Source organism: Bradyrhizobium sp. USDA 4486 (genome assembly GCF_054057995.1).
In genome coordinates this window covers 5,652,788-5,709,971 of record NZ_JBSRZV010000001.1, presented here as the reverse complement: position 1 = coordinate 5,709,971, position 57,184 = coordinate 5,652,788, and the positions used below count along the sequence as shown (strand labels likewise).

At 64.3% G+C, this 57,184-nt stretch carries 49 protein-coding genes (2 of these 49 cut by a window edge); 23 read left to right on the top strand and 26 right to left on the bottom strand.

Annotated features, from left to right (window positions below; all coding sequences use genetic code 11):
• On the bottom strand, positions 1-914 hold the 5' portion of the coding sequence (locus ACVWY3_RS27015; RefSeq protein ID WP_456841173.1) for a TRAP transporter substrate-binding protein. Its footprint begins 103 nt before the window's first position; the window shows 914 of its 1,017 coding nt (coding positions 1-914); it begins with the start codon at positions 912-914; the stop codon falls past the left edge of the window.
• Positions 915-1,177: 263 nt separating this feature from the next.
• Here ACVWY3_RS27015 and pobA point away from each other — a divergent pair, with 263 nt between their 5' ends.
• Positions 1,178-2,347, top strand: a complete 1,170-nt coding sequence (pobA, locus tag ACVWY3_RS27010; RefSeq protein WP_456841172.1) for a 4-hydroxybenzoate 3-monooxygenase — start codon at positions 1,178-1,180, stop codon at positions 2,345-2,347.
• A gap of 236 nt (positions 2,348-2,583) precedes the next feature.
• Positions 2,584-3,003, top strand: coding sequence for a PaaI family thioesterase (locus ACVWY3_RS27005; RefSeq protein ID WP_456841171.1), 420 nt, complete (start codon positions 2,584-2,586; stop codon positions 3,001-3,003).
• Positions 3,004-3,088: 85 nt separating this feature from the next.
• Here ACVWY3_RS27005 and ACVWY3_RS27000 read toward each other — a convergent pair whose 3' ends face one another.
• Positions 3,089-3,973, bottom strand: coding sequence for a LysR family transcriptional regulator (locus tag ACVWY3_RS27000; RefSeq protein ID WP_456843470.1), 885 nt, complete (start codon positions 3,971-3,973; stop codon positions 3,089-3,091).
• 122 nt (positions 3,974-4,095) lie between these two features.
• Here ACVWY3_RS27000 and ACVWY3_RS26995 point away from each other — a divergent pair, with 122 nt between their 5' ends.
• On the top strand, positions 4,096-4,731 hold the full coding sequence (locus tag ACVWY3_RS26995; protein ID WP_456841170.1) for a pyridoxamine 5'-phosphate oxidase family protein: 636 nt from the start codon (positions 4,096-4,098) through the stop codon (positions 4,729-4,731).
• Between the two features lie 54 nt (positions 4,732-4,785).
• Here the strand turns inward: ACVWY3_RS26995 and ACVWY3_RS26990 are convergent, their stop codons facing one another.
• Genes ACVWY3_RS26990 through ACVWY3_RS26980 form a run of 3 tightly spaced genes read right to left on the bottom strand, consistent with a single transcriptional unit; the run spans position 4,786 to position 8,329 of the window.
• Positions 4,786-5,517: an ABC transporter ATP-binding protein gene (locus ACVWY3_RS26990; RefSeq protein WP_456841169.1), complete on the bottom strand. Its 732-nt coding sequence runs from the start codon at positions 5,515-5,517 to the stop codon at positions 4,786-4,788.
• Positions 5,514-7,283, bottom strand: a complete 1,770-nt coding sequence (locus ACVWY3_RS26985; RefSeq protein ID WP_456841168.1) for a branched-chain amino acid ABC transporter ATP-binding protein/permease — start codon at positions 7,281-7,283, stop codon at positions 5,514-5,516. The genes ACVWY3_RS26990 and ACVWY3_RS26985 overlap by 4 nt, the downstream gene beginning before the upstream one ends.
• Positions 7,284-7,288: 5 nt before the next feature.
• Entirely contained in the window at positions 7,289-8,329 is a 1,041-nt protein-coding gene (locus tag ACVWY3_RS26980; protein ID WP_456841167.1) for a branched-chain amino acid ABC transporter permease, read from the bottom strand.
• 177 nt (positions 8,330-8,506) lie between these two features.
• Here ACVWY3_RS26980 and ACVWY3_RS26975 point away from each other — a divergent pair, with 177 nt between their 5' ends.
• Positions 8,507-9,028: a MarR family winged helix-turn-helix transcriptional regulator gene (locus tag ACVWY3_RS26975; protein WP_456841166.1), complete on the top strand. Its 522-nt coding sequence runs from the start codon at positions 8,507-8,509 to the stop codon at positions 9,026-9,028.
• A 105-nt stretch (positions 9,029-9,133) separates the two neighbouring features.
• Here the strand turns inward: ACVWY3_RS26975 and ACVWY3_RS26970 are convergent, their stop codons facing one another.
• The 11 genes from ACVWY3_RS26970 to ACVWY3_RS26920 form a co-directional block, all read right to left on the bottom strand.
• Complete coding sequence (locus ACVWY3_RS26970) at positions 9,134-10,417, bottom strand: glycerate kinase type-2 family protein (RefSeq protein ID WP_456841165.1); 1,284 nt, start codon at positions 10,415-10,417, stop codon at positions 9,134-9,136.
• A 299-nt stretch (positions 10,418-10,716) separates the two neighbouring features.
• Positions 10,717-11,946, bottom strand: a complete 1,230-nt coding sequence (locus tag ACVWY3_RS26965; RefSeq protein ID WP_456841164.1) for an ABC transporter substrate-binding protein — start codon at positions 11,944-11,946, stop codon at positions 10,717-10,719.
• Between the two features lie 179 nt (positions 11,947-12,125).
• Positions 12,126-13,355 carry an ABC transporter substrate-binding protein gene (locus ACVWY3_RS26960; protein ID WP_456841163.1) on the bottom strand — a complete coding sequence of 410 codons (1,230 nt, stop codon included), beginning with the start codon at positions 13,353-13,355 and terminating at the stop codon, positions 12,126-12,128.
• 83 nt (positions 13,356-13,438) lie between these two features.
• A complete protein-coding gene (locus ACVWY3_RS26955) occupies positions 13,439-13,594 on the bottom strand; it encodes a hypothetical protein (protein ID WP_456841162.1) in 156 nt (51 codons plus the stop codon).
• Between the two features lie 11 nt (positions 13,595-13,605).
• The gene (locus tag ACVWY3_RS26950; protein ID WP_456841161.1) at positions 13,606-14,832 is read right to left on the bottom strand and encodes an ABC transporter substrate-binding protein; all 1,227 of its coding nucleotides are present in this window, start codon (positions 14,830-14,832) and stop codon (positions 13,606-13,608) included.
• Between the two features lie 137 nt (positions 14,833-14,969).
• Positions 14,970-16,205, bottom strand: a complete 1,236-nt coding sequence (locus ACVWY3_RS26945; RefSeq protein WP_456841160.1) for an ABC transporter substrate-binding protein — start codon at positions 16,203-16,205, stop codon at positions 14,970-14,972.
• Positions 16,206-16,236: 31 nt separating this feature from the next.
• On the bottom strand, positions 16,237-17,256 hold the full coding sequence (locus tag ACVWY3_RS26940; RefSeq protein ID WP_456841159.1) for a branched-chain amino acid ABC transporter permease: 1,020 nt from the start codon (positions 17,254-17,256) through the stop codon (positions 16,237-16,239).
• 2 nt (positions 17,257-17,258) lie between these two features.
• Entirely contained in the window at positions 17,259-18,137 is an 879-nt protein-coding gene (locus tag ACVWY3_RS26935) for a branched-chain amino acid ABC transporter permease (RefSeq protein ID WP_456841158.1), read from the bottom strand.
• Between the two features lie 13 nt (positions 18,138-18,150).
• Positions 18,151-18,864 carry an ABC transporter ATP-binding protein gene (locus ACVWY3_RS26930; protein ID WP_097660017.1) on the bottom strand — a complete coding sequence of 238 codons (714 nt, stop codon included), beginning with the start codon at positions 18,862-18,864 and terminating at the stop codon, positions 18,151-18,153.
• Positions 18,861-19,658, bottom strand: a complete 798-nt coding sequence (locus tag ACVWY3_RS26925) for an ABC transporter ATP-binding protein (protein ID WP_456841157.1) — start codon at positions 19,656-19,658, stop codon at positions 18,861-18,863. The genes ACVWY3_RS26930 and ACVWY3_RS26925 overlap by 4 nt, the downstream gene beginning before the upstream one ends.
• Positions 19,659-19,724: 66 nt before the next feature.
• Positions 19,725-20,591 carry an IclR family transcriptional regulator gene (locus ACVWY3_RS26920; protein ID WP_283087102.1) on the bottom strand — a complete coding sequence of 289 codons (867 nt, stop codon included), beginning with the start codon at positions 20,589-20,591 and terminating at the stop codon, positions 19,725-19,727.
• Between the two features lie 131 nt (positions 20,592-20,722).
• Between ACVWY3_RS26920 and ACVWY3_RS26915 the strand changes: the two genes are divergently transcribed.
• From ACVWY3_RS26915 to glpK, 8 genes are all read left to right on the top strand, one after another.
• Positions 20,723-22,819, top strand: a complete 2,097-nt coding sequence (locus tag ACVWY3_RS26915; RefSeq protein ID WP_456841156.1) for a 3-hydroxyacyl-CoA dehydrogenase NAD-binding domain-containing protein — start codon at positions 20,723-20,725, stop codon at positions 22,817-22,819.
• A gap of 113 nt (positions 22,820-22,932) precedes the next feature.
• Complete coding sequence (gene pimA / locus ACVWY3_RS26910) at positions 22,933-24,615, top strand: dicarboxylate--CoA ligase PimA (protein ID WP_456841155.1); 1,683 nt, start codon at positions 22,933-22,935, stop codon at positions 24,613-24,615.
• Positions 24,612-25,799, top strand: a complete 1,188-nt coding sequence (locus ACVWY3_RS26905) for an acetyl-CoA C-acyltransferase (protein ID WP_456841154.1) — start codon at positions 24,612-24,614, stop codon at positions 25,797-25,799. Before pimA ends, ACVWY3_RS26905 begins: the two co-directional genes overlap by 4 nt.
• A 154-nt stretch (positions 25,800-25,953) precedes the next feature.
• Positions 25,954-27,144, top strand: coding sequence for a pimeloyl-CoA dehydrogenase large subunit (gene pimC / locus ACVWY3_RS26900; RefSeq protein WP_456841153.1), 1,191 nt, complete (start codon positions 25,954-25,956; stop codon positions 27,142-27,144).
• A gap of 163 nt (positions 27,145-27,307) precedes the next feature.
• On the top strand, positions 27,308-28,450 hold the full coding sequence (pimD, locus tag ACVWY3_RS26895; protein ID WP_456841152.1) for a pimeloyl-CoA dehydrogenase small subunit: 1,143 nt from the start codon (positions 27,308-27,310) through the stop codon (positions 28,448-28,450).
• A gap of 150 nt (positions 28,451-28,600) precedes the next feature.
• Positions 28,601-29,374: an SDR family NAD(P)-dependent oxidoreductase gene (locus ACVWY3_RS26890; protein WP_456841151.1), complete on the top strand. Its 774-nt coding sequence runs from the start codon at positions 28,601-28,603 to the stop codon at positions 29,372-29,374.
• Between the two features lie 106 nt (positions 29,375-29,480).
• Positions 29,481-29,873, top strand: coding sequence for an endonuclease domain-containing protein (locus tag ACVWY3_RS26885; protein ID WP_456841150.1), 393 nt, complete (start codon positions 29,481-29,483; stop codon positions 29,871-29,873).
• A gap of 278 nt (positions 29,874-30,151) precedes the next feature.
• The gene (gene glpK, locus ACVWY3_RS26880) at positions 30,152-31,657 is read left to right on the top strand and encodes a glycerol kinase GlpK (RefSeq protein ID WP_456841149.1); all 1,506 of its coding nucleotides are present in this window, start codon (positions 30,152-30,154) and stop codon (positions 31,655-31,657) included.
• Positions 31,658-31,950: 293 nt separating this feature from the next.
• Here the strand turns inward: glpK and ACVWY3_RS26875 are convergent, their stop codons facing one another.
• Positions 31,951-32,934, bottom strand: a complete 984-nt coding sequence (locus tag ACVWY3_RS26875) for a threonine/serine dehydratase (protein ID WP_456841148.1) — start codon at positions 32,932-32,934, stop codon at positions 31,951-31,953.
• Between the two features lie 166 nt (positions 32,935-33,100).
• Between ACVWY3_RS26875 and ACVWY3_RS26870 the strand changes: the two genes are divergently transcribed.
• Positions 33,101-33,730: a glutathione S-transferase family protein gene (locus ACVWY3_RS26870; protein WP_456841147.1), complete on the top strand. Its 630-nt coding sequence runs from the start codon at positions 33,101-33,103 to the stop codon at positions 33,728-33,730.
• A 363-nt stretch (positions 33,731-34,093) separates the two neighbouring features.
• Here the strand turns inward: ACVWY3_RS26870 and metH are convergent, their stop codons facing one another.
• Together metH and metF are read right to left on the bottom strand one after the other, a co-directional pair.
• A complete protein-coding gene (gene metH, locus ACVWY3_RS26865) occupies positions 34,094-37,939 on the bottom strand; it encodes a methionine synthase (protein ID WP_456841146.1) in 3,846 nt (1,281 codons plus the stop codon).
• A 6-nt stretch (positions 37,940-37,945) separates the two neighbouring features.
• Positions 37,946-38,866 (bottom strand): methylenetetrahydrofolate reductase [NAD(P)H], encoded by a 921-nt coding sequence (gene metF, locus ACVWY3_RS26860; RefSeq protein ID WP_456841145.1) that lies wholly within the window; start codon positions 38,864-38,866, stop codon positions 37,946-37,948.
• Positions 38,867-39,249: 383 nt separating this feature from the next.
• Here metF and ACVWY3_RS26855 point away from each other — a divergent pair, with 383 nt between their 5' ends.
• Positions 39,250-40,263 carry an LLM class flavin-dependent oxidoreductase gene (locus tag ACVWY3_RS26855; protein WP_456841144.1) on the top strand — a complete coding sequence of 338 codons (1,014 nt, stop codon included), beginning with the start codon at positions 39,250-39,252 and terminating at the stop codon, positions 40,261-40,263.
• A 116-nt stretch (positions 40,264-40,379) separates the two neighbouring features.
• Here ACVWY3_RS26855 and ACVWY3_RS26850 read toward each other — a convergent pair whose 3' ends face one another.
• A complete protein-coding gene (locus tag ACVWY3_RS26850; protein WP_456841143.1) occupies positions 40,380-41,237 on the bottom strand; it encodes a prephenate dehydratase in 858 nt (285 codons plus the stop codon).
• Between the two features lie 21 nt (positions 41,238-41,258).
• A complete protein-coding gene (locus ACVWY3_RS26845) occupies positions 41,259-41,999 on the bottom strand; it encodes a 3-deoxy-manno-octulosonate cytidylyltransferase (RefSeq protein WP_456841142.1) in 741 nt (246 codons plus the stop codon).
• Between the two features lie 235 nt (positions 42,000-42,234).
• Between ACVWY3_RS26845 and ACVWY3_RS26840 the strand changes: the two genes are divergently transcribed.
• From ACVWY3_RS26840 to ACVWY3_RS26815, 6 genes are all read left to right on the top strand, one after another.
• A complete protein-coding gene (locus ACVWY3_RS26840) occupies positions 42,235-42,792 on the top strand; it encodes a c-type cytochrome (protein WP_456841141.1) in 558 nt (185 codons plus the stop codon).
• 212 nt (positions 42,793-43,004) lie between these two features.
• On the top strand, positions 43,005-44,897 hold the full coding sequence (locus ACVWY3_RS26835; RefSeq protein ID WP_456841140.1) for an extracellular solute-binding protein: 1,893 nt from the start codon (positions 43,005-43,007) through the stop codon (positions 44,895-44,897).
• Positions 44,898-44,911: 14 nt separating this feature from the next.
• Positions 44,912-46,786: an extracellular solute-binding protein gene (locus ACVWY3_RS26830; protein ID WP_456841139.1), complete on the top strand. Its 1,875-nt coding sequence runs from the start codon at positions 44,912-44,914 to the stop codon at positions 46,784-46,786.
• A 2-nt stretch (positions 46,787-46,788) separates the two neighbouring features.
• On the top strand, positions 46,789-47,898 hold the full coding sequence (locus ACVWY3_RS26825; RefSeq protein WP_456841138.1) for a microcin C ABC transporter permease YejB: 1,110 nt from the start codon (positions 46,789-46,791) through the stop codon (positions 47,896-47,898).
• Positions 47,898-49,076 (top strand): ABC transporter permease, encoded by a 1,179-nt coding sequence (locus ACVWY3_RS26820; RefSeq protein ID WP_456841137.1) that lies wholly within the window; start codon positions 47,898-47,900, stop codon positions 49,074-49,076. Before ACVWY3_RS26825 ends, ACVWY3_RS26820 begins: the two co-directional genes overlap by 1 nt.
• A 4-nt stretch (positions 49,077-49,080) precedes the next feature.
• Positions 49,081-50,718, top strand: coding sequence for an ABC transporter ATP-binding protein (locus tag ACVWY3_RS26815; RefSeq protein ID WP_456841136.1), 1,638 nt, complete (start codon positions 49,081-49,083; stop codon positions 50,716-50,718).
• A 125-nt stretch (positions 50,719-50,843) separates the two neighbouring features.
• On the opposite strand, the gene ACVWY3_RS26810 is transcribed toward ACVWY3_RS26815, so the two are convergent.
• Positions 50,844-51,686, bottom strand: a complete 843-nt coding sequence (locus ACVWY3_RS26810; protein ID WP_456841135.1) for a C40 family peptidase — start codon at positions 51,684-51,686, stop codon at positions 50,844-50,846.
• Positions 51,679-53,052, bottom strand: a complete 1,374-nt coding sequence (locus ACVWY3_RS26805) for a leucyl aminopeptidase family protein (protein WP_456841134.1) — start codon at positions 53,050-53,052, stop codon at positions 51,679-51,681. Before ACVWY3_RS26805 ends, ACVWY3_RS26810 begins: the two co-directional genes overlap by 8 nt.
• A 197-nt stretch (positions 53,053-53,249) precedes the next feature.
• On the opposite strand from ACVWY3_RS26805, the gene ACVWY3_RS26800 reads away from it, so the two are divergent.
• The 3 genes from ACVWY3_RS26800 (at position 53,250) to ACVWY3_RS26790 (ending at position 54,850) form a co-directional block, all read left to right on the top strand.
• Positions 53,250-53,453, top strand: coding sequence for a hypothetical protein (locus tag ACVWY3_RS26800; protein WP_456843469.1), 204 nt, complete (start codon positions 53,250-53,252; stop codon positions 53,451-53,453).
• 292 nt (positions 53,454-53,745) lie between these two features.
• A complete protein-coding gene (locus ACVWY3_RS26795; RefSeq protein WP_456841133.1) occupies positions 53,746-53,943 on the top strand; it encodes a hypothetical protein in 198 nt (65 codons plus the stop codon).
• A 94-nt stretch (positions 53,944-54,037) separates the two neighbouring features.
• A complete protein-coding gene (locus tag ACVWY3_RS26790; RefSeq protein ID WP_456841132.1) occupies positions 54,038-54,850 on the top strand; it encodes a tetratricopeptide repeat protein in 813 nt (270 codons plus the stop codon).
• Positions 54,851-54,909: 59 nt separating this feature from the next.
• Here the strand turns inward: ACVWY3_RS26790 and ACVWY3_RS26785 are convergent, their stop codons facing one another.
• The 3 genes in view from ACVWY3_RS26785 to ACVWY3_RS26775 are tightly spaced (at most 15 nt apart) and all read right to left on the bottom strand, a layout consistent with a single transcriptional unit that may run on beyond the window.
• Complete coding sequence (locus ACVWY3_RS26785; RefSeq protein WP_456841131.1) at positions 54,910-55,884, bottom strand: type II secretion system F family protein; 975 nt, start codon at positions 55,882-55,884, stop codon at positions 54,910-54,912.
• A 9-nt stretch (positions 55,885-55,893) separates the two neighbouring features.
• Positions 55,894-56,871 carry a type II secretion system F family protein gene (locus ACVWY3_RS26780; protein ID WP_456841130.1) on the bottom strand — a complete coding sequence of 326 codons (978 nt, stop codon included), beginning with the start codon at positions 56,869-56,871 and terminating at the stop codon, positions 55,894-55,896.
• A 15-nt stretch (positions 56,872-56,886) separates the two neighbouring features.
• On the bottom strand, positions 56,887-57,184 hold the 3' portion of the coding sequence (locus tag ACVWY3_RS26775; RefSeq protein ID WP_456841129.1) for a CpaF family protein. Its footprint extends 1,163 nt past the window's final position; only the last 298 of its 1,461 coding nucleotides appear in the window; the start codon falls outside the window, past its right edge — the gene reads right to left on this strand; it ends in the stop codon at positions 56,887-56,889.

Below are 57,184 nucleotides of genomic sequence, written 5' to 3'. Positions count from 1 at the left end.
ACCAGCGGCTCCGCCGCCTTCTTCCAGGCCGCTGTCTGTTCCGCCGTGAGCTTGTAGACCTCGTGATCGGATTCGGCCTTCACCTTGTCGATGCCGGCGTCCTCGAACTTGCCCCAGTGCTCGCCCACCACGCCCGCCATCTCGATCGAGCAGTTCTTGTCGATCGCGGCCTTCTGCTTGTCGGACATCGCATTGTACTTGTCCTTGTTGATCACAAACACGAAGGTCGTGGTGTAGAGCGGGGCCTCCATGTCGTACTTGGTCACCTTGTCGATGCCGAACAGTACCAGGGAGCCCCAGGGGAAGGTGACGCCATCGGCGACGCCGCGCTCGATGATGTCGCGCACCTCAGGTGCGGAGGACTGCACGTTGGTGCCGCCAAGTGAGGTGACGAAGTTCGCCATGGTGGCGTGCGCCGGGCGGATCTTCAGGCCTTTCACGTCCTCCGGCATCACGATCTTCTTGGTCTTGGAGTGGAAGGAGGAGGGCGAGTGGACGAAGGCGAGGCAGTATTTGACGTCCTTCATCTCCTTCTCGGCATATTTGCGATACCAAGCGTCGAGCCCCATCGAGCCGCCCTTGGCGTCGGAGATCAGGAACGGCAATTCACCGGCGCCGATGATCGGGAAGCGGCCGGGCTGGTAGCCGGGATTGACATAGGTGACGTCGGCGATGCCGTCGCGCGCCATGTCGTAATGGTCGAACGCCTTGCCGAGCTGCTGCGCCGGAAACACCTTGCCCGTGATGGTGCCGCCGGAATCCTTGTTCACCGCGGCGACCCAGTCCTCGAGGGACTTCTGCAGCGGGTGCGACGCCGGCACCCAGTGCGAAACCTTCAGGTCGAAGGTCTTGTCCTGCGCGAACGCAGGCGTCACGCTTGCTGCCAGCAGCAAAGCCAGACAGGCTTTCCTCATCACACGTCTCTCCCTCTTTCCGACGGCGGGCTTCGCTGGCCCGGTCTCGTTAATTAACATGTTATCTAATTGGCGGGCGGGTTCAAGCCGGAACTGGCGCGCATCTGTCGCGCCATCTACGTCAGCGATGTTGCATTGGTTTGTCGCGGTGCGGCGACGAGCAGTCCCCTTTTGCCAAACGATTATATGATATAATTATCCTCTGCGGATCGACGCCACAAGCGCGCCTGCGCCGCAGCTTACAGAATCGGGAGGAGCAAGTATTGCGGACAAAAGTCGCAATCATCGGGGCCGGACCGGCCGGATTGTTGCTTGGGCAACTGCTGCATCAATACGGCATCGACAACGTCATTCTGGAGCGGCAGAGCCCGGATTACGTGCTCGGGCGTATCCGCGCCGGTCTCCTGGAGGAGGGAACCGTGGCGCTGCTCGACCAGATCGGCGCCGGCGCGCGGGCGCATGCCGAAGGCCTGGTGCATGAGGGCATCGAGCTCGCCTTTTCCGGCTGCCGTCACCGCGTCGACATGAAGGGCGCGACCGGCAAGACGGTCATGATCTACGGCCAGACCGAAGTCACGGTCGACCTGATGAATGCGCGCAAGGCCGCCGGTCTCACCTCGGTCTACGAGGCCAAGGACGTGCAGCCGCATGATTTCGACGGCAGTCACCCGCGTGTCACCTATGTCAAGGACGGCCTCACCCATACGCTCGATTGCGATTTCATCGCCGGCTGCGACGGTTTTCATGGCGTCAGCCGCGCTAGTGTGCCGGCCTCGGCGATCGAGGAGTTCGAGCGGGTCTACCCGTTCGGGTGGCTCGGCATCCTCTCCGAGACGCCGCCGGTCAGCCACGAGCTGATCTACTCCAATCACGCCCGCGGCTTCGCGCTCTGCACCATGCGCTCGATGAAGCGTAGCCGCTATTATGTGCAGTGCTCGCTTGAGGACCATGTCGACCAATGGCCGGACGACCGCTTCTGGGACGAATTGAAGAGCCGGCTCGACCAGGAGGCAGCCGATAGCCTCGTCACCGGCCCGTCGATCGAGAAGAGCATCGCTCCCTTACGCAGCTTCGTTGCCGAGCCGATGCGATTCGGCAAGCTGTTCCTGTGCGGCGATGCCGCTCATATCGTGCCGCCGACCGGCGCCAAGGGCCTGAATCTGGCGGCCAGCGATGCGCATTATTTGTCGAGCGCGCTGCGCGAGTTCTATGACGAGAAATCGAGCGCCGGCATCGACGCCTATTCCGCAAAAGCGCTGGCGCGGGTCTGGAAGGCGGTGCGCTTCTCCTGGTGGATGACGTCGATGCTGCACAAGTTCCCGGATACCGGCACCATCGGCGCGCGGATCCAGCTCGCCGAGCTCGATTACGTCACGCATTCCCAAGCCGCCATGACGTCGTTGTCGGAGAATTACGTGGGGTTGCCGTTTTAGGGCGGGTGTCATGCCCCGCGAAGGCGGGGCATCCAGTACGCCGCGGCTTCTCGGTTCGATCACAACCGCTTCTGGAATACTGGATCGCCCGCCTTCGCGGGCGATGACAGTTTTCGTGAAGCGACGGCACCGCGCATTTCAAACACCCGCGCAAATTCCGTTTAAAACTTTGTAGGCGGTGAAACTGTCATCCACATCGCGTTCAATGGCGGCAGCCATACCCACGCGAGACAGTCATGACCTCCAGTGACATCCCCGACGGCTTCGAGCCGCTGTTCCGCAAGAGCCCGCTCACCGAACCCTGGGAGCCGCTATACGCGAAGAAAACCGACAAGGCCGTCATCATCGGTCTGCGGCTGGCAAAGCCGCACACCAACGGCCGCGGCCTGATCCATGGCGGCCTCATCACGGCGCTCGCCGACAACGCCATGGGCTATAGCTGTGCGCAGGCGACGAACTGGACCATCTCGTTCGTGACGGTCTCGCTCTCGGTGGATTTCGTCGGCTCCGCCGAGATCGGCCAGTGGTGTTCGATCGAGAGCGATGTGATCAAGACCGGCAAGACGATCTGCTTCGCGCAAGCCCTGGTGAAGGCCGACGGCGCCGTGATCGCGCGGGCGAGCGGGACATTCCGCGTGGTGCCGAAGAAGGGCTAGTCGTCATTCCGGGGCTCGCGAAGCGAGAACCCGGAATCTCGAGATTGCGGGTTCGGTCCTGCGGACCGCTCCGGAATGACGGTCCTCACCCAAACCGCCACTGCGCCGTCTCCGCCACAAGATCGATGAACGCGCGCACCTTGGCCGAGAGCAGGCGCGAGGTCGGATAGACGATGTGGATCGGCATCGGGGGCTGCTCGTATCTCGCCAGCAGGATTTTCAGCCGCCCGCGCTTCAGGCCGTCTGCGGCCTGATAGGCGAGCACGCGCGTCACGCCGCCGCCGGCTTCGGCATATTGCAGAGCTGCGTCGGCGCTGTTGCTGGTGAAGCGCGGCGACGGCGTCACCTCGATCTCGCGGCCGTCTTGGACGAAGCGCCAGCTAGCTGACGGGCCGAACTGGATGGTCTGATGGTCGGGCAGCGCCTCCGGCGTCTTCGGCTCGCCATGGCGCTTGAGATAGCCCGGTGCGGCCACCACGATGCGCCGCATCTCGCCGACCTGGCGCGCAACCAGTGAGGAATCGGCGAGATGGCCGATGCGCACCGCGGCGTCCACCGCATCCTCGACGAGATTAACGAGGTTATCAGACAGCCTGAGCTCGCAAGCGACCTCGGGATAGCGTTTCAGATATTCGGTCATGACCGGCCCAACATGCAGCCGGCCGAAGCCGACCGGCGCCGACACCACCAGCCGCCCGCTCGGCCGGTTGCGCTCCTCCCGCGCCGAGCCGTCGGCCTCCTCGACATCGGCGAGGATGCGGCGCGCGCGCTCCAGATAGCGCGTACCGACGTCGGTCAGCCGCACCTGCCGCGTGGTCCGCTGCAGCAGCCGGGCGCCCAGATGCTCCTCCAGCGCCGCGATCATCCGTGTCACCGCCGAAGGTGACAGGCGCAGCTTTCGCGCCGCCGGCGCAAAACCGCGCAAATCGGCGACGGTGACGAAGACGTGCATGGCTTCCAGGCGGTCCATGGCCATCATTGCATATATCGCAATGATGAAGTGTCAAGCGGACAGATTGTTTTAACTCCCGGAAGATCCACGTTAGGTGCCGAAGACGCAGAGAATGCGCCGGAATTTCAGGAGATGTTCCGATGACTGCCGTACGCACCTATGCCAGCGACGTCGCCTTCTCGCCAGCCGTGAAGTCGATCCAGACCCGAAAGGGATCGCGCGAGGGCTATGCCCATGCCGAGCAGCGGGGATGGCGCACCGAGGTCGACGAAAACCTCGCGGCGTTTCTGGCTGACGCCAACAGCTTCTACTTTGCGACGGCCGCGGCAGACGGCCAGCCCTACATCCAGCACCGCGGCGGTCCGAAGGGCTTTCTCAAGGTGCTGGACAAGCAGACGCTCGCCTTCGCGGACTATGCCGGCAACCGGCAATACATCACCCAGGGAAACCTCTCGGAGAATTCCAAGGCCTGCATCTTCGTCATGGACTATGCCCATCGCCGCCGTGTGAAGATCTGGGGCGAGGCGCGCGTGGTCGAGGACGACGAGGCGTTGACGGCCGCGCTGATGCCGAAAGGCTATCGGGCCCGGCCGGAGCAGGTGATCCTGTTCAAGATCGCAGCCTGGGACACCAATTGCCCGCAGCACATCCCGCAGAAGTTCGACGCGCCGGACGTGGCGGCGGCGCTGGCATCGAGGGACCAGCGGATCGCGGAGCTGGAGGCGGAAGTGGCGGCGTTGAAGGGGGAGAAGGGGACGACGGAGGTTACTACGTAAGCCGCCGCTCGCTTACCCTCCCCGGGAGTACCCCTCCAGGGGAGGGTAAGAAAGTTACAACACACTCGCGCCTTCGTGCTGGAAGCCGAGATAGCTCGCCGCCACCCGCTCGTTCGCGGCGATGTCGCTGGCCTTGCCGCTGAGCACGAACTCGCCGAGCTCCATGACATAGGCGTGGTCGGCGATCTTCAGGGCGGCCTGCGCGTTCTGCTCGACCAGCAGCACCGACACGCCGGCAGCGCGCAGCTCGGTGACGATGCGGAAGATGTCCGCGACGATGATTGGGGCAAGCCCGAGGCTCGGCTCGTCCAGCATCAGGAGCTTTGGTTCGCCCATCAGCGCACGCCCCATCGCCAGCATCTGTTGCTCGCCACCCGACAAGGTGCCGGCGAGCTGCTTGCGGCGCTCCTTCAGGCGCGGAAACAGCGTGTAGATCCGCTCGATCGAGGTCTTTGCCCTGCTCTTCTCGATCCGGAACGCGCCGAGCTCGAGATTGTCCTCGACATTCATGGTCACGAACAATTCGCGGTGCTCCGGCACGAGGCCAAGCCCCATCGCGACGCGGTCCTCGATGTCGAGCCGGGCGAGATCCTGCCCTGCAAAGGCGACGCGGCCCTTCAGCGGCAAAATGCCCATGATGGCCGAGAGCAGCGTGGTCTTGCCGGCGCCGTTGGCGCCGACGATGGTGACGATCTGGTTGGCCCCGACCTCGAGCGAGACCGAGCGCACGGCCTCGACCTTGCCGTAAGACACATGCGCGTCGGTGACGGACAACAGGGCGCTCATGCCGCCACTCCGAGATAGGCCTTGATCACTTCGGGATTGGTCTTGATCGTCGCGGGCGTGCCCTCCGCGATCTTGGTGCCGAAATCGAGCACCACGATGCGGTCAGCGAGGTTCATCACAAAGCCCATGTCGTGCTCGACCAGAAGCACGCTCATGCCGCCGTCGCGCAGCTCGCGCAAGAGCGCCGCGAGCCGCTGCTTCTCCATGTGACGAAGGCCTGCGGCCGGCTCGTCGAGCAGCAGCAGCATCGGATCGACGCAGAGCGCACGCGCGATCTCGACGATGCGCTGCTGGCCGAGCGACAGGCTGCCTGCGAGCTGATGCATCTGGTCGGCAAGTCCGACGCGCTCGATCTGGCGGGCGGCTTCGGCGAGCAGCTTCGCCTCGTCGGCGCGGTCGAGCCGCAGCATCGAGGAAACAGGTCCGGAATGGCCGCGCAGATGCGCGCCGATCGCGACGTTCTCCAGCACGGTCATGTCAGGCACCAGCTTCACATGCTGGAAGGTCCTGCTGATGCCGAGCTTGACGATCTCCTGCGGCGGCGCCTTGTCGACCTTTCTGCCGAGCACCGAGATCGAGCCCGAGGTGGCGGAGAGAACGCCGGTGATCAGGTTGAAGGTCGTGCTCTTGCCGGCGCCGTTCGGGCCGATCAGCGCGACGATCTCGCGGGCCTGGACGTCGAAGGAGACGTTGTTGACCGCAACCACGCCGCCGAACTGTTTTCGCGCTTTCTCGACCTGAAGCAGGATGCTGGACTCGCCGGACGAGCGCGGGCGGTGCTCCAGCTTCAGCGAGGTATCAGGCTTCTTGCCACCTGCGCGTTCGGGCAGGAATGACACCAGCCAGGGCCAGACGCCGCCGGGCGCGAGCTGCAGCAGCGCCACCAGCATGATGCCGAACACGATGGTCTCGACCTGCCCGGAGCCCGGCAGGAGCAGCGGCAGGTAGCTTTGCAGCACCTCCTTCAGCACCACGACGATCGCAGCGCCCAGTACGCCGCCCCAGACATAGCCGGCGCCGCCGACCACTGCGATGAAGAGATATTCGATGCCGGCCTGCGCGCCGAACGGCGTCGGGTTCACCGCGCGCTGGAGATGGGCGTAGAGCCATCCCGAAAGGCCGGCGAGCACCGCGGCATGAATGAACACCAGGAGCTTGGCGCGCGGCGTGTGCACGCCGAAGGCTTCCGCCGCGACATGGCCGCGCCGCAGCGCGCGGATGGCGCGGCCGGTGCGGGAGTCCAGCAGGTTCATCGTCAGCAGCGCCGAGACGATCACGGCGACCCAGATCGCGTAATAGATCGAGCCGGGCGAGAGCATCTTGAAGGCGCCGACCGACAGCGGCGGGATCGCCGAGATGCCGTCGTTGCGGCCCAAAAACTCGAGCTTGCTGAAGAGGTAGAACAGGCCGAGCCCCCAGGCGAGCGTGCCGAGCGGCAGATAGTGGCCGGAGAGGCGGACGGTGATCAGCCCGAGCAGCACCGCCAGCGATCCGCTGACCACGAGCGACAGCGGCAGCGTCAGCCACGGCGACAGGCCATAGGTCGTCGTCAGCACCGCCGTGGTGTAGGCGCCGAAGCCGACGAAGGCGGCCTGACCGAACGAGGTGAGGCCGCCGACGCCGGTCAGCAGCACGAGCCCCATCGCGACCAGGGCGGCAAGGCCGATATTGTCGAGCAGCACGATCCAGAACGGCGGCATGCCCGGGACAAACGGGATCGCCGCCATGATCAGTGCAAAGACGAGAATGGGAAGCCGGCTCTGCATGCCCGTCAATCCTTCTCTTCCTCGACCGCTGGCGCGGCGAGCGAGCGCAGCAGCAGCACGGGGATCAGCAGCATGAAAACGATCACTTCCTTGTAGTTGGAGGCATAGAAGGACGAGAACGCCTCGACGATGCCGACGACCAGCGCCGCGACGGCGGTGAGGGGATAGCTGACGAGCCCGCCGATGATCGCGGCGACAAAGCCCTTCAGGCCGATCAGGAAGCCCGAGTCGTAGTAGAGCGTCGTGATCGGCACGATCATGATGCCGGACAGCGCGCCGATCACGGACGCCAGCAGGAAGGCGATCTGCCCCGACAGCGTGGTGCGGATGCCGGCAAGCCGCGCCCCCAAGCGGTTCACGGCGGTCGCGCGCAGCGCCTTGCCGTACAGCGTCAGGCCGAAGAACAGCCAGAGACCGACGATGAAGGCGATGGTGATGGCATAGACGGTGATGCTCTGACCGGTGAAGCGCAGCGCGCCGGCGGTGAAGGCGCCGGACAGCACCGCGGGTCCGCGCTGGCCTTCGGCGCCGAAGAACAACAGGCCGAGGCCCTGCAGCGCGAGATGGACGCCCACTGATGCGATCAGCAGCACCAGCACGGAGGTGTGCGCCAGCGGCTGGAACGCGATGCGGTAGAGATAGACGCCGATCATCGCCACGATCACCAGTGCCAGCGCGATGCAGACCGCGACCGGCGGCTTCTGGGCGGCGAAGTAAACGGTCAGCGCCAGCACGATGGCCGGCAGCACGACGTTGGTGAGGAGGCTGCGCACAATGAGGCGCCCGTGCAGCGCCTTGCGCGCCACGAACAGGTCGAACGCGAAGGCGCCGATGCCCAGCGCCAGCGCGAGCTTGGCCGTGCCCGGCATCTGGCCGGCAGCCAAGGAGGCATAGGTCAGCGCGCCATAGGTGACGAACTCGCCCTGCGGAATCAGGATGACGCGGGTGACGGCGAACACCAGCACCAGCGCGAGACCGAGCAGCGCGTAGATCGCGCCATTGGTGATGCCGTCCTGCACCAGGAACAGCATGATGGTGGTATTCAAGACCGGACGCTCCCCCTCAAAAATCCGGGCCGGTCTCCGCAATTGCGGTGGACGGTCCGCTCACAGCCATTGAAAAACGCTGACGATATTTGATATGGTCCATAACAATTATCAAATATAATCTCAAGGGTGGGAAGCGACCCGTCCCGAATTTAGCGGGATTACGAGCACGAGGCGATGACCGTTTCCAAAACCGTTGAAAAGTCTTCCGAAAAGGCCGCCGACGCGGCCAAGGGCCGCAAGGATGCGGCCGAACCGCAGGCCGAGGCCCTCCAGCTCGGCGAGCTCTCCGAGCAGCTGGGCTATGTCCTGAAGCGGGCGCAGCTCAAGGTGTTCGAGAACTTCTTGCGCTGCATGGCCTCGCTGCAGCTGACGCCGGCGCAGTTCTCGGTACTGCTGCTGGTGGAGAAGAACCCCGGCCGTAACCAGACCGAGATCGCCTCCACCCTCGGCATCCTCCGCCCGAATTTCGTGGCCATGCTCGACAATCTGGAGAGCCGCGACCTCTGCGCGCGGATCCGCTCCACCAACGACCGCCGCTCGCACATCCTGGTCCTGACCGACAAGGGCAAGGCCGTGCTGACGCGGGCGAAAAAGCTCGTCGCCACCAAGCACGAGGCGCGGCTGAACGATCTGCTCGGCCAGACCAACCGCGAGGCGCTGATCGGGATGCTCGCGAAGATCGCGAACGAGTTTTGAGTGATTTCGTCATTCCGGGGCGATGCGCAGCATCGAACCCGGAATCTCGAGATTCCGGGTTCACGCTTGCGCGTGCCCCGGAATGACCGTGGAAGGAGCGCAATCTCAATCCACCAGGACCACCCGAATATCGTTCACGTTGGTCAGCGTCGGGCCGGGCTGCAGCAGATCTCCCGTCGCCTCGAAGAACGTCGTCGCATCGTTGTTGTCGAGATAGGCCTGCGGCTGCAGCCCCAGCGCCTTCATCTTGGTGAACGTCGCCGCATCGATCAGCGCGCCGGCGGGATCGGTCGGGTGGCCGGCGCCGCCGTCGGCGCCGTCGGTGTCGCCGGCAAGCGCCGAAATGTTCGGCGTGTCCTTGAGCAGCTCGGCGAGCGCCAGCGCGTATTCCTGGTTGGGGCCGCCGCGCCCCTGGCCGCGCACGGTGACCGTGAGCTCGCCGCCGGAGAGGATCGCGACGCGCTTGCCCTGCGCGCGGGCCGCAAGCGCTAGTTTTGCGTGATTGGCCGCGACCTCGCGGGCTTCGCCTTCGAGATCGGCGCCGAGATCGATGGTCTCGTAGCCTGCGTCCCTCGCAAGCTTCACCGCCGCGTCGAGCGATTGCTTGGGCCGCGCGATCAGCTCGAACGTTGCGCGCGCGAAGGCGGCATCGCCCGGCTTGCAGCTCTCATTGGCGGGATCGTCGAGCGCGCGGCGCACGGCGTCATCGATGGCGAGCTTATATTTCGCCACGATCGCGCGCGCGTCGGGGAGCGTGGTCGGATCGGGCACGGTCGGGCCGGAGGCGATCGCTGAAGGTTCGTCATGCGGCACGTCGGAGATCGCGAGCGTGACGATCTCGGCGGCATTCTTGCCGGCGCGCGCGAGCCTGCCGCCCTTGATCCGCGAGAGATGCTTGCGCACCGTGTTCATCTCGCCGATCGGTGCGCCCGAGCGCAAGAGCGCCTTGTTGACCGCCTGCTTCTGCGCAAAGCTGATGCCGTCCACCGGCGCGATCCAGTTCGCCGAGCCGCCGCCGGTGAGCAGCACCAGCAGCAGGTCATCGGGGCCGGCCTCGCCCGCGAGCGCGAGCGTGTCGGCCGCGCCCTTGAGGCCCGCCTCGTCAGGAACGGGATGGCCGGCCTCGACCACGCGGATGCGGCGCGTCGGCACGCCATAGCCGTGCCGCGTGGTGGCGATGCCGACGAGGCGCTCCGGCGCGAGCCCCAGCGTGTCGAGATAATGCCGCTCCGCCGCGGCGGCCATCGCGCCGGCGCCCTTGCCGGCAGCAAGGCAGATCACGCGGCCTTTCGGCAGCGGGCGCAGATGCGGCGCCAGGATCGTGCTCGGATGGGCGGCGGCAACGGCAGCGTCGTAGAGCGCGCGGAGCAGGGGACGTCGATCGGTCATGACGAAAAGCCCTAAGCGGACGGGAGCAATGGTGGCGAGGTCGCCGATCCCCTGCCTAGCGCATCGGGCGCCAAAGCGTAAGCAGGCTTTGCCATCATTCGATTGTGCAATCGCGTGATCATAATCGGCGCGCAACCAAGAGCCCCTTGCGATCATCTCGCAAGGGGCTTGCTGTCGCCTCGGCCGCGGGTTGCTAAAGCATGATCCGGAAAAGTGCGCAGCGGTTTTCCGAAGAGATCATGCTCAAACAACGATCTAAAGCCCGATGACGACTCGTCCCAATCTCATCGCGCTTTAGTTTAGCCGCCGACGTCGGCGCTGATCACGTCGCCGAACAGCTCCCAGCGCTCGCCCTTGAACCTTTCGAGACGGAGCTGGCTGATCGGCGCGAAGTCGTTCGGGCCGGTGTTGATATAGATGCCCGGCAGCAGGGCCTCGGTGCGGAAGTCCTTGAGGCTGGCCGCCTGCTTCATGATGTTCTCGCGGGTGAGATTGTCACCGCACTGCTTCAGCACCTGGACCAGCGTCTGCGCCACGGCGTAGCCGACGATGGTGCCCTTGTCGAGCTTGTCGCCTTCCGGGAAGTATTTGGTCATGAAGGCAAGGAACTCCTTCATGCCAGGGTCGTCCTTCCATTCCGGATCCGACACGTCCTTCAAATAGTCGGCCGAGATGATGTCCTGGCCGTTTTCGAAGCCGGCGGGCTTCATCACGCTGCCGACGGAGGCCGAGACGTTGTTGAGGAAGTGCAGCGGCTTCCAGCCGATCTCGGCGTTCTTCTTGATCGCCTGCGCCGCGAATTTCGGCGTCGTGATGTTCATGAAGACGTCGGCGCCGGTCGATTTCAGCTTGACGATGTGGTTGTCGATGGTCGGCTCGGAGGTCTCATAGCTCTCCTCCATCACGATCATCGAGGCGGCTTTTGACCCGAGCCCGTCCTTCAGGCCCTTGAGATAGTCCTTGCCGTAATCGTCGTTCTGGTAGAGCACGGCGATCTTGGCGTCCGGCTTGTTCTTCAAAAGCCACTTCGCGTAGATCTGCGTCTCGCTCTGGTAGTTGGGCTGCCAGCCCATGGTCCACGGGAAGTTCTGCGGATCGTTCCACTTGGTGGCGCCGGTGGCGACGAACAGTTGCGGCACCTTCTTCGAGTTCATGTATTTCTGGATCGCCGAGTTCGGCGGCGTGCCGAGCGAGTTGAAGATGAACAGCACCTCGTCGCTCTCGACCAGCTTGCGTGCCTGCTCCACCGTCTTCGGCGGCGAATAGGCGTCGTCGTACGAGATGAAATTGATCTTGCGGCCGTTGATGCCGCCCTCGTCGTTGACCTTCTTGAAATAGGCGGCCTCGGTCCGCCCGATGATGCCGTAGGCGGAGGCCGGTCCGCTGTAGGGCATGATGTTGCCGATCTTGATCTCGGTGTCGGTCGCGCCGGTATCGTATTTCTTCTGGGCCGATGCGGTGGAGGTCGAGGCCGCAATGAGCGCGAGCGCCAGTGACGCGGCCGCAAGTTTGCCGGTGACAGCGGGCATTCCTATCTCCCTATTTTCTTGGTGTGTGTGCGCTTCCTTTTCTTGTCTTGCTTGTTTTTTGGTGACGCGGCCGTAATTCAATACGATTTGCCCGAAAGCTTCAAGGAAAAGCCCCCGCGACAAGGCCGCAGGGGCTGCGTCTTTAGTCGATTGGGTCACCTCTTCAGCAATGGTTAAGATCAGCCGCCCACGTCGCCGCTGATGACGTCGCCGAATCGTTCCCAGGTCTCGCCCTTGAAGCGCATCAATTGCAGCTGCGAGAGAGGCGCGAAATCGGTCGTCGACGTGTTGACCCTGATGCCTGGCAGCATCATTCCGAGTTCAAGATCCTTGATGCCCGCCGCCTGCCTCATAATATTCTCGCGGGTCAGATTGTCCCCACACTGCTTCAGTACGTGGACCAGCGTCTGGGCGACGGTATAGCCATAGACTACGGAGTTATCTGTCCGGTTTGCATCTGGGTAGTACTTGTCGAGAAACTCGTTCCAAGCCTTCATTCCGGCATCGTCTTTCCATTGCGGGTCCGTCGGATCCTTCAGATACGCGGACGAAATGATGCCCTGCCCGTTCTCGACTCCTGCCGGCTTCATGACGCTGCCGATTGAAATCGACACGTTGTTGAGGAAATGCACAGGCTTCCAGCCTACCTCCGCGTTCTTCTTGATGGCCTGGGCGGCGAATTTCGGCGTCGTGATGTTGACGAAGACGTCGGCTCCCGTCGATTTCAGCTTGACGATGTGCGAGTCGATTGTGGGCTCCGAAACCTCATAGCTTTCCTCCATCACGATCATTGACGCTGCCTTGGCGCCGAGCCCATCCTTCAGCCCCTTCAGATAGTCCTTGCCGTAATCGTCGTTCTGGAACAGGACGGCGATCTTGGCATTCGGCATCTCCTTGAGGATGTATTTCGCATAGATCTGCGTCTCGCTCTGGTAGTTGGGCTGCCAGCCCATCGTCCACGGGAAGTTCTGCGGATCGTTCCACTTCGTGGCGCCGGTGGCGACGAACAACTGCGGTACCTTCTTCTGGTTCATGTATTTCTGGATCGCCGAGTTCGGCGGCGTGCCAAGCGAGTTGAAGATCAGCAGCACCTCCTCGCTCTCAACCAGCTTGCGCGCTTGCTCCACGGTCTTCGGCGGGGAATAGGCGTCGTCGTAAGTGATGAAGTTGATCTTCCGGCCGTTGATGCCGCCTTCTGCGTTGATCTTGCGGAAATAGGCCTCTTCGGTCTTGCCGATCACGCCGTAGGCGGACGCCGGACCGCTATAGGGCATGATGTTGCCGATCTTGATTTCGGTGTCGGACGCGCCGGTGTCGTATTTCTTCTGCGCAGACGCTGCCGTGGAAAGGGCGGCAGCCAGCACGAGGGCAGCCGAGACGGCCCCCAATCGCACATGCATTGCAGGCATCTTGCTCTCCCTAGATGGTTGATTGTGTCGATTGTTCTTGTTGGGAGCGATCGTTGCTGGTCGCTCCGTCGCGTATTCAATACCTATCCGCGGCCATCAGCAAGAAGAACGCCCGCACCGGCCGCGGGCGCGGCGATCTCTTCGTAGGCGAAGGTCAATATTCCGGCGTGTGAGATTTTTTGCGCGACCAACTCACCGTTGGAGTTGCTCTGTGAAGAAACAGCTATCTTCAATTGCATCGCTGCGACGCTCAGTGGCTCATCTCGCTCGAGATGATATCGCCGAACAGCTCCCATTTCCGGCCCTTGAAGCGCATCATCTGGAGTTGCTCGATCGGGGCGAAATTGTCCGGCGCGGTGTTGATCTTGATGCCCGGCAGCAGCGTGTCGGGCTCGAAATCCTTCAAGCTCGCCGCCTGCTTCATGACGTTCTCGCGGGTGAGGTCGTCGCCACACATCTGAAGCACCTTCACCATGGTCTGCGCCGCGGCGTAGCCGAACACCACGCCGGCGTCGAGCTTGTTGGCCTTGGGGTCGTACTGCGCGACGAAGTGATAGAATTTCTTCATCCCGTCATCGGCGTTCCATCGCGGGTCGGAGCCGTCCTTGGTGTAGGTCGCCGACAGGACGCCTTGCGAGATCTCAATGCCGGCCGGCTCGAGCACGCCGCCGACCGAGGCCGAGACGTTGGAGATGATGTGGACCGGGTGCCAGTTGATCTCCGCGGCCTTCTTGATCGCTTGGGCTGCAAATTTCGGCGTGGTGATGCTGATGAAGACGTCGGCGCCCGCGGCCTTCAGCTTCACGATGTGCTCGTCGATCGCTGGCTCCGAGGTCTCGTAGCCATCCTCCATCACGATCATCGACGCCTTGGCGCCGAGGCCATCTTTCAAGCCCTTCAGATAGTCCTTGCCGAAATCGTCGTTCTGATAGAGCACGCCGATCTTCGCGTCCGGCTTCTCCTTCATGATGTACTTGGCGTAGATGCGCGCCTCGCTGGCGTAGCTCGGCTGCCAGCCCATGGTCCACGGATATTGCTGCGGATCGTTCCACTTCGAGGCGCCGCTCGCCACGAACAATTGCGGCACCTTTTTCTCGTTCATGTATTTGCGGATCGCGCTGTTGGTGGAGGTGCCGAGCGAGCCGAAGATCAGCAGCACGTTGTCGCCCTCGACTAGCTTGCGCGCCTGCTCCACCGTCTTCGGCGGCGAATAGGCGTCGTCATAGGAGATGAACTTGATCTTGCGCCCGTTGATGCCACCCTCGGCATTAACCTTGTTGAAATAGGCTTCCTCGGCCTTGCCGATCGCGGCATAGGCGGAGGCCGGCCCGCTATACGGCATGATGTTGCCGATTCTGATCTCGGTATCGGAAGCGCCGCTGTCGTATTTCTTTTGCGCCAGCACCGGGCCAGTCACCGCAGTGCACAACGCGAGCGCGACCCAACGGGACGCAACCTGAAAACGAACGGCGGTCATCGGTCTCCTACCCGGCTCGGATCGGCGCATTGAACAAGATTGGCACGCGTCGTCAACAAAAAGCCCCCGCGATCGCTCGCGGGGGCTTTGTCTCGGACGAAAGCATGATCCGGAAAAGTGCGCTTTGCGTCAGCTTGTCACTCGGAGGCGACGTCGCCGCTGATGATCTCGCCGAAGAGTTCCCATTTCTCGCCCTTGAAGCGCTGCATCTGGAGCTGCGAGATTGGGGCGAAGTCGGTGGCGCTGGTGTTGATCTTGACGCCGGGCAGCAGGGTGTCCGGCGCAAAGTCCTTCAGGCTCGCGGCCTGCTTCATCAGATTGGCGCGGGTGAGATCGTCACCGCACATCTCCAGGACCTTGGCCAGCGTCGAGGCCGCACCATAGCCGTAGACCATGCCGGTATCGGTCTTGTCGGCGCCGGGCATGTACTTGTCGACGAACTCGTTCCATTTCTTCATGCCGGGGTCGTTGTTCCACTGCGGATCCGTGGAATCCTTGGCATAGGCCGCCGACAGCACGTCCTGCGAGGCCTCGAAGCCGGCCGGCTTCATCACGCTGCCGACCGAGATCGACACGTTGGTGAGGATCTGGAGCGGCTTCCAGCTGAGCTCGGCGGTCTTCTTGATGGTCTGCGCGGCGAATTTCGGCGTCGCATAGATCAGCAGCACGTCGGGATTGGCGGCCTTGATCTTGACGATGTGGCCGTCGATCGACGGCTCGGACACCTCATAGCTCTCTTCCAGGATGATCATGGACGAGGCCTTGCCGCCGAGGCCGTCCTTGGTGCCCTTGAGGTAGTCTTTGCCGAAATCGTCGTTCTGGTAGAGGATCGCGATCTTGGCGTTCGGCTTCTCCTTCATCAGCCACTTCGCGTAGATCTGCGCTTCGCTCTGGTAGGAGGGCTGCCAGCCCATGGTCCAGGGGAAGTTCTTCGGATCGTTCCACTTGGTGGCGCCGGTGGCGACGAACAGCTGCGGGATCTTCTTGGCGTTGAGGTATTTCTGGATCGCGGTGTTGGAGGGCGTGCCGAGCGGGTTGAACACGGCCAGCACCTCGTCGCTCTCGACCAGCTTACGGACCTGCTCGACCGCCTTCGGCGGTGAATAGGCGTCGTCATAGGTGACGAAATTGACCTTGCGGCCGTTGATGCCGCCCTTGTCGTTGATCATCTTGAAATAGGCTTCTTCGGTCTTGCCGATGATGCCGTAGGCCGACGCCGGCCCGCTATACGGCATGATGTTGCCGATCTTGATCTCGGTATCGGAAGCGCCGGTGTCGTATTTCTTTTGCGCGAGTGCCGCGCCGGAGGTGAAAGTAAAGGCCGCCGTTGCCGTGACCAGCGCGGCGGCTCGCAGTGTTCTTTCAAAAAGCAATTCGGGTCTCCTTGGTTTAACGAACGAGTCTTCAGTTCTTCCTGAGCTTGCCGGCGAGCTGCTGGCCGAGGATCGCGACCTGCCTTGCGCCGTGCGGCACGAGGTAGATGACCAGGAACAGGAGCACGCCGAACACCGCGCCGGAAAGGCCCTTGGAGATGCCCTCCGCGATGTTCGGCACGAAGATGATGAAGGCGGCGCCGACGATCGAGCCGGGCAGCCAGCCCACGCCGCCGACGACCATGCCGAGGAACAGCGAGATCGCGAGCGTGATGGTGTAGCTGTCGGGCGCGACGAACTGCACCGCGATGGCGCCGAGCGAGCCGGCGACGCCGGTGATGGCGGCGGATACGCCGAAGGCCAGCGTCTTGTAAAGCGCGACGTCGACGCCCATCGCGGAAGCTGCGATCTCGTTGTCGCGGATCGCCATGAAGGCGCGGCCCGAGCGGGATCGTAAGAGGTTCACCGAGAAGATGTAGATCGCGATCGTGACGACGAGCGTGAAGTAGTACAGCCACATGTCCTGCGACATCGGCAGGCCGAACGGCGCATCGGGCTTGGTGACGACGAGGCCCTGCACGCCGCCGGTCCAGTGCTCGAGGAAATTCAGCTTGAGCAGCTGCGGCATCGCGGTCGCGAGCGCGAAGGTCGCGAGCGCGAGATAGACGCCGCTTAGCCGCAGCGCCGGCTGGCCGAACAGGAAGCCGAAGCCGAAACAGACCACGCCGGCGATCGGCAAGGTCAGCGCGTAATTGACGTTGAAGTGCTCCATCAGCACCGCGGTCGTGTAGGCGCCGACGGCGTAGAATGCGCTCTGTCCCAGCGAGAACTGGCCGCTGCCGCCGGTCAGGATGTTCAGCGCCAGGACCGCGAGCCCGTAGATCAGGAGCATCGTCATCTGGAAGATGATGAAGTTCTTGACGAAGACGGGCGCGATCAGCAGCGCGGCGAGCACCACCAGCGAGGTGCCGGTGCCCAAGGTCATGGCCCGCTTCGGGACGGCCTCGACCGCCTGGTGGCCTTCTGCAACGACTTCTTCTGCAGCGCTCATGATCAAACTCGCTTGACGATGTGCCGGCCGAACAGGCCGGCGGGTTTGACGACCAGGACGGAGATGATCAGCGCGAGCGCGATCGGGAGTTTCAGCTCGTTGCCGACGCCGGGAATGTAGGTGCCGGCGAGGTTCTCGAAGATGCCGACCAGGAAGCCGCCGACAACGGCGCCGAACGGGCTGGTGAGGCCGCCGAGCACGGCGGCGGCAAAGCCGTAGATCAAGACCCCGCCCATCATGTTGGGTTCGAGGAACACGACCGGGGCGATCAGCATGCCGGCGATCGAGCCGATCGCCGAGGCCATGCCCCAGCCGAGCGCGATCATCCAGCTGGTGTTGATGCCGACGAGGCGGGCCGATTCAGGCACCGAGGCGGCCGCGCGCATGGCAAGGCCGATCCTGGTGTACTGGAAGAAGAAGTAGAGGCCGAGCAGCAGCAGCACGGTGACGCCGATCATGCCGGCCTGGTGGGTCGAGATCAGCTGGCTGCCCAGGAACGGCGAGGAGCCAAACGGGGTCGGGTACTGCTTGATGGTGAAGTCCCAGATCAGGCCGGCCGAGGAGTTGATGATCGCGAACAGCGCGATGAAGCCGGCGACGTTGGTCAGCACCGGCGCCTTGGCCAGCGGCTTGAACAGGATCCGCTCGATCGCGATGCCGCCGATGAAGGAGAACGCGAGCGTGATGATGAACGCTCCCCAGTACGGCACGCCCCACTGCATCAGCTGCCAGGAGATGAAGGTCGAGAACATCGCCATCTCGCCTTGCGCGAAGTTGAGGTGGTCGATGGCCTGGTAGATCATGACCACGGCCAGCGCCATGCAGGCGTAGATCGCGCCGGTGGCAATCCCAGCCAGGACTTGGTTGGTGAACAGCTCCATTGTCCCGGCTCCCTCAGTAACCCAGATAGGATTTGCGGATTTCTTCGTTGTTCGCGATGTCCTTGGCGTTGCCCGACATCACGATCCGTCCGGTCTCGATCACATAGGCCTGGTCGGCGAGCTCGAGCGCGAGCTGGGCGTTCTGCTCGACCACCAGGATCGACACCTTGTCCTCGCGGTTGATCTTGCCGAGGATGCCGAACAGGTCGCGCACGACGAGGGGCGCAAGGCCGAAGGACGGCTCGTCGAGCAGCATCAGGCGCGGCCGCAGCATCAGCGCGCGGGCGACCGCGAGCATCTGCTGCTCGCCGCCGGAGAGCGTGCCGGCCTGCTGGGTGTGGCGCTGCTTCAGCACCGGGAAATGCGCATACATGCGCTCGATGTCGGAGACGATGCCGGCGCTGTCCTTGCGCGTGATGGCCCCGAGCTGGAGGTTCTCCTCCACCGTCATGTTGGTGAATGTGCCGCGGCCCTGCGGCACGTGGGCGATGCCGAACCGCACGATGCTCTCGGTGGAGCGGTTGTTGAGGGGCTTGCCGTCGAACTCGATGCCACCGGTGGAGCGCACCATGTTGCAGATCGCGCGCAGCGTGGTGGTCTTGCCGGCGCCGTTGGCTCCTAGCAGCGTCGTCAGCGAGCCCTCGTTGAGCGAGAACGACAGGCCATGGAGCGCCTGGACCTGGCCGTAATAGGCGCGCAGGTCTTTGACGTTGAGCAGTGTCGTCATTGGTCCTTGCTCCCGAGATAGGCCTTGATGACGTCGGGGTCGGCCTGCACCTGCGCGGGCGTGCCTTCCGCGAGCTTCTTGCCGAAATTGAGCGCGACGACGTGGTCGGCGATCGACATCACGAGGCCCATGTGGTGCTCGACCAGCAGCACGGTCATGTGGCGGTCGTCGCGGATGCGGCGGATGAGGTCACCGAGCACATAGACTTCCTCGTGGTTGAGGCCGCCGGCGGGTTCGTCGAGCAGCAGGATCTTCGGATCGGCCGCCAGTGCGCGCGCCAGCTCGACACGCTTCTGCGTGCCGAACGGCAAGCCCGAGACGGTGGTGTGGGCGACGTCCTCGAGGTCGAGATAAGCGAGAATCTCGTGCACTTTCTTGTTGACGTCACCCTCGCTGCGCCGGACCCAGGCGAGCCTCAAGGAGTCGCTGATGATGTCGCTGGAGGTCTTCGAATGGGCGCCGACGCGGACGTTGTCCATCACCGAGAGGTTCGGAAACAGCGCCACGTTCTGGAAGGTGCGGCCGATGCCGATCTCGGCGATGCGGTGCGGCGGCCGCGACAGGATGCTGACGCCTTCCATCAGGATGTCGCCGGACGAGGGCTGATAGAGCCGCGAGAGACAGTTGAAGAGCGTGGTCTTGCCGGCGCCGTTGGGGCCGATCAAGCCGAGGATCTGGCCCTTGTGCATGTCGAACGACACGCCGTTGAGCGCAACGATGCCGCCGAACACGACGCTGACGTCGCGAACCGCGAGCAGGGGCGATGTTCCCCGCGCGAGCTGTGCCTGCGTCATCTCGTCTCGCCCACTTCGTTCAGTGGGCGACGGGGCGATACGAACCGCTCCCGATGATGACAAAGGCTATCTGATCCCCTCGGCCACACGCGCAACTTTTCCTCCTGATTTCAGCTTTTTGCTGATTTCTTTTTTGGATTGCGGCATCAATCCCCCGAGTGCCGCTTCGATGTTCCTTACCATCGCAAGCAGACGCGGTCCAATGTCGTTGATCAAACGCTCTTCCGTGAAACGGAATGCGGGCGCACCGCAATTGAATGCGTAAGGTCCGGTTCCGTCGTTGAGCCTGAGTGCGACGCCGGCGGCGCCGATGTCGTCGTGCCAGTCGCCGACCGAAATCGCGAAGCCGTATTTCGCGACGGTCTCGCCGGAGCGCTCCAATCCGTCGCGCATTTTGGGCCAGCGGCTGCCGTAATGTTCGCGCAGCATGCGGGACAATTCGGCGCGATCCTCGTCGTCGAGCGCCCAGAAATAGGCGCGGCCCATCGCGCTGGTTGCAATCGGCACGCGGGAGCCGACGTCAAGTTGAACGCCGACCGTCTCGCTGCCGCGGCTCTGCCCGAAATAGATCATGCTGTGACGATCGCGGCCGCCGACGGCCACGGCGCCGCCGGTCGCGCGCATCACTTCCTCGCGGAACGGCTCGGACAAATGCCGAACGCCGAGATTGGCGAGCGCGGCGTAGCCGAGCGACATCGCGGCGGGCGCAAGCTGGTACTTCTCGAAGCGTGGAACCGGCGTCAGATAACCGAGCTTCGTCAACGTGTAGGTCAGGCGCGAAACCGTCGGCTTCGGCAGGTTGGTGCGGGCCGCAATCTCCTGATTGCCGAGCAGGCCGTCATTGGGTTGGAATGCGCGCAATACATCCAGTCCGCGGGAAAGCGCGACGACGAAATTCCGATCGGTCGCAGTCTTCTTTGCTGTACGCTTCATCCCTGATCTGCTTCTTGCGCGGAGTCGTTGACAAGCCACGTGCTTCAAAATAACCCTGCCGTCAAGATGCGGAATTAAATTCCGCACCGCGAAATCTAAACAAAAGTAAATCCCCACCAAGGAGGGACACCGTGAGCGAAGTGGTCAAGCTTGAGCGTCATGACGAAGTCGGCATCGTCACGGTCGACAGTCCTCCGGTCAATGCGCTGAGCGCGGCAGTCCGCGGCGGCATCTTGGAGTGCATCAAGGCCGCGGTCGCCGATCCCGCCATCAAGGGCATCGTGCTGACCTGCGCCGGCCGCACCTTCATTGCCGGTGCCGACATCACCGAATTCGGCAAGCCGCCGAAGCCGCCGGCGCTCAACGACGTGCTCGCCGAGATCGAGAATTCGCCGAAGCCCGTCGTTGCCGCGATCCACGGCACCGCGCTCGGCGGGGGCCTCGAGGTCGCGCTCGCCTGTCATTTCCGCGTTGCGGTGAAGGAAGCCAAGCTCGGCCTGCCCGAGGTGAAGCTCGGCCTGTTGCCCGGCGCCGGTGGCACCCAGCGCCTGCCACGCGCGGTCGGGCCCGAGCTCGCGGTCAAGATGATTGTTGGCGGCGATCCGATCGGCGCGGCGGAAGCGCTGAAGCACGGGTTGATCGAGGAGATCATCGAAGGTCCGGCCGCCGGCGGCGAAGCCTTCGTCCGCAAGCTGATCGCCGAGAAGCGTCCGCTGCGCCGCCTGCGCGACGACGATTCCAAGATCGCGGCCGCCAAGGCCGACCGCTCGATCTTCACCAACGCGGTCGCCGCCATGACCAAGAAGTCGCGCGGTTTGGAAGCGCCGTTCGCGGCGGCCGACGCGGTCGGCTATGCCATCGACCTGCCGTTCGACGAAGGTCTGAAGAAGGAGCGCGAGGGCTTTCTGAAGCTCGTTGCCAGCGACCAGTCCAAGGCGCAGCGTTACGCCTTCTTCGCCGAGCGCGAGGCCAACAAGATCGCGGGCGTTCCGGAAGGCACCAAGCCGCGGCCCGTTAACCGTGTCGCCATTCTCGGCGCCGGCACCATGGGCGGCGGCATCGCGATGTCCTTTGCCAATGCCGGCGTGCCCGTCACGCTGATCGAGACCGGCGAGGAGCAGCTCAAGCGCGGCATGGGCATCATGCAGAAGAACTGGGAAGCGACCGCCGCGCGCGGCGGCATCCCGGCCGATGCGCCCGCCAAGCGCATGGCGCTGATCAACGGCGTCGTCGGCATCGAGAATGTCGGCGATGCCGACCTCGTCATCGAGGCCGTGTTCGAGACTATGGCAGTGAAGAAGGAAGTGTTCGGCAAGCTCGATCAGTTCGCCAAGCCTGGCGCGGTGCTCGCCTCCAACACCTCGTATCTCAACATCGACGAGATCGCGAAGTCGACCAAGCGTCCGCAGGACGTCTTGGGCATGCACTTCTTCTCGCCGGCCAACGTCATGAAGCTCTGCGAGATCGTCCGTGCCGACAAGACCGCGCCGGATGCACTGGTGACGGCCGTCGCCATCGCGCGCAAGATTGCAAAAGTGCCGGTCGTGGTCGGCGTCTGCGACGGCTTCGTGGGCAACCGCATGCTGGCCCAGCGCGGCAAGCAGTCGGAAAAGCTGCTGTTCGAAGGCGCGCTGCCGCAGCAGGTCGATGCCGTGGTGACAAAGTTCGGCATGCCGATGGGGCCGTTCGCGATGAGCGACCTCGCCGGCCTCGACATCGGTTGGCGCTCGCGGAAGGATCGCGGCATCAAGTCGGAGATCGCGGACGCGCTGTGCGAAGCCGGCCGCTTCGGCCAAAAGACCGGCAAGGGCTATTACAAGTACGAAGCCGGCTCCCGCGCGCCGCTGCCCGACCCCGAGGTCGAGAAGCTGATCGACGAGACGCTGCTGCGCCTCGGCCGCAAGAAGCGCGTCGTCAGCGATGAGGAGATCCTCGAGCGCATGATGTACCCGATGATCAACGAGGGCGCGAAGATCCTCGAAGAGGGCATCGCCGCGCGTCCCTCCGACATCGACGTGGTCTGGCTCTACGGTTACGGCTGGCCGATCTATCGCGGCGGCCCGATGTACTGGGCCGACAGCGTCGGCCTCAAGCACATCGCCGATCGCCTGTCGTTCTATGCCAAGGAGACCAACGACCCCAGCCTCGAGCCCGCGCCCTTGCTGAAGAAGCTCGCCGCGGAAGGCAAGACGTTCGCGTCGCTGGCCGCGGCATCGAAGGCGGCGTGATGGTTGGCGTCGTTCCCGGGCGCCCGCCCGCAGGGCGAACCCGGAAGCTCGAGATTCCGGGTTCGGCTCTTCGAGCCGCCCCGGAATGACGGTCTCTGTGGCTTAAGGACTCCATGACCCATCCCGGCGAACAGTTTTACCCCGAGGGCGTGCACTGGGACGACACCATCGCCCAGGGCTCGTTGCCTGACCTGCTGTCGAAAGCCGCCGCCGACTACGGTCCGCGCACCGCGCTCGAATTCCGCGATCGCCCCATCACCTATACCGAGCTCGCAGCCATGGCCGAGCGCGCGGCGGCGGCGTTCCTGCGCGAAGGCATCGGCAAGAACAGCTCCGTCGCGCTGTTCCTCGGCAACACGCCCGATCACCCCGCCAATTTCTTCGGCGCGCTGAAGGCCGGCGCCCGCGTCGCGCATCTGTCGCCGCTCGATGGCGAGATCGCGCTGACACACAAGATCTCCGATTCAGGCTCGCGCGTGCTCGTCACCTCGAATCTTCAGGCGCTGCTGCCGACCGCGCTGAAATTCTTGGAGAAGGGCCTGATCGAGCGCCTCGTCGTCTGCGAGGACGACGATTGGGGCAAGGTCGGCACGCCGCAGGCGGCGATCCCTGCGGATCCCCGCATCGTCACCTTCGAGACTTTTGTCGAGGGCGCCACCGTGCCTGCGCAATGGCCGCAAGTCACCGCCGACGATGTCGCGCTGCTGCAATATACCGGCGGCACCACCGGCCTGCCAAAGGGCGCCATGTTGACGCACGGCAATCTCACCTCGGCGGTGTCGATCTACGACGTCTGGGGCAAGCCGAACCGTGCAGCGCGCGGCGATGTGATCGAGCGCGTGATCTGCGTGCTGCCGCTGTTCCACATCTATGCGCTCACGGTCGTGCTGCTCTCCGCGCTCAGCCGCGGCAATCTGATCTCGCTGCATCAGCGCTTCGACGTCGAAGCCGTGATGCGCGACATCGAGGTCAAGCGCGCGACTTACTTTCCGGGCGTGCCGACGATGTGGATCGCGATCGCCGCGCTCCCTGATCTCGACAAGCGCGACTTCTCCTCGCTCGCCGCCATCGGCTCCGGCGGCGCGCCGCTGCCGGTGGAGGTCGCCAACTTCTTCGAGCGCAAGGTCGGCAAGAAGCTGCGCAGCGGCTGGGGTATGACCGAGACCTGCTCGCCCGGCACCGGCCATCCGCCCACCGGCCCGGACAAGCCGGGCTCGATCGGCCTGATGCTGCCCGGCATCGAGCTCGACGTCGTCGCGCTCGACGATCCCAGACGCGTGCTGCCGCCCGGCGAAGTCGGCGAGATCCGCATCAAGGGCCCGAACGTCACCAAGGGCTACTGGAACAAGCCGGCGGGATCCGCGGAGGCCTTCATCGACGGCCGCTTCCTCACCGGCGACATCGGCTATGTCGACACCGACGGCTATTTCTTCCTTGTCGACCGCAAGAAGGACATGATCATCTCCGGCGGCTTCAACGTCTACCCGCAGATGATCGAGCAGGCGATCTACACCATTCCGGGCGTGCACGAGGTGATCGTGCTCGGCATTCCCGACCAGTACCGGGGTGAGGCCGCAAAGGCCTTCATCAAGCTCAGGCCGGACGCCAAGCCGTTCACGCTCGACGAGCTGCGCGCGCAGCTCGCCGGCAAGCTCGGCAAGCACGAAATGCCGGCGGCAGTCGAGTTCGTCGCCGATCTGCCGCGCACGCCGGTCGGAAAATTGTCGCGCCACGAATTGCGCCAGCAGCAGAAACCACCACAATCCACCCCACTTGCATCAGGAGGTCGTTCTTGACCGACGCCGTCATCGTTTCCACCGCCCGCACCCCGATCGGCAAGGCCTATCGCGGCATGCTCAACGCCACCGAGGGCGCAACCCTGCTCGGCCACGCCATCGGCGAAGCCGTCGCGCGCGCCAAGGTCGATCCGAAGGAGGTCGAGGACGTCGTGATGGGCGCAGCCCTCCAGCAGGGCGCGACCGGCGGCAACATCGCGCGCAAGGCGCTGCTCCGCGCCGGCCTTCCCGTGACCGTCGCCGGCACCACCATCGACCGGCAATGCGCTTCGGGCCTGCAGGCGATCGCGCTCGCCGCGCGCTCGGTGATCTTCGACGGCGTCGAGATCGCGGTCGGCGGCGGCGGCGAGTCGATCAGCCTCGTGCAGAACGACAAGATGAACGGCTTCCATGCCCAGGATCCGGCGCTGCTCAAGATCAAGGGCGAGGTCTACATGCCGATGATCGACACCGCGGAAGTCGTGGCCAAGCGCTACGGCATCTCGCGCGAGAAGCAGGACGAATATTCGCTGGAGAGCCAGCGCCGCACCGCCGCCGCCCAGCAGGGCGGCAAGTTCAAGGATGAGCTCGCGCCGATCACGACGCAGATGGCCGTCACCGACAAGGCGACCGGCGCGGTGTCGATGAAAGAGGTGACGCTGTCGCAGGACGAGGGCCCGCGGCCTGAGACCACCATCGAAGGCCTAGCCGGCCTGAAGCCGGTGCGCGGCGACGGCTTCACCATCACCGCCGGCAATGCCAGCCAGCTCTCCGACGGCGCCAGCGCCTCGGTGATCATGAGCGACAAGGAAGCCTCAAAGCGCGGCCTCAACCCGCTCGGCATCTTCCGCGGCTTCGTCTCCGCCGGCTGCGAGCCGGACGAGATGGGCATCGGCCCGGTCTTCGCCGTGCCGCGCCTCTTGAAGCGCCACGGCCTCACCGTCGACGACATCGGCCTGTGGGAGCTCAACGAAGCCTTCGCGGTGCAGGTGCTCTATTGCCGCGACAAGCTCGGCATCGACCCCGACAAGATCAACGTCAACGGCGGCGCGATCTCGGTCGGCCATCCCTACGGCATGTCCGGCGCACGCCTCACCGGCCACGCTTTGATCGAAGGCCGCCGCCGTAAGGCCAAGTATGCGGTCGTCACCATGTGCGTCGGCGGCGGCATGGGCGCGGCCGGCTTGTTCGAAGTGTTGCAGTAACCGGCCCCGTCGTTCCGGGGCATTCGCATCAGCGAATGAACCCGGAACCTCGAGCCACAAACTTCTAGATTCTCTGATGCGCAATTGCGCATCATAGTTCGCGCTTCGCGCGCCCCGGAATGACGGCGGGAATAAAAGCTCACAGGAGGATCCGATGGATCTCGCATTCACGAAAGAAGAGCAGGCGTTTCGCGAGGAGGTGCGGCAGTTCTTCCGCGACAACGTGCCGCCGGATACGCGGCGCAAGCTGGTCGAGGGCCGCCACCTCACCAAGGACGAGATGGTGACGTGGTGGCGCATCCTCAACAAGAAGGGCTGGGGCGTCAGCCACTGGCCCAAGCAATATGGCGGCACGGGGTGGACCTCCGTGCAGCACTACATCTTTAACGAGGAGCTGCAGTCCTATCCGGCGCCGCAGCCGCTCGCCTTCGGCGTCAGCATGGTTGGCCCGGTCATCTACACCTTCGGCAACGAGGAGCAGAAGAAGAAGTACCTGCCGCGCATCGCCAATGTCGACGATTGGTGGTGCCAGGGTTTTTCGGAGCCCGGCTCCGGCTCCGACCTCGCCTCGCTGAAGACGAAGGCCGAGCGCCGTGGCGACAAGTGGATCATCAACGGCCAGAAGACCTGGACCACGCTCGCCCAGTACGCCGACATGATCTTCTGCCTCTGCCGCACCGACAACAATGCCAAGAAGCAGATGGGCATCTCCTTCATCGTGTTCTCGATGAAGTCGAAGGGCGTCACTGTGCGTCCGATCCAGACCATCGACGGCGGCCACGAGGTCAACGAGGTCTTCTTCGACGACGTCGAAGTCCCGATCGAGAATCTGATCGGCGAGGAGAACAAGGGCTGGGACTACGCAAAGTTCCTGCTCGGCAATGAGCGCACCGGCATCGCCCGCGTCGGCGTCTCCAAGGAGCGGCTGCGCCGTATCCGCGATCTCGCCGGCAAGGTCGAATCCGCCGGCAAGCCGATCATCCAGGACGCTGCCTTCCGCGAGAAGTTAGCTGCCTGCGAGATCGAGCTGAAGGCGCTCGAGCTGACCCAGCTCCGCGTCGTCGCCGACGAGGGCAAGCACGGCAAGGGCAAGCCCAATCCGGCCTCTTCGGTGCTGAAGATCAAGGGCTCCGAAATCCAGCAGACCACCACCGAGCTGCTCATGGAGGTGATCGGCCCGTTCGCCGCGCCCTACGACGTGCACGGCGACGACGGCTCCAACGAGGCCATGGATTGGACCGCCCAGATCGCGCCGAGCTACTTCAACAACCGCAAGGTCTCGATCTACGGCGGCTCCAACGAGATCCAGCGCAACATCATCGCCAAGGCGGTGCTGGGGCTCTGAGTCAACAATGACGGTGTCGTCCCCCGCGAAGGCGGGGGACCCAGTACGCCGCAGCGGTCGCGAGTACGGCAGGCGGCTGCGTTTACTGGATCCCCGCTTTCGCGGGGATGACGACAGAGGATGAGGCGACGGCAGGGCAATTCCCGCCGATTTGGAGAGAAACATGGATTTTGACCTGAACGAGGAGCAGCGGCTTCTCAAGGAAAGCATCGACGGCCTGCTGACCGATTCCTATGATTTCGAGCAGCGCAAGAAGTACATGAAGGAGAAGGGCGGCTGGAGCCGGGCCGTCTGGGGCAAGCTCGCCGAGCAGGGCCTGCTCGGCCTGCCCTTCAGCGAAGCCGATGGCGGCTTCGGCGGCGGCGGTGTCGAGACCATGATCGTGATGGAAGCGCTCGGCAAGGCGCTGGTGCTGGAGCCCTATCTCCCGACGGTCGTGATCGGCGGCGGCTTCCTCCGCCATGGCGGCAGCGATGCGCAGAAGGCCGCGCACGTGCCGGGGATCATCGATGGCAGCAAGACGCTCGCCTTCGCCCAGCTCGAGAAGAACTCGCGCTACGATCTCTTCGACGTCTCGACGACGGCGAAGAAGAAGGGTGACGGCTGGATCATCGACGGCGAAAAATTCGTCGTGCTCAACGGCGAGAACGCCGACACGCTCGTCGTCACCGCCCGCACCAAGGGTGACCGCCGCGACAAGACCGGCATCGGCGTGTTCCTCGTTCCCGCGAACGCCAAGGGCGTCACCAAGAAGTCCTACCCGACCCAGGACGGCCTGCACGCCGCCGACATCACCTTTACCGGTGTCGAGGTCGGCAGCGACGCGACGATCGGCAATCCGGAGGACAGCCTCGCGCTGATCGAGCGCGTCGTGGACGAAGCCCGCGTCGCGCTCTGCGCCGAGGCGGTCGGTTTGATGGACGAGTCGCTCAAGACCACGGTCGAGTACATCAAGACGCGAAAGCAGTTCGGCGTCGCGATCGGCTCGTTCCAGGCGCTGCAGCACCGCGCCTCCGACATGTTCGTCGCCACCGAGCAGGCCCGTTCGATGTCGATGTTCGCGACCATGGCGAACGATTTCGAGGACGCCAGGGAGCGCAGCAACGCGATCGCCGCGGCCAAGGTGCAGATCGGCAAGTCGGCCAAATTCGTCGGCCAGCAGTCGATCCAGCTCCACGGCGGCATCGGCATGACCATGGAGGCGAAGATCGGCCACTACTTCAAGCGCCTCACCATGATCGAGAACACCTTTGGCGACACTGACTACCACCAGCGCCGCGTCGCCGATGCGGGCGGGTTGGTTTAGTCGACTAGGCCAAACGAAGACTGCCCCGGCTTGACCGGGGCATCCAGTACTCCGCGGCAGCAGTTTGCTCATGCAACGTCAGCCGCAGCGTACTGGATCGCCCGATCAAGTCGGGCGATGACACCGAGCAAGTGGACGCAGGGAGGCAATATGAAAAACACCCCGTTCGATCTCACCGGAAAAGTCGCCGTCGTCACCGGCTCCAGCCGCGGCATCGGCCGCTCCTCTGCCGAGCTGCTCGCCAGGCTCGGCGCCAAGGTCGTGGTGTCCTCCCGCAAGCTTGAGGCCTGCAAGGAAGTCGCCGACGGCATCAACGCATCAGGCGGCGATGCCATCGTCATCCCCTGCAACATCGCGCGCAAGAACGAGGTCGAGGCGCTGATCTCGGGCGCCACCAAGCATTACGGCAAGATCGACATCCTCGTCTGCAACGCCGCGGTGAACCCGTATTACGGCCCGCTGCTCGACATCACCGATGAAGCCTTCGACAAGATCATGGGCTCGAACGTCAAGAGCAACATCTGGCTCTCCGCGCTCACGATCCCGCAGATGGCGGAGCGCGGCAGCGGCTCGGTCGTCATCATCTCCTCGATCGGAGGCTTGCGCGGCTCGACCGTGATCGGCGCCTACGGCATTTCGAAAGCCGCCGATTTCGCGCTGTGCCGCTCGCTCGCCGGCGAATGGGGCCCGAAAGGCGTCCGCGTCAACTGCATCGCCCCCGGCCTCATCAAGACCGACTTCGCCCGCACCTTGTGGGAAGACGAAGCCAACCTCAAGCGCCGCACCGCCACCACGCCGCTTCGCCGCATCGGCGAACCCGACGAAATCGCCGGCGCCGTCGCCTACCTCGCCTCCGACGCCTCGAGCTTCATGACCGGCCAGACCATCGTCATCGACGGCGGCGTGACGACGGCGGCGGTGTAGCCTTACACCACTTGGAATTGCATCGCGGCGGCACTTCGCTTACCCTCCCCTGGAGGGGAGGGTCGCTCACGCGCAGCGTGAGCGGGGTGGGGTGAAGCCACGCAAAATGGTCTCGACATCGATCCGACGCGCCGCCGCGAAGAGGCTGCGAGCGAACACGACGCCATACGAGCGGATTCTGTGGCGCGCACTCAAGGAAGTTCCGCTCGAAGGCTCGCACTTCCGCCGCCAAGCGCCGATCGGTCCCTACGTCGTCGACTTTCTCTGCCCAGCCAAACGTCTCATCATCGAGCTCGACGGCGGGCACCACAACGAAGATCGTACTGCAGAGCGCGACCGCGACAGGCAGCGATGGCTCGATAATGAGGGGTATCGTGTCGTGCGGTTTTGGAATTCCGAGGTCGCCCCCGACTTGAATGCGGTGCTCGAACGTATTTACGTCGAGCTGTACGGATCACGTGAGGCTGAAGCCATCAAATTGAAACATCGGCGCAAATAAAGCTCCGTTGTCTTACCATCCCCTGGAGGGGGAGAGTCGATCGCGCGCAGCGCGAGCGGGGTGGGGTGATCTCTCCGCACGGGCACTGTTGGATGTGGAGAGACCGTCACCCCACCCCGTCTCACATTTCGCTGCGCTCAATGTGAGCCGACCCTCCCCCTCCAGGGGAGGGTAAGAGGAGAGCCGCCTTGACCTCTTGCCGGCAATCCCGTTTCTTTGGCGCGACACAATGACCCCTCACGGGAAAACGCTCAAAGAAAACGCCAAGGTAAGCCGCCATGTCTTTCGTCCTCGCCATCGACCAGGGCACCACCTCCTCGCGCGCGATCGTGTTTCGCGGCGACATCTCCATCGCGGCGAAGGCGCAAGCCGAGTTTCCGCAGCATTTTCCGGCCTCGGGCTGGGTCGAGCACGAGCCGGAGGACATCTGGACCTCGACGGTGATGGTCTGCCGCGAGGCGATCGAGCAGGCCGGCATCACGGCAAGGGACATCGCCGCGATCGGCATCACCAACCAGCGCGAGACCACCGTGGTGTGGGACCGCGCCACGGGCCAGGCCGTGCACCGCGCCATCGTCTGGCAGGACCGCCGCACCGCCGACATCTGCGCCAGGCTCAAGGCCGACGGTAGCGAGGATGTGATTTCGCAGAAGACCGGCCTGATCATCGATCCCTATTTCTCCGGCACCAAGGTCGCCTGGATCCTCGACCACGTCCCGGGCGCGCGCGCTCGCGCCGCCCGCGGCGAATTGATGTTCGGCACCATCGACTGCTACCTGCTCTGGCGCCTCACGGGCGGCAAGGTGCACGCCACCGATGCCACCAACGCCTCGCGCACGTTGCTGTTCAACATCCACACCGGCCAGTGGGACGACGAGCTCTTGGAGATCATCGGCGTGCCGCGCTCGATGCTCCCCGAGGTGAAGGATTCCTCGGCGCGTTTCGGCGAGAGCACGCCCGATTTGTTCGGCGGCGCTATCGCAATATCAGGCATCGCCGGCGACCAGCAGGCCGCGACCATCGGCCAGGCCTGCTTCCGCCCGGGCATGATGAAGTCCACCTACGGCACCGGCTGCTTTGCCCTGCTCAACACCGGCACGACTCCCGTCGTATCGAAGAACAAGCTGCTCACCACCGTCGCCTACCAGCTCGACGGCAAGCGTACCTACGCGCTCGAAGGCTCGATCTTTGTCGCCGGCAGCGCGGTGCAGTGGCTGCGCGACGGCCTCGGCATCATCAAGCACGCCGCGGAGACCGGGCCTCTTGCCGACCAGTCGGACTCCATGCAGAGCGTCTATCTCGTCCCCGCCTTCGTCGGCATGGGCGCGCCCTATTGGAATCCGCGCGTGCGCGGCGCGCTGTTCGGCCTCACCCGCAACACCGGCCCCGCCGAGCTCGCCCATGCCGCGCTCGAAAGCGTCTGCTACCAGACCTTCGACCTCTGGGCCGCGATGCGCGCGGACTGGCCGAGCTCGGAAACCGCCAGCGTCGTGCTCCGCGTCGACGGCGGCATGACCGCCTCGGACTGGACCATGCAGCGCCTCGCCGATCTCCTGAATGCGCCGGTCGATCGCCCCGTGATCCAGGAGACGACCGCGCTGGGCGCCGCCTATCTCGCCGGCCTCAATGCCGGCGTCTATCCCGAGCCGACCAAGTTCGCCGACAATTGGCGCCTCGAGCACCGCTTCAAGCCGAACATGAGCGAGGCGACGCGCGAGCGGAAGCTCGCGGGCTGGGCGCGCGCGGTGAAGGGCGTGCTCGCGAGCGATGAGGGGGAGGGGTAGGCGTAGGCACAGCCTCGCAGCTCGATGCCGCGAGGCGCGCTCAACTGCCTCCAGCTCGTCATTGCGAGGAGCTCTTGCGACGAAGCACTCCAGACCGCCTCTGCGGAAAGATCCTGGATTGCTTCGCTGGGCCTGTCATCGGGCCGCGCAACGCGCGGACCCGTTGGCTCGCAATGACGGAGTATGGCGCGACTGTCGCCTTTGGAAGCGACGGATCGCTGCTCTAGGCGCTCAAAACATCTTCTGCTCCGCCCGCGCCAGCGCGATGACGATTCATCTCAATCTCATCGCGCTTAGCTGTCGAAATTCACCGCATTGGTGTTGGCGCCGCAGACCAGCACCGCGGTGCGCTCGCCGGCCGCGGGAAGATAGCGGCCGGACAGCAGCGCGGCAAAGGCGGCTGCGCCGCCGGGTTCGGTGACGAGACGCAGGCGCGACCACAGGGCGGCCTGGGCCTGCCGGATCGCCTCGTCGCTGACGAGCACGACGCGCTCGACATGGGCGCGTGCGATCGGAAACATCAATGCGCCGACGCGCCGCGGCGCGAGACTGTCGGCGGCGATGCCGCCGGCTGGTGCATCGACCGGCGCGCCAGCCGCGAAGGCGGCATGGAGGGTTGGCGACTGCTCCGGCTCGACCGCCACGATGCGCATGCGGCCGGCGCACCATGCCGCGATGCCGCCGATCAACCCGCCGCCGCCGACGGCCACCAGCAGCGTGTCGATGCCCGGCGCATCCTGCTCCAGCTCCAGGGCCACGCTGCCCTGGCCAAGCAGGGTTTCTGCCTGGTCGTAGGCATGGACGGCCAGCGCGCCGGTCTGCGCGACATGCGCTTCGCTGGCGGCAAGCGCATCGGCGTAGCGATTGCCGGCGATCACGAGCTTTGCGCCATAGAAGCTGATGCGCTCGGCCTTGGCCGGCGAGGTGATGTCGGGCACGAAGATCGTGGCGGGAATGCCGAGCCGCTGCGCCGCATAGGCGACCGCCGCGCCGTGATTGCCGCCGGACGCCGCGACGACGCCCGTTTCTGGCACCTGCCGCAGCAGCAGATTGGCGAAGGCGCCCCGCGCCTTGAACGATCCGGAATGCTGCAGCATCTCGAGCTTGAACGTGACGGGCGCCGCCGGCAGGCCGAAATCAGCGAGGTCGGCCTGAATGAGCGGCGTGCGCCTGATATGCGGACGAATGACCGCCTCGGTCGCCGCGATCCGCTCCCGATTGATGTCCATTGTCGCTGTCATGATGGCGTCCTTCATACCGCATCGGAGAGTTGACATCAATTAGGCCTCTGAGCGCGCCAGGCGCGAGCCGCACGTGACGCGTCAAGCGCGCCGTTGCATGCAGCTCAATGCTCCATGCCCAATATCTTCCTTGCGCCGCGTCGCTGCTCTCGCGGATACTGATCGGCCCTGCCGTCTCCATTGAACGAGAAGAGCGAGAACCATGTTCCTGATCGGCCAATATGATTCCCCCTTCGTCCGGCGCGTCGCGATTGCGCTGAAGCTTTACGGGCTCGCCTTCGAGCACCGGCCGTGGTCGACCTTCGGCGATGCCGACAAGATTGCGCCGTACAACCCGCTGCGCCGCGTGCCGACGCTGGTGCTCGACGACGGCGAGGCGCTGATCGAGAGCACCATCATCCTCGATTATCTCGACGAGCTCGTCGGCGAGGCGAAGGCGATGCTGCCGCGCGGCGGCACTGAGCGGCGCAAGCATTTGCGCATCTGCGCGCTCGCCTCCGGCCTCGGCGACAAGGCGGTGAGCCTGCTCTACGAGCGCGTGCTGCGGAAGGAGCAGTTGGCGCTATGGGTCGAGCGATGCCAGGCGCAGATTTCCGACGTGCTCGGTGTGCTCGAGGCCGAGCGCGCCAGGGTGACGACGCCGTACTGGCTGGGGATGCGCATCGGCCATGCCGATATCGCGGTCGCCTGCGTCACCCGCTTCACCCGCGAGGCGCATCCGCGACTGTTCGATGCCGCGCGCTATCCAGCGCTAGCAGCTCACGCCAACCGTTGCGAGGCGCTCCCGCCATTCCAGGAGATCGTGCAGCCGCTCGCCCCGCCGAAGGGGTGAGCCGCCACCCTCCCCTGGAGGGGGAGGGTCGATCGCGCGCAGCGCGAGCGGGGTGGGGTGATCTCTCGACATGGGCAGCGCTTGGATGGAGAGACCGTCACCCACCTCGGTTCGCATTCCGCTTCGCTGCATGCGAACCGATCCTCCCCCTCCAGGGGAGGATGGGGACCGCGCGTGTGGCAAGAGATGAGGGATACCCGCATCTGCCGCAGTTCGACACCGACGCGGCTAGCGATGATGGAATATTACAGCTGTTTTGCCCGACGGAGCAAGTTGTTTTCGGTAAGGCCGAAATTACTGAGATCTTTCAACCCATCCCTACTGTGCATGGGGTTGTTTTCTCTACCTTGGTTTTGCAGGCGCCTAACCCGCGCCGGCGCGCTTCTTCTGCCAGACGAGGTGGACCGCGCAGGTGCAGCCCGGAGGATGCGAGGCAAGGTCTTTCGGCATCTCGTCGTTCGCCGGCGTGGCGGCGAAGGTCTTGTCCTGCTGCGACGGGATGTAGTTCAGCACCGGCGCGAGCCAGCGCTCGGTCTCGGCGACCGTCATGCCCTTGCGCGCGGCGTAGTCCTCGACCTGGTCACGCTCGATCTTGCCGACGCCGAAATAATAGCTCTCGGGGTTGGCGAAATAGAGCCCGGACACGCTGGAGCCCGGCCACATCGCAAAGCTCTCGGTCAGCTTCACGCCGGCGGTCGCTTCCGCATCGAGCAGCGCGAACAGCGTCGCTTTCTCGGTGTGATCGGGCTGCGCGGGATAGCCGGGCGCGGGCCGGATGCCCTGATACTTCTCGAGGATCAGCTCCTCGTTCGAAAGCGCCTCGTCCGGCGCGTAAGCCCAGAACTCGCGGCGCACGCGGGCGTGCATGCGCTCGGCGAAGGCCTCCGCAAGGCGGTCGGCCAGCGCCTTGCACAGGATCGAGGAGTAGTCGTCGTTCGCGCTTCTGAAGCGATCGGCCACCGCATCCTCGCCGATGCCGGCGGTGACGACGAAGCCGCCGATATAGTCGGGCACGCCCGCAGGCGCGATGAAGTCGGACAGCGCCGCGTTGAAACGGCCCTCGCGCTTCTCGAGCTGCTGGCGCAGCGTGTGCAGCGTCGCGATGCTCTTGGTGCGGCTCTCGTCAGCATAGAGCACGATGTCGTCGCCTTGCGCATTTGCCGGCCAGAAGCCGATCGTGGCGCGCGCCCGAAACCACTTTTCCTTGACGATGGTGTCGAGCATCTTGCGCGCATCGTCATAGAGCGAGCGCGCGACCTCGCCGACCTTGGCGTCGTCGAGAATCGCGGGGAAGCGTCCGGCGAGCTCCCAGGTCTGGAAGAACGGCGTCCAGTCGATATAGGGCACGAGCTCGGCGAGGTCGTATTCGTCGAAGCTGCGGGTCCCCAAGAAGGTCGGCTTCACCGGCTTGCTCCTGGCGAAATCGACCGGCACGCGGTTGGCGCGGGCATCGCTGAGCTTCAGGCGCTTCTTGTCCGCCTGCGCGCGCAGATGCGCCTCCGAGATTTTTGCGTATTCGGCGCGCACCTCGGCGACATAGGCTTCGCGCTTCTCAGGCGAGAGCAGCGCGGAGGCGACGCCGACGGCGCGGCTGGCGTCGTTAACGTGCACGACCGGGCCGGCGCGATAGCTCGGGTCGATCTTCACCGCCGTATGCACGCGGCTGGTGGTGGCGCCGCCGATCAAGAGCGGCAGCTTGAGGCCTTCGCGCTGCAATTCGCCGGCGAAGAATGCCATTTCGTCGAGCGAGGGTGTGATCAGGCCTGAGAGGCCGACGATGTCGGCCTTCTCCGCCTTCACAGTCTCGACGATCTTGGCGGCCGGCACCATAACGCCGAGGTCGATGACCTCGAAATTGTTGCACTGGAGCACGATGCCGACGATGTTCTTGCCGATGTCGTGAACGTCGCCCTTCACGGTCGCGAGCACGATCTTGCCGGCGGACGAGGAGCCTTCGGCGCCGATCCCGTTGGCTAGGTTGCGCGCCTTCTCCTCCTCCATGAACGGCATGAGATACGCCACCGCCTGCTTCATCACGCGGGCCGACTTCACCACCTGCGGCAAAAACATCTTGCCGTCGCCGAAGAGATCGCCGACGACGTTCATGCCAGCCATCAGCGGGCCCTCGATCACGTCGAGCGGGCGCGACGAATTCTTGCGGGCTTCCTCGGTGTCCTGCTCGATGAACTCGGTGATGCCATGCACCAGCGAATGCGACAGCCGCTTCTCCACCGGCCATTCGCGCCAGGCAAGATCAGCTTCCTTGGCTTCGGTCTTCTTGCCGCGGAATTTTTCGGCGAGTGTCAGCAGACGCTCGGATGCGCCCGCATCGCGGTTGAGGACGACGTCCTCGCAAGTCTGGCGCAGCTCCGGATCGATGTCGTCATAGACGATCATCTGCCCGGCATTGACGATGCCCATGTCCATGCCGGCCTTGATGGCGTGATACAGGAACACCGAATGCATGGCCTCGCGCACCGGCTCGTTGCCGCGGAACGAGAACGACAGGTTCGACACGCCGCCCGAGACATGTGCGCCCGGCAGGTTCTGGCGGATCCAGCGTGTCGCCTCGATGAAGTCGACGCCGTAATTGTTGTGCTCCTCGATGCCGGTCGCGATCGCGAAAATGTTCGGATCGAAGATGATGTCTTCTGGCGGGAAGCCGACCTTGTTGACCAGGATGTCGTAGGCGCGCTTGCAGATCTCGGTCTTGCGCGCGAACGTGTCGGCCTGGCCGACCTCGTCGAACGCCATCACCACGACAGCCGCGCCGTGACGGCGCGCGATCTTCGCTTCGTGAATGAACTTGTCCTCGCCTTCCTTCATCGAGATCGAGTTGACGACCGGCTTGCCCTGCACGCATTTCAGGCCGGCCTCGATCACCGAGAATTTCGACGAGTCGACCATCACGGGGACGCGGGCGATGTCGGGCTCGGCGGCGACGAGGTTGAGGAACGTCACCATCGCAGCTTCCGAGTCGAGCAGGCCCTCGTCCATGTTGACGTCAATGATCTGCGCGCCGTTCTCGACCTGGTCGCGCGCGACCTGCAGCGCGGCAGTGTAGTCGCCTGATGTGATCAGCTTGCGGAAGCGGGCCGAGCCGGTGACGTTGGTGCGCTCACCGACGTTGACGAAGGGAATGGCGTCCGTCAGCACGAACGGCTCGAGGCCGGAGAGGCGCAGCTTCGGTGCGATCTCGGGCACGATGCGCGGCTTGTGGGGAGCGACCGCGGCGGCGATCGCCGCGATGTGGTCCGGCGTGGTGCCGCAGCAGCCGCCGACGATGTTGACGAGGCCGTCGCGTGCGAATTCGCCGACGAGACGGGCCATGTACTCCGGCGTCTCGTCATACTGGCCGAACTCGTTGGGCAGGCCGGCGTTCGGATAGGCGCAGACAAGCGTGTCGGCGACGCGGCCGATATCGGCGATGTGTGCGCGCAGGTCTTCCGCGCCGAGCGCACAGTTGAAGCCGATGGTGATGGGCTTTGCGTGCCGCACCGAATTCCAGAACGCCTCCGGCATCTGGCCCGAGAGCAGGCGGCCGGACTTGTCGGTGATGGTGCCCGACACCATCACCGGCATGTCGATGCCGAGCTCTTCGGTGATCTCGGCGATCGCATAGACCGCCGCCTTGGCGTTGAGCGTGTCGAAGATGGTCTCGACCAGCAGGAGGTCGACGCCGCCGTCGATCAGGCCGCGGATCTGCTCGCCATAAGACTTGCGCAAATCGTCGAAGGTGACGGCGCGGTAGCCGGGATTGGAAACGTCCGGCGAGATCGAAGCGGTTCGATTGGTGGGGCCGATGGCGCCGGCAACGAAGCGCGGCTTGCCGTCCTCGGCCTCGACGCGGCGAGCGGCATTGCCGGCGAGGCGGGCGCCTTCGCGCGCCATCTCATAGACGATGTCGGTGAGATCGTAGTCGGCCTGCGCGATCGAGGTCGTCGAGAACGTGTTGGTCGCGACGATGTCGGCGCCGGCGCGCAGGTACGCAGCGTGGATGTCCTCGATCGCCTGCGGCTGAGTCAGGATCAACAGGTCGTTGTTGCCGCGCAGGTCGCGATGGAAATTCTTGAAGCGCTCGCCGCGGAAGGCGGCCTCGTCGAGCTGCAGGTTCTGGATCATCGTGCCCATGGCGCCATCGAGCACCAGGATGCGCTCGCGCGCGGCGTTGAGCAGGGCAGTTCGCTTGGCGGAAACGGGTACGGTCATTTTCTCTCACGCAGCCTTCTGGGCGCTCTTGGCGCGGATGCCGAGCAAATGGCTGATCGCGAACACGAGATCGGCGCGGTTCATGGTGTAGAAATGGAAGGTGTCGACGCCGTGCTTGGCGAGCTTCTGCACCTGGCCGGCCGCGACGGTCGCGGCGACCAGCTTGCGGGTCTCGGCGTCCTCATCGAGGCCCTCGAACTTCGCGGCGAACCAGTCCGGCACGGTGGTGCCGGCACGCGTCACGAAATTGCGCGCCTGCTTGAAATTGTGCATGGGCATGATGCCCGGCACGATCGGGATGGTGATGCCGCGGGCGCGGACGCGATCGAGATAGCGGAAGTAGAGGTCGTTATCGAAGAACACCTGCGTGATCGCGCGCGTCGCGCCGGCGTCGACCTTGGCCTGAAGCGTGTCGATGTCGGCGTCGAAGTCGCGCGCCTCGGGGTGCTTCTCGGGATAGGCGGACACCGATACTTCGATGTCGGCGTGGCGCTTCTTGATGCCCGCGACGAGCTCGGCCGAGCTCTGATAGCCCTCGGGATGGCTGGAGTAGGGTGTACCGATTCCGCCGACGGGGTCGCCGCGCAAGGCCACGATGTGGCGGACGCCCACCTCGTGATAGCGGTCGACGATCTCGTCGATCTCGCCGCGCGAGGCGCCGACGCAGGTCAGATGCGCCGCCGGCAGCAGCGCGGTCTCCTTAAGGATGCGCGAGATGGTCGAGTGAGTGCGCTCGCGAGTCGAGCCGCCGGCGCCATAGGTTACCGAGACGAATTTCGGGTCGAGCGGGGCCAGCCGGTTGATGGTCTCCCAGAGATTCCGCTCCATCTCTTCCGTCTTGGGCGGAAAGAACTCGAACGAGATCGCAGGCCGCTTCAGGTGCCCGTCTTGCCCCTCAGCGCGGGCAGGAATCGTCAGGTCGGTCATGGCACCACTCACTCCAGATTTTGGCGGCCGGCGGTCAGGTCTAGATTGGGAGAGTAAGATAAGCCAAAGCGGTTGCGCTCGACAGCCCATCGATGATGGGAAGTGGCCCACTTTTGTGGTAGATCATACGAATTATCGCGCGTATGAAAAGTGGGGTGGGAAGCAGGAGTTTGGCGATATGCTCATAAATCAGCGCGCTGTTCCAACGAAAGTGGGCTGTTGGAGCGACGTCATCGTGTGGGCAGTGTGAACCTTACGTTGCAGAGGCAGGGTTCGTCCCACTTCTCTAGCTCAGTCCGCCGCCGGCGCTCGCGGCCGGCACACGCCAGCCCTGCGCAGTCTGCCCATTGCTGCTGCGCCGGCCTTCATTACGTTACCACGCCATGATCCCGCTCTCAGTCCTCGACCTCTCGGTCGTCACATCAGGCACCAAACCCGCCGCGGCGCTGCGCAACAGCATCGACCTGGCGCGCCATGTCGACGGGCTCGGCTATGTCCGCTATTGGCTCGCCGAGCACCACAACCTCGCCTCAGTGGCGAGCCCCGCGCCCGACGTGATGATCGGCCAGATCGCGGCGGTGACGAAACATATCCGCGTCGGCTCCGGTGGCGTGATGCTGCCCAACCACGCGCCGCTGGTGGTGGCTGAGCGCTTCAAGATGCTGGAGGCGTTGTTTCCCGGCCGCATCAATCTTGGCCTTGGCCGCGCGCCCGGCACCGATGGCGCCACGGCCTATGCGTTGCGCAGCCGGCTCGACCGCCGCGAGGGCGACGATTTCCTGGAGCGACTGCACGAATTGATCCTGTGGGAGACCCGCGAATTCCCCGCGGGCCATCCCTACAACAACGTCGTCGCGATGCCCGACGACACGCCCTTGCCGCCGATCTGGCTGCTCGGCTCGAGCGACTATTCCTCTGAGCTCGCCGCGCAGGTCGGCATGGGCTTCGCCTTCGCGCACCATTTCGCCTCGCATGACGCCGTCGATGCCATGGTGCATTACCGCAACCGCTTCCAGCCTTCGGTCTGGCGCGCCAGCCCGCACGCGATCCTCGCAGTGGCGGTCATCACCGCGGATACGGACGATGAGGCCGAGAAGCTCGCGACCTCGTTCGATCTCAACCGCCTGCGCCGCGACCGCGGCCAATACCTGCCGCTGCCGAGCGTCGAAGAGGCGCTGGCGTATCCCTACACGGAGGCCGAGCGCAGCTCGATCCTGCGCAACCGCTCGCGCTTGTTCGTCGGCAGCCCGGCGACGGTGCAGAAGCAGCTTCAGCCGCTGATCGATGCCAGCAAGCCGGACGAATTGATGGTGATCACCGCCGTCTACGATCACGAGGCGCGGAAGAAGTCCTATTCACTGCTGGCGGAGGCGTTCGGGCTTAGAGCGGCCGCGTAACGCTCTCGTGCCCCAACGCCCGTCAGCGCTGCGCTGCTGAGCCGGGGCCCATCGCCCGTCCGGGTACCGCAGCTCCTGGGTCCCGGCTCGCGCTGCGCGCGTCCGGGACATGCAAATCAATCCTGCGCTTCGCTGAACGTCGCGCGGAACGGATGTCCCGGATAGACGCCGACGATGCGGAATTCGCGCGAGAAGAACTTCAGCTCCTCGATCGCAAACGCCAGGCCCTTGTCGTCGGGGTGGCCGTCGACGTCGGCATAAAACTGCGTGGCGAAGAAATTGCCGTCGACCATATAGCTCTCGAGCTTGGTCATGTTGACGCCGTTGGTGGCGAAGCCGCCGAGCGCCTTGTAGAGCGCTGCGGGCAAATTGCGGACCCGGAATACGAATGTTGTGACCAGCGGGCCCGAGCCCTGCGCCGCCCATTTCGGCTCGCGTGCCAGCATCACGAAGCGCGTGGTGTTGTGCGCCTCGTCCTCGATGTCCTCGGCGAGGATATCGAGGCCGTAGATCTTGGCGGCGAGGCGCGAGGCGATCGCAGCCACCGTCTTGTCGTTGCGCTCGGAGATGTCGCGGGCGCTGCCGGCGGTGTCGGCATGCACGATCGGCTTGATGCCGAGCTTGCGGATGATGCGCCGGCACTGGCCGAGCGCGTGCACATGGCTCTCGACGCTCTTGATGTCGTCGAGCTTGGTCCCCTTCACCGCCATCAGCTGATGCCGAACGGGCAGAAACCATTCGCCGATAATGAACAGGCCGGAGGCCGGCAGCAGATGATGGATGTCGGCGACGCGGCCGGCGACGGAGTTCTCGATCGGGATCATGCCGAGATCCGCCTCACCCGAGGAGATCGCCGACAGCGCGTCCTCGAAGGTGGCGCAGGGCATCGGCTCGGCGTCGGGATAGGCCTCGACGATGGCGATGTGGGAATTGGCTCCGGGCTCGCCCTGGAATGCGATCTTCATCTTGCTCATGAGAGGCCTTGTAGCAGCGGCTCAGGATTTGGAAAGGATGCTGCGGGCGGTTTCGAGATCGGGCGGCGTGTCGACACCGCGGGGCACGCTGTCGACGATCATGATGTCGATGCGCATGCCGGCTTCCACCGCCCGGAGCTGCTCCAGGCTCTCCTGTTTTTCGAGCGGTGACGGCGGTAGCGACACGAACCGCTCCAGCGCGGCGCGGCGATAGGCATAAAGGCCGATGTGGTGGTATCGCGGCCCGTTGCCGTAAGGCGCGGTGGCGCGAGTGAAATAAAGTGCGCGCAACCGCTTCGGCCCGATTGGTGAGCCGATCGCCTTCACGACGCTGGGCGCGAGGTCCTCCTCCTCGGTGTGGATCTGCGAGGCCAGTGTCACGATGTCGACCGTCGGGTCGTCGAAGGGCGGCAGCACCTCGCGGATGGTCTGCGGCGTGATGGTCGGGAAATCGCCCTGGAGATTGATCACGATCTCGGCCGTGCCGTTCGGATCGAGCTTTTGCATGGCCTCGTGGATGCGGTCCGAGCCGGAGGGGTGGGTCGAGCGTGTCATCACGGCCTCGCCGCCATGGGCCGTCACCACCGAGGCGATCTCGTCCGTGTCGGTTGCGACCGCAACCCGGCCGATCCCAGCGGCCTCGGCGCGCCGCAGCACATGCACGACCATCGGCAGGCCCGCGATGTCGGCGAGCGGCTTGCCGGGCAGGCGGGTGGCGGCCATGCGGGCCGGGATCAGCACCAGGATGCGGGGATCGGTCATTGGCTCAAAGGTCTGGGTTCAAGGGCCTGGAAACGGGAGGTTTTCCGCGTCGAGAAATGGAGTGGGGACGGGCTCGAAGCCGGGTCGCTTATACGGGTTGCCAGACCCCGGGCAAACCGATATCTCAATGGCAAAACTCGGGGAAACAACAAGGAACGTTTTGATTCTCCCGAGGCTCGTCCTGGCGGCCGCTTGGGCCGCTGTTTCCTTCTTGCGGTGTGGGGCCTGGCCGGAAATGGACTCGTTTGAACTCAATAAAATCCTCGGTGCCGTGCTCGGGACCTGTCTCGTTCTGCTGGTGACCAGCTTCACCGCCCAGGCACTGTTCTCGCCCAAGATGCCGGAAAAACCGGGCTTCGAGATCGCCGTCAAGGAAGATGCGGGCCACGGCGGCAAGGAAGGTGGCGCGGCCGCCGGCTCATCCGAACCGATCGAAAAGCTGCTCCAGACCGCCTCCGTCGAGAAGGGCGCTGCCGCCGCCAAGAAGTGCGGCGCCTGCCACACCTTCGAGAAGGGCGGCCCGAATCGCGTCGGTCCGAACCTCTATGGCGTCGTCGGCGAAGCTAGAGGTGAGGGCCGCAACGGCTTCAACTTCTCCGCCGCCATGAAGGCCAAGGGAGGCACCTGGACTTTCGAAGACCTCAACAAGTTCATCGCCAATCCGAAGGGCTTCATCCCGGGCACCGCGATGGGCTTTGCCGGTATCCCCAAGGATTCCGAGCGCGCCGACGTCATCGCCTATCTGAACTCGCTGTCCGATCATCCGCAGCCGATCCCGACGGCGTCGAAATAAGGGCGTCAAAAACCTCTTCTGGAACATGCGGCCAGGCTGAAAAGCCTGGCCGTTTCCTTATCCGGGCCTCGCGATGACGTTATCGGGGCGTTTGGCCGCATCCGAGTGGCCGTCCGGCCTTCCAACATGAGGAAAAAGCAACATATTCCGTCGAAACCTCGCCTATATTGGGAACTTAAAGGAGTAGCCTCCTTCAAGACAGGACTATTGATTTGGCCATTACCCGACGCGATCTCCTGCTCACCGGCGCCGCTGCTGCCGCGCTCCCCGTTCTCGGTTCTGTCGCCGGCGTTCCCGCCATCGGCGCGGCCGAGGCGAGTGAGCTACCCTGGCGCCACGCGCTGTCACTGTTCGGAAAGATCAAGTACCCCGCCGACTTCAAGCGTTTCGACTATGTCAATCCGGAAGCGCCAAAAGGCGGGGTCGCGCGTCAGATTGCCGTCGGTACATTCGACAATTTCAACATCGTCGTCTCCGGTGTGAAGGGCCAGGTCGCTGGGGCCGTCGGGTTCATCTATGAATCGCTTCTGACGCCCGCGCTTGACGAGGTCTCGACCGAATACGGTGCGCTCGCTGAGGCCGTCAGCCACCCCGACGATTTCTCCTTCGTTACCTACCGTCTGCGGCCGGAGGCCAAATGGCACGACGGCAAGCCGGTCACCGCGGATGACGTGATCTTCTCGCTCGATTCCTTCAAGAAGCACCACCCGATGTACTCGGCCTATTACAGTCATGTGGTGAAGGCCGAGAAGGTCGGCGAGCGCGAAGTGAGGTTCGTGTTCGACGCGCCGGGCAATCGCGAACTGCCGCAGATCGTCGGGCAGCTCACGGTCTTGCCGAAGCATTGGTGGGAGGGGACCGACGCGCAAGGGCGCAAGCGCGACGTCTCCGCGACCACACTCGAAGTGCCGCTCGGCTCCGGCCCCTACAAGATCAAGGAGTTCGTTGCCGGACGATCGATCGCGCTGGAGCGCGTCAAGGATTATTGGGGGCGCGACCTCCCGGCCAATGTCGGCCGCAACAATTTCGACGAACTGCGCTACGAGTATTTCCGCGACGCCACCGTCGCGATCGAGGCGTTCAAGGCCGATCAGGTCGATTGGCGCACCGAGAACAGCGCGAAGAATTGGGCAACCGCCTACGATTTCCCGGCCGTCGCCGAAAAACGCGTGATCCTCGAGGAGTTCGCCAACCGCAGCTCGGGCGTCATGCAAGCTTTCGTGCCGAACCTGCGCCGCGCCAAGTTCAGCGATCCCCGCGTCCGTCGAGCGCTCAACTACGCGTTCGACTTCGAGGAGATGAACAAGCAGATCTTCTACGGTCAGTACAAGCGCATCACCAGCTATTTCGACGGCATCGACGAACTGATGGCAACCGGCGTGCCGCAAGGAAAGGAGCTCGAGATTCTCGAAACCGTCCGCGCCGAAGTCCCGCCGGAAGTGTTCACGACGGCCTACACCAACCCGGTCGGCGGCAGTCCGGAAGCCGTACGCGATAATCTGCGCGAGGCGCTGCGCCTGTTCAAGGAGGCCGGCTACGAGGTGCGCGACCGCAAGCTGGTCGACGTCAAGACCGGCGCCCAGTTTTCTCTGGAACTGTTGAACCAGGATCCGAGCTTCGAGCGCGTGGCGCTGTTCTACAAGCCGTCGCTGGAACGGCTCGGCATTGCCGTCAGCGTCCGAACGGTCGATCCGACCCAATACGAGAACAGAACACGCGAGTGGGATTTCGATGTCGTCACCAACTCTTGGGGCGAGTCGCAATCTCCGGGCAACGAGCAGCGCGAGTTCTGGTCATCCAAGTCGGCCGACATCGCCGGCTCGCGCAATATCGGCGGCATCAAAAATCCCGCAGTCGACAAGCTGATCGAGCGGCTGATCTACGCCAGAGATCGTGACGATCTCGTCGCGGCAACCAAGGCGCTCGACCGCGTGCTGCTGTGGAATCACTACGTCGTGCCGCAGTGGACCTATACGAAGGTGCGCACCGCGCGATGGGACCGCTTCGGCCGGCCCTCGGAATTGCCCCGATACGGCCAATCCGGCTTCCCGTTCATCTGGTGGTACGACGCAGACAAGGCGGCGCGGATCGCAAAGAAATCGTGAAGGATATCCCCGGCATGGCGCAGCTTTCACGCCGGCAAGTGCTGGCCATAAGTGCCGGCGGTGCACTCAGCGCCGCCTTGTTGCGCGGCGCGGCGGCGTCGGAAGGACCGGCCGAAGCCCACGGCATCTCTGCCTTCGGTGATCTCAAATATCCCGCCGACTTCCATCATTTCGATTACGTCAATCCCGACGCGCCGAAGGGCGGGACGTTCTCGCTCATCCCGTCGGTGCGGTCGTACAACCAGTCCTACCAGACCTTCAACTCGCTCAACGCCTTCATCTTGAAGGGTGATGGTGCGCAAGGCATGGACATGACCTTCGCGCCGCTGATGGTGCGCGCCAATGACGAGCCGGACGCGATGTACGGGCTTGCCGCCAAATCCGTGCAGATCTCGCCGGACAAGCTCACCTATCGCTTCACGATGCGGCCGGAGGCGAAATTCCACGACGGCACCAGGCTCACCGCGCACGATGCGGCGTTTTCGTTGACGGCGCTGAAGACCAAGGGGCATCCGCTGATCATCGTGCAGATGCGCGACATGGTCAGTGCGGAAGCTCTCGACGATGCGACACTTGTCGTCACCTTCGCCAAGGGACGCGCGCGCGACGTGCCGCTCTATGTTGCGGGCCTGCCGATCTTCTCCAAGGCATATTACGCATCCCGCCCGTTCGACGAGTCGTCGCTGGAGATTCCGCTGGGCTCAGGCCCGCATAGGGTCGGCAGGTTCGAGGTCAATCGTTACATCGAGTTCGAACGTGTGAAGGACTGGTGGGCCGCCGATCTGCCGGTTTGCCGCGGCAGCTACAATTTCGATGTCGTGCGGTACGAATTCTATCGCGACCGCGATGTCGCCTTCGAGGGTTTTACCGGCAAGAACTATCTCTACCGCGAGGAATTCACCTCCCGCATCTGGGCGACGCGGTATGACTTTCCGGCCGTGAAGGACGGTCGGGTCAAGATGGAGGTCGTGCCCGATGATACGCCGTCCGGCGCGCAGGGCTGGTTCATCAACACGCGTCGCGAGAAATTCAAAGATCCGCGCGTGCGCGAGGCGCTGATCAATGCCTTCGACTTCGAATGGACCAACAAGACCATCATGTACGGTGCCTATGCCCGCACGCTGTCGCCATTCCAGAATTCTGATCTCATGGCCAGCAATGGGCCCCCGCCGCCGGAAGAGCTGAAGCTGCTGGAGCCGTATCGCGGCCAGGTTCCCGACGATGTATTCGCGGCGCCGTTCACGCCGCCGGTCTCCGACGGCTCCGGGCAGGACCGCAGCCTGCTCCGCAGGGCGCAGCAATTGCTGAACGAGGCCGGCGTGCCGATCAAGGACGGCAAGCGGGTGCTGCCGAACGGCGAGCCGTTCAAGATCGAGTTCCTGCTGGACGAGCCTTCGTTCCAGCCGCACCATGCGCCTTATGTCAAGAATCTCGCAACGCTCGGCATCGAAGCGAGCGTGCGCGTCGTCGATGCCGTGCAGCACAAGGCGCGCCAGGAAGATTTCGACTTCGACATGACGATCCAGCGCTTCAGCATGTCGGCGACACCAGGCGATGCCATGCGCGCGTTCTTCTCCTCCCAGGTCGCGAACACCAAGGGATCATACAATCTCGCAGCAGTGGCGAGCCCGGCGATCGACGCCATGATCGAGAAGATCATGGCCGCCGACAGCCGCGAGGAGTTGACCGTCGCCTGCCGCGCTTTCGATCGCCTGTTCCGGGCCGGCCGCTATTGGGTCCCGCAGTGGTACAATAAGACGCACCGGCTGGCCTATTGGGACCAGTTCGGTCATCCGCAGAAACTGCCGCGTTACGCCAACGGCGTCGGCGCCCCCGACATCTGGTGGTATGATGGTGGCAAGGCGGCCAGGCTCGAGCAGGCGAAATAGTCATGAGCGCTTATATCGCCCGCCGCATCCTCTTGATGATCCCGACGCTGCTCGGAATACTCTTCGTCTCCTTCGTCGTGGTGCAGTTCGCGCCGGGCGGCCCGGTCGAGCGCGTCATTGCACAACTCTCCGGTGCCGACACCGGTGGCAGCTCCCGCATTTCGGGCGGCGGCGATTTTGCGCAGCGTGCGCCGGGACAAATCGGCGCAGGTGGCGATGCCATCAACTCGAAATATCGCGGCGCGCAGGGGCTCGATCCTGATTTCATCAAGAAGCTGGAAGTGCAGTTCGGTTTCGACAAGCCGGCGCCGGAACGCTTCGCCTTGATGGTGTGGAACTTCGCCCGCTTCGATTTCGGCAAGAGCTATTTCCGCGACGTCAGCGTGCTTCAGCTCATCAAGGAGAAGCTGCCGGTCTCGATCTCGCTTGGCCTCTGGCTGACCCTTCTGACCTATCTGATCTCGATCCCGCTCGGCATTCGCAAGGCAGTGAACGACGGCGCGCGGTTCGACACCTGGACGTCGACCGTGCTCGTCCTTGGCTATGCCATTCCCGGCTTCTTGTTCGCGATCTTGCTGATCATCCTGTTTGCCGGTGGCTCGTTCTTCAACTGGTTTCCGCTGCGCGGGTTGACGTCGGACGGCTGGTCGCAATTTCCCTGGTACTGGAAGATCATCGATTATTTCTGGCATCTGACGCTGCCACTGATCGCCATGGGGCTGGGTGCTTTCACCACGATGACGTTCCTGACCAAGAACTCGTTCCTGGACGAGATCCGCAAGCAATACGTCATGACCGCGCGTGCCAAGGGCTGCAGTGAGAACCGGGTGCTCTACGGCCATGTCTTCCGCAACGCCATGTTGATCGTGATCGCCGGCTTTCCCGGAACCTTCATCCACGCCTTCTTTTCAGGCTCGCTCCTGATCGAGACCATCTTCTCGCTCGACGGGCTCGGACTGCTCAGCTTCGAGAGCGTGCTCAACCGCGACTATCCCGTGGTGTTCGGCACGCTCTACATCTTTTCTCTGGTCGGACTTGTGATCAACCTGATCTCCGATCTGACCTATATGTGGATCGACCCCCGGATCGATTTCGAGGCGCGGGAGGTCTGATGACAATCACCGCGCCGACGCCGATCGAGACCACAGCGAAGTCGCCGCTCGGCGATGTCGTTCCGATCACGCGCAAGCCGTTCGCGCCTTCGCCGCTCAACCGGCGGCGGTGGCAGAACTTCAAGGCCAACCGGCGCGGCTATTGGTCGTTCTGGATATTCATTACGCTGTTCGTGATCTCGCTGTTCGCCGAGCTGATCGCCAACGATCGGCCCTTCCTGATCAAGTTCGACGGCCGTCTGTATTGGCCAGCCTTCATGACTTATTCGGAAACCACCTTCGGCGGTGATTTCGAGACGGCCGCCGACTACCGCGACCCCTATTTGCAGAAGTTGATCAAGGATAAGGGCGGCGTCATCGTCTGGCCGCTGATCCGTTATTCGTACGATACCCACAATCTCGATCTGCCGACGCCGGCGCCGTCGCCGCCGACCTGGATGCTGACGGAAGCGCAATGCAAGCCGGTGGTCGAGAAGAAAGGTCTGAAGAGCTGCCGCGACCTCGAATACAACTGGCTCGGCACCGACGATCAGGGCCGTGACGTGGTGGCGCGGCTGATCTACGGCTTCCGCATCTCCGTGCTGTTCGGCCTTTGCCTCACCATCGTCTCATCCGTCATCGGCATCGCCGCCGGCGCGGTGCAGGGTTATTTCGGCGGCTGGGTCGATCTCATCTTCCAGCGCTTCATCGAGATCTGGACGGCGATACCGTCGCTCTATCTTCTCCTGATCCTGTCCTCGGTCCTCGTGCCCGGCTTCTTCGTGCTGCTCGGTATCCTGCTGCTGTTTTCCTGGGTTTCTCTGGTCGGACTCGTGCGGGCTGAGTTCCTGCGCGGACGCAACTTCGAATACATCCAGGCGGCGCGGGCGCTCGGCGTCTCCAACCCGGTCATCATGTTCCGCCATTTGCTGCCGAACGCGATGGTCGCGACCATGACGTTCCTGCCGTTCATCGTCTCCTCGTCGGTGATGACATTGACGGCGCTGGACTTCCTGGGCTTCGGTCTGCCACCGGGATCGCCCTCGCTCGGCGAATTGCTCTCGCAAGCCAAGGCCAACGTGCAGGCGCCGTGGCTCGGCTTCTCCGGCTTCTTCTCGGTCGCGATCATGCTGTCGCTCTTGATCTTCATCGGCGAAGCGGTGCGCGACGCCTTCGATCCGCGCAAGACGTTCAGGTAAGGCCATGGACGCAATCAACCAGCCCCTGCTCAGCGTGCGCGACCTCTCGGTGGCGTTCCATCAGGGCGGCGCCACCACGCTCGCGGTCGACAAGGTCTCGTTCCAGATCAAGCGCGGCGAATGCGTCGCGCTGGTCGGCGAATCCGGCTCCGGCAAGTCCGTCAGCGCGCTCTCGATCCTGAAGCTCTTGCCCTATCCGAATGCCTCGCATCCCTCGGGCAGCATCCGCTTCAAGGGGCAGGAGCTGATCGACCAGAGCGAGCAGCAGATGCGGGAGATTCGCGGCAGCGACATCTCCATCATCTTTCAAGAGCCGATGACCTCCCTCAATCCGCTGCACACGATCGAGGCGCAGATCGGCGAGATCATCCAGCTGCACAATCCGACCAGCAATTCAGAGGCGCGCCGGCGGACGCTGGAATTGCTGACGCAGGTCGGCATCCCCGAACCGGAAACACGTCTGAAGAGCTATCCGCACCAGCTCTCCGGCGGCCAGCGCCAGCGCGTCATGATCGCGATGGCGCTTGCCAACGAGCCGGACCTGTTGATCGCGGACGAGCCGACCACGGCGCTCGACGTCACCGTACAGGCGCAGATCCTGGCGCTGCTCGCCGAGATCCGCGCGCGGCTCGGCATGAGCCTGCTCTTCATCACCCACGACCTCGGCATCGTGCGCCGCATCGCCGACATCGTCTGCGTCATGAAGGGCGGCGTGATCGTCGAGCAGGGGCCGGTCGAGCAGGTCTTCAAGTCCCCGAAGCATCCCTACACCCGCGACCTGCTCGCGGCCGAGCCGAAGCCCGATCCGGCTCCCCCGCAGCCGGATGCGCCGGTGGTGATGTCCGCCGACGATCTCAAGGTCTGGTTTCCGGTCAAGCGCGGCCTGATGCGCAAGACGGTCGGTCACATCAAGGCGGTCGACGGCGTCAGCGTTGCCGTGCGCAAGGGCGAGACACTCGGCGTCGTCGGCGAATCCGGCTCGGGCAAGACCACGCTCGGGCTCGCCTTGCTCCGACTGATCTCCTCGAACGGGCGCATCGTCTTTCTCGGCAACGACATTCAGGGCCTGCGCTTCAAGGAGATGCGTCCGTTCCGGCGCGACATGCAGATCGTGTTCCAGGATCCGTTCGGCTCGCTCAGCCCGCGCATGTCCGTCGCCGACATCATCGCCGAGGGCCTGTCCGTGCACCAGCCGAAGCTGTCGCGCGAGGAGCGCGAGGCGCGCGTCGTCAAGGCGCTGGAGGATGTCGGGCTGAAGCCGGAGACGCGCAACCGCTATCCGCACGAATTCTCTGGCGGCCAACGTCAGCGGATCAGCATCGCGCGCGCGGTGGTGCTGGAGCCGGATTTCGTCGTGCTCGACGAGCCGACCAGCGCGCTCGACATGCTGATCCAGGCGCAGATGGTCGATCTGTTGCGCGAGCTCCAGCGCAGGCGCGAGCTCACCTACATGTTCATCTCGCACGACCTGCGCGTTGTCGCCTCGCTCGCCAGCCACCTCATCGTGATGCGCGGCGGCAAGGTGGTCGAGGAAGGCCAGGCCGCGGAGCTATTCAAGAACCCGAAGACCGATTACACGCGCGCGCTGTTTGCGGCGGCGTTCCGGCTGGAGACGGCCGGGAACGGGGCGGCGGCGACTTGATCTCGTCATTCCGGGGCGTGCGATAGCGCGAACCCGGAATCCAGAGATTGAGGCGAGTTTCCCAGATGCGCAATTGCGCACTATAGTTCAGGCGCTGCGCGCGTGCCCCGGAATGACAAGGACAATCAGAGGCGCTTGATCGCGACGACGTCGCTGCCCGCGTGCTTGATCCGCGCAATCGCCGGCGCGATCGGCTCGATCACCGTCGCCATGTGATACGCGTTGGCGTGGACCATGGTGGTGCTGTCGCGAACGATGGCGACGTGCCCTTTCCAGAAGATCAGGTCGCCGCGCAGCAGGTCGCGTCGCTCGTGCGGCTCCAGCGCGCGGCCGAGGCCCGCCAGTTGCATGTCACTGTCGCGCGGGCAGCCGATGCCGGCTGATGTCAGCGAGACCTGCACGAGCCCCGAGCAATCGATGCCAAGACTGCTCTTGCCGCCCCAGAGATAGGGCGTGCCGACAAACCGCTCGGCCACCGTGACGAAATCCGGTTCGCGATGATCGAGCGGGGCGAGATGCGTCGTCGGCAAAAATGTCCCGTCATGTGCCACGGCAAAGCTGCCGTCCTCGCGCACAATCGCGAGCTTCGATCCCAGCACGAGCGTGCCCGATGGCGGCAGCTTGATGGAGGGGCCGGGGAAAGCCAGCGTTCGCAGCGCGCTGACCACGTGGGTCGGGGCGGCCGATGGCTTGCCCAGCGCCGCGTCCGGCAGCCAGCCGACATAGCCGTCGCCAATGAGCTGGCCCCAGGCCCAGCCCTCGCCGTTGCGATCGTAAACCGTGACGCGCTCGCCGCGCAGCGCTTCGGTCATCAGCATTGCGCCGGATGACGGCTGCTCGCGCACAGGCGCGACCGGATCGACCACCTCGAATTCTTCGCCGGTGACGAAGCGCTGCGCCTCAACCTTGCCTTCGAGATATTTCGCGGCGAGATCGCCCCGCGCCGGCGTCAATCGCGGATCATGCATAGCGCTCGCTCAGCACCTTGTAGATGGCGCGCGCGGCCTGGCATTCGCCGCCCTCGGGCCGCGCGGGCTTCGCCGAGGGCGTCCAGCCGTAGATATCGACGTGCAGCCAGCTCTTGGCGTGCTCGACGAAGCGTTGCAGGAACAGCGCGCACGTGATCGAGCCGGCAAAGCCGCCGGATGGAGCGTTGGTGATGGTGGCGGTCTTGGAATCCAGCCACGCATCATAAGGCGGCCACAGCGGCATGCGCCACAACGGATCGTTCTCCCTGACCGCGCAACGCGAGACGTCGGCGGCGAGCGTCTCATCATTGGTGTAAAAGGGCGGTAAATCCGGCCCCAGTGCAACGCGCGCCGCGCCGGTCAGCGTGCCCAGGTCGATCAGCAGGTCCGGCTTCTCCTCGTCGGCCAGCGCCAGCGCGTCGGCGAGCACGAGCCGGCCTTCCGCGTCGGTGTTGCCGATCTCCACCGTGATACCCTTGCGCGAGGTGAAAATGTCGAGCGGACGGAAGGCGTTGCCGGCGACGGCGTTCTCCACCGCCGGGATCAGCACGCGCAACCGCACCTTCAGCTTGGCGTCCATCACCATGCGCGCCAGCGCCAGCACGTTGGCGGCACCGCCCATGTCCTTCTTCATGATCAGCATGCCGCTCGACGGCTTCAGATCGAGCCCGCCGGTGTCGAAGCAGACGCCCTTGCCGACTAGCGTCACTTTCGGATGTGAGGGATCGCCCCAGCCGATGTCGATCAGCCGCGGGGCGCGGGTGGAGGCCATCCCGACGGCGTGGATCAGCGGAAAATCCTTCTCCAGATCCTCGCCGATCGTGCAGGCAAAGCTTGCACCGAACTCGCTGGCAAGACCTTGCGCGGCTGCAGCGAGCTCCTCAGGCCCCATGTCGTTGGAGGGCGTGTTGATGAGGTCGCGCGCCAGCATCGCGGCATCCGCGATGCGGGTGATCTCGGCGGCATCGACACCGTCAGGCGGCACCAGCCGGACGTCGGGGCGATCGGCTTTGCGATAGCGCGCGAAGCGGTAGCATCCCAGCGCAAAAGCGAGCGCCGCCAAACGTGCATCGTGCGGTGCATTGGCAAAACGATAGGTGCCCGGCGGCAGTAGGCCGGGCAGGGCGCCCGGCCGGAACAGGTCGCGCGATCGTGCGCCCTCGTCCTCGAGACCGAACAGCACCTGTGCGATCGCGCCGTCAGGCGCCGGCAACGCCAGATAACCGCCGGGCTTGGCGGCATAAGCGCTCGCCGTGGCGAACTGGCGCTGCGCCGGCGGCAAGCTTTCGCGCGCGGCATCCCAGCTTGATTTGGTGACGAAGGTGATCGGGATAGCAGTGGACGATGTCTCGAAGACAGAAGGCATTGGCGGGTCCGGATCAGCAGATCATGCGAAGGCACGAGACTTCGCAGAGTTTTGCCGTGGCCGCAATCGGCTTTCATGTCACCGTTCAGCGAGCCGCTACTCGCCGCAAGGGGGCCATGCTAGGTTCCGGAAAGCGGCCGTCCGCTGTGCCGGGGTTGCCAGCGGCCGAGTACGAAAGCCTGCCGGGAGGACGTGTGATGGAAGTTGTGTGGAGCGTGGTCACATTCATCGGCCAGGCCGTCGAAGCCATCTTTGGCTATGTCGAGCATCATCACTGGATCTTCGCGTTCCTTGCCGGCGGTTACGTCTTTTATCTCCACGACCGCTCCGTCCACGCGCGGTTCGATGCGCTCGACAAGCGCATCGACGAGATCCGCAAGCGCCTCGCCATCGAATATTGATCGGGACGGACGAAAATTCCGTCGGGCAGCTCTCGTATCTCGTGCTGAGAACTGCCGTTCAAGGTCGCGCAGCCGCAGAGCTTTATTAGCGCGGCGGTTGTGGCATTATCGGCGAGCATTTTAGATTGTGTCGCGCATTTCTGCACGTATCGAGCGTAAGCGGGCAGCGGCAGGCGTTATCCAAGATCGGGGCGCAAGCATGAGCTCGAGGCGCTGGTAGCGGTGACGCAGCTGCTGCAGCGGCTGATCGCGCAATGCGCCGCGGTGCTCGGCATCGACGACGATCGGCTCGATGAGCTCCGCGCCAGGCGTCTGGGTCCATCGCGACGATCTTCAGCGCGAATTGCCGGGGATGCCGCGCACGGACATCGATGTCGCCGCGGAGGCGCGGCAGAGGATTGAATTGCTGCGAGATATGAACGAACAGGTGAAGCAGCTTGATCTCGATCTGGACTTCGGCGGCGAAGCGCCGCCGCAGATGCCGCCGTGAGGGGCAGCGAGGCTGACGTTAACCGGCCGTTAGGGTTAACAGTCTATTGCTGACCGCGTTCGGCTCGATCAATCGGCTCGAGAGTCAAAGCGTCATGCGTCAACGGTTCAGTCCTGCCCGGCTTCTCGCGTCTGCCTCGCTCGTGGCGATGGTGGCGACCGGCCTCGGCGGCTGCACGGCAATGTCAAAGCTCTCCGACGTCACCGGCTCAATCGGGTCGAAGGCGGAAGCCGCGCCGGCAGATCCCGCGCGTGCCGTCGAGGTCTATGGCGAGCGCTATCGCGCCAATCCCAAGGACCCCGACGCCGCCCTCGGCTATGGTCAGGCCTTGCGCGCCAACGGCCAGCGCGCCCAGGCCGCTGCCGTGCTGGAACAGGCGACCATCGCCAACCCCGGCAACAAGGCACTGCTCGCCCAGTACGGCCGTGCGCTCGCCGACAACGGCAATTTCCAGCAGGCTTTCGACGTGCTGTCGAAGGCGCATTCGCCCGACAATCCCGACTGGCGCCTGCTCTCGGTGCAGGGCACCGCGCTCGATCAGATGGGCCGCCACGAGGAGGCGCGCTCCTACTACGCGAGCGCGTTGAAGATCGCGCCGGGCGATCCCGGCGTGCTCTCCAATCTCGGTCTGTCCTACATGCTGTCGAAGGATTTGCCCAAGGCCGAGGAGGCGCTGCGACAGGCCTATGCCTCGCCGCGCGCAAGCAGCCGGGTACGGCAGAACCTCGGCCTGGTCGTCGGTCTCCAGGGCCGTTTCACCGAGGCTGAGACCATCGTGAAGGCGGACCTGCCGCCGGACCAGGCCGCGGCCAACGTCGCCTATCTGAAGGATATGCTGAGCCGCAGCGAGACTCCACGCGGTGCACCGAAGCGCACGCCGGTCGCTGCGCTCAGCCAGGCTGACTGATCAAACCGGATCTTGCAATGTGAACCTGATATGCGGGCGGCGCGCGGCCCGCACTGGCATCAATGCAGCTCGGAGATCTTGATGCCGGTCGGTCCGAGGATGACCACGAACAGCACCGGCAGGAAGAACAGGATCATCGGCACCGTCAGTTTCGGCGGTAGCGCGGCAGCCTTCTTCTCTGCCTCGTTCATGCGCATGTCGCGGTTTTCCTGCGCCATGACGCGCAGCGAATGGCCGAGCGGGGTGCCGTAGCGCTCCGCCTGCTGAAGCGCGAGACAGACCGACTTGACGCCCTCGAGCCCGGTGCGCCGCGCCAGGTTCTCATAGGCGGCCTTGCGATCCTGCAAATAGGACAGCTCGGCCGTGGTCAAGGTGAACTCCTCCGACAACGCGATCGACTGGCCGACGATCTCGGTGGCGACTTTGCGGAACGCCATTTCGACCGACATGCCGGATTCGATGCAGATCAGCAGCAGGTCGAGCGCGTCGGGAAAGGCGCGCTTGATCGAGAGTTGACGCTTGGAGATCGCGTTCCTGAGGAACAGCATCGGCGCCTGGAGGCCAAGATAGGCCGCGCCGATGCAGATGCCGATCTTGATCGGCATCGCCTGCTCCATGCGCGCGATCACGAAGACGTAGATCACCGAGCCGACGAACAGCACGATCGGGGCGACCATGCGCGCGAACAGGAAAGTGACGTAGGGAGCCTGGCCGCGATAGCCTGCCATGATGAGCTTGTCGCGCGCGGCTTCCTGCGCGAGCCATTTGGTGAGGTTGAAGTCTTCGACGACCTTGGAGACGATCTGCTTCGGCGTCTGGCGCAGCGAGACCTTTTCGTTCTTGTTGAGGCGGTCGCGCTCGCGCTGCCGGATGCGTTCGCGCTCGCTCGCCACCGCCTTCATGCGCTTGGAGAGCCCCTCGCCGGCGAACAGCGGCATCACCAGCGTATACACGGTAGCGCTGGCGGCGATGGCCGCCAGCAGCATGGTCATGAAATGCGCGTCATGCAGTTTCGTAACGAGGAACTCGACCATGGGGCACCGTCAGAAGTCGAAATTGATCATCTTCTTCATCACCATGATGCCGATCGACATCCAGATGACGCAGCCGACCAGCATCAGCTGGCCGGTCGGATGAGTCCAAAGCAGGGAGATGTATTGCGGCGTCGTGAGATAGACGAGGAACATCACGATCGGCGGCAGCGAGCCGATGATGCCGGCAGAGGCCTTGGCTTCCATCGACATCGCCTGGATCTTCTCCTTCATCTTCTTGCGGTCGCGCAGCACCTTGGACAGGTTGCCGAGCGCTTCGGAGAGGTTACCGCCCGACTTCTGCTGGATCGACACCACGATGCCGAAGAAGTTGGCTTCCGGCAGCGGCATGCGCTCGTACAGCCGCGAGCAGGCCTCGCCGAGCGGCATGCCAATCGCCTGCGTCTCGATGATGGCGAGGAACTCGCTGCGCAGCGGCTCCGGCGAGTCGGCGGCGACGACCTTGATTGATTCGAACAGCGGCAGGCCCGCCTTGATGCCGCGCACGATGACGTCGACCGCATCGGGCAGCGCCGCCAGGAATTTGGTTTCGCGACGCTTCTTCAGGAAGCCGAGCGCCCAGCGCGGCAGGCCGAAGCCGGCGGCAAAGGCGAAGCCGCCGGCGCCGAGCAGACCACCGCCGCCGAACAGAACGACAGCGAAGCACACGCCCGCCACGACGGCGGACACGACCCAGAATTTCTGCGGCGTCCAGTCGAGCCCCGCCTGCGACAGGCGAACGCTAAGCGGGGCGCTCTTCTCCTGGAGGCGCCGGGCCTCGAGATCCTTGAGCGTGGTCTCGACCTGCTCGCGGCGCGAGCGTTGCGTTTTCTCGGCCTGGCGCGCGGTCGGCGCCTCGGCGCGCGCGATCGAGGCGCGGCGGCTTTCGGCCTTCCGTTCCCCCGACAGCAGCGGATAGAGGAAGACCCAGGCGATGCCGCCGACGGCGGCGGTGGCGAGGAAGGCCAGGGCGAGGACCTGCATGTTCATGGCGCGCTGACCTGCTTACGTCTTCGGCGCCACTTCCGCAGCGTCGAGCGCCGCGGCAAGGCGCTTCTCGTCGCCATAATAGCGGGCTCGCTCCCAGAATTTCGGACGGCCGATGCCGGTCGAGCGGTGCCGGCCGATGATCTTGCCGTTGGCGTCCTCGCCGATCATGTCGTAGAGGAAGATGTCCTGGGTGATGATGGTGTCGCCTTCCATGCCCATCACCTCGGTGATGTGGGTGATGCGGCGCGAGCCGTCGCGCAGACGCGCGGCCTGGATGATGACGTCGATCGAGGCGCAGATCATCTCGCGAATG

What these genes read in the sequence shown, in the direction of transcription:
- ACVWY3_RS27005 (WP_456841171.1), top strand. Translation starts at nt 2,584, where the DNA reads ATGACCTCCAGTGACATCCCCGACGGCTTCGAGCCGCTGTTCCGCAAG.
- ACVWY3_RS27000 (WP_456843470.1), bottom strand. Translation starts at nt 3,973, where the DNA reads ATGGACCGCCTGGAAGCCATGCACGTCTTCGTCACCGTCGCCGATTTG.
- ACVWY3_RS26995 (WP_456841170.1), top strand. Translation starts at nt 4,096, where the DNA reads ATGACTGCCGTACGCACCTATGCCAGCGACGTCGCCTTCTCGCCAGCC.
- ACVWY3_RS26990 (WP_456841169.1), bottom strand. Translation starts at nt 5,517, where the DNA reads ATGAGCGCCCTGTTGTCCGTCACCGACGCGCATGTGTCTTACGGCAAG.
- ACVWY3_RS26985 (WP_456841168.1), bottom strand. Translation starts at nt 7,283, where the DNA reads ATGCAGAGCCGGCTTCCCATTCTCGTCTTTGCACTGATCATGGCGGCG.
- ACVWY3_RS26975 (WP_456841166.1), top strand. Translation starts at nt 8,507, where the DNA reads ATGACCGTTTCCAAAACCGTTGAAAAGTCTTCCGAAAAGGCCGCCGAC.
- ACVWY3_RS26970 (WP_456841165.1), bottom strand. Translation starts at nt 10,417, where the DNA reads ATGACCGATCGACGTCCCCTGCTCCGCGCGCTCTACGACGCTGCCGTT.
- ACVWY3_RS26965 (WP_456841164.1), bottom strand. Translation starts at nt 11,946, where the DNA reads ATGCCCGCTGTCACCGGCAAACTTGCGGCCGCGTCACTGGCGCTCGCG.
- ACVWY3_RS26960 (WP_456841163.1), bottom strand. Translation starts at nt 13,355, where the DNA reads ATGCCTGCAATGCATGTGCGATTGGGGGCCGTCTCGGCTGCCCTCGTG.
- ACVWY3_RS26955 (WP_456841162.1), bottom strand. Translation starts at nt 13,594, where the DNA reads ATGCAATTGAAGATAGCTGTTTCTTCACAGAGCAACTCCAACGGTGAG.
- ACVWY3_RS26950 (WP_456841161.1), bottom strand. Translation starts at nt 14,832, where the DNA reads ATGACCGCCGTTCGTTTTCAGGTTGCGTCCCGTTGGGTCGCGCTCGCG.
- ACVWY3_RS26940 (WP_456841159.1), bottom strand. Translation starts at nt 17,256, where the DNA reads ATGAGCGCTGCAGAAGAAGTCGTTGCAGAAGGCCACCAGGCGGTCGAG.
- ACVWY3_RS26935 (WP_456841158.1), bottom strand. Translation starts at nt 18,137, where the DNA reads ATGGAGCTGTTCACCAACCAAGTCCTGGCTGGGATTGCCACCGGCGCG.
- ACVWY3_RS26930 (WP_097660017.1), bottom strand. Translation starts at nt 18,864, where the DNA reads ATGACGACACTGCTCAACGTCAAAGACCTGCGCGCCTATTACGGCCAG.
- ACVWY3_RS26925 (WP_456841157.1), bottom strand. Translation starts at nt 19,658, where the DNA reads ATGACGCAGGCACAGCTCGCGCGGGGAACATCGCCCCTGCTCGCGGTT.
- ACVWY3_RS26920 (WP_283087102.1), bottom strand. Translation starts at nt 20,591, where the DNA reads ATGAAGCGTACAGCAAAGAAGACTGCGACCGATCGGAATTTCGTCGTC.
- pimA (WP_456841155.1), top strand. Translation starts at nt 22,933, where the DNA reads ATGACCCATCCCGGCGAACAGTTTTACCCCGAGGGCGTGCACTGGGAC.
- pimC (WP_456841153.1), top strand. Translation starts at nt 25,954, where the DNA reads ATGGATCTCGCATTCACGAAAGAAGAGCAGGCGTTTCGCGAGGAGGTG.
- pimD (WP_456841152.1), top strand. Translation starts at nt 27,308, where the DNA reads ATGGATTTTGACCTGAACGAGGAGCAGCGGCTTCTCAAGGAAAGCATC.
- ACVWY3_RS26890 (WP_456841151.1), top strand. Translation starts at nt 28,601, where the DNA reads ATGAAAAACACCCCGTTCGATCTCACCGGAAAAGTCGCCGTCGTCACC.
- ACVWY3_RS26885 (WP_456841150.1), top strand. Translation starts at nt 29,481, where the DNA reads ATGGTCTCGACATCGATCCGACGCGCCGCCGCGAAGAGGCTGCGAGCG.
- glpK (WP_456841149.1), top strand. Translation starts at nt 30,152, where the DNA reads ATGTCTTTCGTCCTCGCCATCGACCAGGGCACCACCTCCTCGCGCGCG.
- ACVWY3_RS26875 (WP_456841148.1), bottom strand. Translation starts at nt 32,934, where the DNA reads ATGTCAACTCTCCGATGCGGTATGAAGGACGCCATCATGACAGCGACA.
- ACVWY3_RS26870 (WP_456841147.1), top strand. Translation starts at nt 33,101, where the DNA reads ATGTTCCTGATCGGCCAATATGATTCCCCCTTCGTCCGGCGCGTCGCG.
- metH (WP_456841146.1), bottom strand. Translation starts at nt 37,939, where the DNA reads ATGACCGTACCCGTTTCCGCCAAGCGAACTGCCCTGCTCAACGCCGCG.
- metF (WP_456841145.1), bottom strand. Translation starts at nt 38,866, where the DNA reads ATGACCGACCTGACGATTCCTGCCCGCGCTGAGGGGCAAGACGGGCAC.
- ACVWY3_RS26855 (WP_456841144.1), top strand. Translation starts at nt 39,250, where the DNA reads ATGATCCCGCTCTCAGTCCTCGACCTCTCGGTCGTCACATCAGGCACC.
- ACVWY3_RS26850 (WP_456841143.1), bottom strand. Translation starts at nt 41,237, where the DNA reads ATGAGCAAGATGAAGATCGCATTCCAGGGCGAGCCCGGAGCCAATTCC.
- ACVWY3_RS26845 (WP_456841142.1), bottom strand. Translation starts at nt 41,999, where the DNA reads ATGACCGATCCCCGCATCCTGGTGCTGATCCCGGCCCGCATGGCCGCC.
- ACVWY3_RS26840 (WP_456841141.1), top strand. Translation starts at nt 42,235, where the DNA reads ATGGACTCGTTTGAACTCAATAAAATCCTCGGTGCCGTGCTCGGGACC.
- ACVWY3_RS26830 (WP_456841139.1), top strand. Translation starts at nt 44,912, where the DNA reads ATGGCGCAGCTTTCACGCCGGCAAGTGCTGGCCATAAGTGCCGGCGGT.
- ACVWY3_RS26825 (WP_456841138.1), top strand. Translation starts at nt 46,789, where the DNA reads ATGAGCGCTTATATCGCCCGCCGCATCCTCTTGATGATCCCGACGCTG.
- ACVWY3_RS26820 (WP_456841137.1), top strand. Translation starts at nt 47,898, where the DNA reads ATGACAATCACCGCGCCGACGCCGATCGAGACCACAGCGAAGTCGCCG.
- ACVWY3_RS26815 (WP_456841136.1), top strand. Translation starts at nt 49,081, where the DNA reads ATGGACGCAATCAACCAGCCCCTGCTCAGCGTGCGCGACCTCTCGGTG.
- ACVWY3_RS26810 (WP_456841135.1), bottom strand. Translation starts at nt 51,686, where the DNA reads ATGCATGATCCGCGATTGACGCCGGCGCGGGGCGATCTCGCCGCGAAA.
- ACVWY3_RS26805 (WP_456841134.1), bottom strand. Translation starts at nt 53,052, where the DNA reads ATGCCTTCTGTCTTCGAGACATCGTCCACTGCTATCCCGATCACCTTC.
- ACVWY3_RS26800 (WP_456843469.1), top strand. Translation starts at nt 53,250, where the DNA reads ATGGAAGTTGTGTGGAGCGTGGTCACATTCATCGGCCAGGCCGTCGAA.
- ACVWY3_RS26795 (WP_456841133.1), top strand. Translation starts at nt 53,746, where the DNA reads ATGAGCTCCGCGCCAGGCGTCTGGGTCCATCGCGACGATCTTCAGCGC.
- ACVWY3_RS26790 (WP_456841132.1), top strand. Translation starts at nt 54,038, where the DNA reads ATGCGTCAACGGTTCAGTCCTGCCCGGCTTCTCGCGTCTGCCTCGCTC.
- ACVWY3_RS26785 (WP_456841131.1), bottom strand. Translation starts at nt 55,884, where the DNA reads ATGGTCGAGTTCCTCGTTACGAAACTGCATGACGCGCATTTCATGACC.
- ACVWY3_RS26780 (WP_456841130.1), bottom strand. Translation starts at nt 56,871, where the DNA reads ATGAACATGCAGGTCCTCGCCCTGGCCTTCCTCGCCACCGCCGCCGTC.